General features: G+C 52.4%; 58 protein-coding genes, 2 pseudogenes and 1 riboswitch (1 of these 61 cut by a window edge). Of the genes and pseudogenes, 10 read left to right on the top strand and 50 right to left on the bottom strand.

Annotated features, from left to right (window positions below; all coding sequences use genetic code 11):
• Window positions 1-24: 24 nt before the first annotated feature.
• The 10 genes and pseudogenes from cbiE to MKZ07_RS32950 form a co-directional block, all read right to left on the bottom strand.
• On the bottom strand, window positions 25-1,251 hold the full coding sequence (gene cbiE, locus MKZ07_RS32990; protein ID WP_341029709.1) for a precorrin-6y C5,15-methyltransferase (decarboxylating) subunit CbiE: 1,227 nt from the start codon (window positions 1,249-1,251) through the stop codon (window positions 25-27).
• Entirely contained in the window at window positions 1,244-2,359 is a 1,116-nt protein-coding gene (locus MKZ07_RS32985; RefSeq protein ID WP_036696853.1) for a cobalt-precorrin-5B (C(1))-methyltransferase, read from the bottom strand. The genes cbiE and MKZ07_RS32985 overlap by 8 nt, the downstream gene beginning before the upstream one ends.
• A 1,011-nt stretch (window positions 2,360-3,370) precedes the next feature.
• A complete protein-coding gene (locus tag MKZ07_RS32980; RefSeq protein ID WP_341029706.1) occupies window positions 3,371-4,036 on the bottom strand; it encodes a precorrin-8X methylmutase in 666 nt (221 codons plus the stop codon).
• Between the two features lie 2 nt (window positions 4,037-4,038).
• Entirely contained in the window at window positions 4,039-4,833 is a 795-nt protein-coding gene (gene cobK, locus MKZ07_RS32975) for a precorrin-6A reductase (protein WP_341029705.1), read from the bottom strand.
• Window positions 4,830-6,008, bottom strand: a pseudogene (locus MKZ07_RS33705) (sirohydrochlorin chelatase); the annotation flags it as partial. The gene cobK and the pseudogene MKZ07_RS33705, both read right to left, overlap by 4 nt.
• A gap of 84 nt (window positions 6,009-6,092) precedes the next feature.
• A pseudogene (cobJ, locus tag MKZ07_RS33700) lies at window positions 6,093-7,772 on the bottom strand (precorrin-3B C(17)-methyltransferase); the annotation flags it as partial.
• Window positions 7,773-7,786: 14 nt separating this feature from the next.
• The gene (locus tag MKZ07_RS32965) at window positions 7,787-8,647 is read right to left on the bottom strand and encodes an energy-coupling factor ABC transporter ATP-binding protein (RefSeq protein ID WP_036696777.1); all 861 of its coding nucleotides are present in this window, start codon (window positions 8,645-8,647) and stop codon (window positions 7,787-7,789) included.
• A gap of 12 nt (window positions 8,648-8,659) precedes the next feature.
• Window positions 8,660-9,448: a cobalt ECF transporter T component CbiQ gene (gene cbiQ / locus MKZ07_RS32960; RefSeq protein ID WP_036696774.1), complete on the bottom strand. Its 789-nt coding sequence runs from the start codon at window positions 9,446-9,448 to the stop codon at window positions 8,660-8,662.
• Window positions 9,445-9,738, bottom strand: coding sequence for an energy-coupling factor ABC transporter substrate-binding protein (locus tag MKZ07_RS32955; protein ID WP_341029700.1), 294 nt, complete (start codon window positions 9,736-9,738; stop codon window positions 9,445-9,447). Before MKZ07_RS32955 ends, cbiQ begins: the two co-directional genes overlap by 4 nt.
• Window positions 9,738-10,502: an energy-coupling factor ABC transporter permease gene (locus MKZ07_RS32950; RefSeq protein ID WP_076158892.1), complete on the bottom strand. Its 765-nt coding sequence runs from the start codon at window positions 10,500-10,502 to the stop codon at window positions 9,738-9,740. The genes MKZ07_RS32955 and MKZ07_RS32950 overlap by 1 nt, the downstream gene beginning before the upstream one ends.
• A gap of 285 nt (window positions 10,503-10,787) precedes the next feature.
• A riboswitch (cobalamin riboswitch) is annotated at window positions 10,788-10,981 on the bottom strand.
• A 139-nt stretch (window positions 10,982-11,120) separates the two neighbouring features.
• Here MKZ07_RS32950 and MKZ07_RS32945 point away from each other — a divergent pair.
• Window positions 11,121-12,053 carry an ArsR/SmtB family transcription factor gene (locus MKZ07_RS32945; protein WP_076158887.1) on the top strand — a complete coding sequence of 311 codons (933 nt, stop codon included), beginning with the start codon at window positions 11,121-11,123 and terminating at the stop codon, window positions 12,051-12,053.
• Between the two features lie 696 nt (window positions 12,054-12,749).
• Here MKZ07_RS32945 and MKZ07_RS32940 read toward each other — a convergent pair.
• Both MKZ07_RS32940 and MKZ07_RS32935 read right to left on the bottom strand, forming a co-directional pair.
• Entirely contained in the window at window positions 12,750-13,031 is a 282-nt protein-coding gene (locus MKZ07_RS32940) for a DUF6171 family protein (RefSeq protein ID WP_341029697.1), read from the bottom strand.
• A 10-nt stretch (window positions 13,032-13,041) separates the two neighbouring features.
• Window positions 13,042-14,535 carry an alpha-N-arabinofuranosidase gene (locus MKZ07_RS32935; protein ID WP_341029696.1) on the bottom strand — a complete coding sequence of 498 codons (1,494 nt, stop codon included), beginning with the start codon at window positions 14,533-14,535 and terminating at the stop codon, window positions 13,042-13,044.
• 185 nt (window positions 14,536-14,720) lie between these two features.
• Between MKZ07_RS32935 and MKZ07_RS32930 the strand changes: the two genes are divergently transcribed.
• Together MKZ07_RS32930 and MKZ07_RS32925 are read left to right on the top strand one after the other, a co-directional pair.
• On the top strand, window positions 14,721-15,137 hold the full coding sequence (locus MKZ07_RS32930; protein WP_341029693.1) for a peptide deformylase: 417 nt from the start codon (window positions 14,721-14,723) through the stop codon (window positions 15,135-15,137).
• Complete coding sequence (locus MKZ07_RS32925; protein ID WP_076158873.1) at window positions 15,134-16,111, top strand: SAM-dependent methyltransferase; 978 nt, start codon at window positions 15,134-15,136, stop codon at window positions 16,109-16,111. The genes MKZ07_RS32930 and MKZ07_RS32925 overlap by 4 nt, the downstream gene beginning before the upstream one ends.
• Window positions 16,112-16,188: 77 nt before the next feature.
• Here the strand turns inward: MKZ07_RS32925 and MKZ07_RS32920 are convergent, their stop codons facing one another.
• The 5 genes from MKZ07_RS32920 to MKZ07_RS32900 all read right to left on the bottom strand — a co-directional run bounded on the left by MKZ07_RS32920 (window position 16,189) and on the right by MKZ07_RS32900 (window position 20,488).
• Window positions 16,189-17,130 carry a 5'-3' exonuclease gene (locus MKZ07_RS32920; protein ID WP_051493734.1) on the bottom strand — a complete coding sequence of 314 codons (942 nt, stop codon included), beginning with the start codon at window positions 17,128-17,130 and terminating at the stop codon, window positions 16,189-16,191.
• Window positions 17,131-17,158: 28 nt separating this feature from the next.
• Window positions 17,159-17,524 carry an arsenate reductase family protein gene (locus tag MKZ07_RS32915; protein ID WP_076158868.1) on the bottom strand — a complete coding sequence of 122 codons (366 nt, stop codon included), beginning with the start codon at window positions 17,522-17,524 and terminating at the stop codon, window positions 17,159-17,161.
• Window positions 17,525-18,006: 482 nt separating this feature from the next.
• Window positions 18,007-19,005 (bottom strand): RluA family pseudouridine synthase, encoded by a 999-nt coding sequence (locus MKZ07_RS32910; RefSeq protein WP_341029686.1) that lies wholly within the window; start codon window positions 19,003-19,005, stop codon window positions 18,007-18,009.
• On the bottom strand, window positions 19,002-19,568 hold the full coding sequence (locus MKZ07_RS32905) for a cob(I)yrinic acid a,c-diamide adenosyltransferase (RefSeq protein WP_036696754.1): 567 nt from the start codon (window positions 19,566-19,568) through the stop codon (window positions 19,002-19,004). The genes MKZ07_RS32910 and MKZ07_RS32905 overlap by 4 nt, the downstream gene beginning before the upstream one ends.
• 140 nt (window positions 19,569-19,708) lie before the next feature.
• Complete coding sequence (locus MKZ07_RS32900) at window positions 19,709-20,488, bottom strand: class I SAM-dependent methyltransferase (RefSeq protein ID WP_341029684.1); 780 nt, start codon at window positions 20,486-20,488, stop codon at window positions 19,709-19,711.
• A gap of 260 nt (window positions 20,489-20,748) precedes the next feature.
• Between MKZ07_RS32900 and MKZ07_RS32895 the strand changes: the two genes are divergently transcribed.
• Complete coding sequence (locus tag MKZ07_RS32895; RefSeq protein ID WP_341029683.1) at window positions 20,749-22,824, top strand: methyl-accepting chemotaxis protein; 2,076 nt, start codon at window positions 20,749-20,751, stop codon at window positions 22,822-22,824.
• Between the two features lie 106 nt (window positions 22,825-22,930).
• Here MKZ07_RS32895 and MKZ07_RS32890 read toward each other — a convergent pair whose 3' ends face one another.
• The 8 genes from MKZ07_RS32890 to MKZ07_RS32855 all read right to left on the bottom strand — a co-directional run bounded on the left by MKZ07_RS32890 (window position 22,931) and on the right by MKZ07_RS32855 (window position 28,064).
• Entirely contained in the window at window positions 22,931-23,368 is a 438-nt protein-coding gene (locus tag MKZ07_RS32890; RefSeq protein WP_076158860.1) for a hypothetical protein, read from the bottom strand.
• Window positions 23,365-24,261, bottom strand: a complete 897-nt coding sequence (locus tag MKZ07_RS32885; RefSeq protein ID WP_036696747.1) for an alpha/beta fold hydrolase — start codon at window positions 24,259-24,261, stop codon at window positions 23,365-23,367. The genes MKZ07_RS32890 and MKZ07_RS32885 overlap by 4 nt, the downstream gene beginning before the upstream one ends.
• Before the next feature lie 34 nt (window positions 24,262-24,295).
• Window positions 24,296-24,925 (bottom strand): TetR/AcrR family transcriptional regulator, encoded by a 630-nt coding sequence (locus MKZ07_RS32880; protein WP_051493731.1) that lies wholly within the window; start codon window positions 24,923-24,925, stop codon window positions 24,296-24,298.
• A gap of 125 nt (window positions 24,926-25,050) precedes the next feature.
• Window positions 25,051-25,305, bottom strand: coding sequence for an aspartyl-phosphate phosphatase Spo0E family protein (locus tag MKZ07_RS32875; protein WP_036696846.1), 255 nt, complete (start codon window positions 25,303-25,305; stop codon window positions 25,051-25,053).
• A gap of 199 nt (window positions 25,306-25,504) precedes the next feature.
• Window positions 25,505-26,722, bottom strand: coding sequence for an aminotransferase class I/II-fold pyridoxal phosphate-dependent enzyme (locus MKZ07_RS32870; protein WP_341029679.1), 1,218 nt, complete (start codon window positions 26,720-26,722; stop codon window positions 25,505-25,507).
• Between the two features lie 13 nt (window positions 26,723-26,735).
• A complete protein-coding gene (locus MKZ07_RS32865) occupies window positions 26,736-27,227 on the bottom strand; it encodes an Lrp/AsnC family transcriptional regulator (protein ID WP_036696743.1) in 492 nt (163 codons plus the stop codon).
• Between the two features lie 168 nt (window positions 27,228-27,395).
• A complete protein-coding gene (locus tag MKZ07_RS32860) occupies window positions 27,396-27,794 on the bottom strand; it encodes a spore coat protein (RefSeq protein ID WP_051493727.1) in 399 nt (132 codons plus the stop codon).
• A gap of 36 nt (window positions 27,795-27,830) precedes the next feature.
• Window positions 27,831-28,064: a hypothetical protein gene (locus MKZ07_RS32855; RefSeq protein WP_036696741.1), complete on the bottom strand. Its 234-nt coding sequence runs from the start codon at window positions 28,062-28,064 to the stop codon at window positions 27,831-27,833.
• A gap of 188 nt (window positions 28,065-28,252) precedes the next feature.
• Here MKZ07_RS32855 and MKZ07_RS32850 point away from each other — a divergent pair, with 188 nt between their 5' ends.
• Window positions 28,253-29,491, top strand: a complete 1,239-nt coding sequence (locus MKZ07_RS32850; protein WP_036696739.1) for an NAD(P)/FAD-dependent oxidoreductase — start codon at window positions 28,253-28,255, stop codon at window positions 29,489-29,491.
• A gap of 136 nt (window positions 29,492-29,627) precedes the next feature.
• Here the strand turns inward: MKZ07_RS32850 and MKZ07_RS32845 are convergent, their stop codons facing one another.
• On the bottom strand, window positions 29,628-31,187 hold the full coding sequence (locus tag MKZ07_RS32845) for a flavocytochrome c (RefSeq protein ID WP_076158849.1): 1,560 nt from the start codon (window positions 31,185-31,187) through the stop codon (window positions 29,628-29,630).
• A gap of 239 nt (window positions 31,188-31,426) precedes the next feature.
• On the opposite strand from MKZ07_RS32845, the gene MKZ07_RS32840 reads away from it, so the two are divergent.
• Window positions 31,427-32,239 carry a CPBP family glutamic-type intramembrane protease gene (locus MKZ07_RS32840; protein WP_036696735.1) on the top strand — a complete coding sequence of 271 codons (813 nt, stop codon included), beginning with the start codon at window positions 31,427-31,429 and terminating at the stop codon, window positions 32,237-32,239.
• Between the two features lie 32 nt (window positions 32,240-32,271).
• On the opposite strand, the gene dcuS is transcribed toward MKZ07_RS32840, so the two are convergent.
• From dcuS to MKZ07_RS32825, 3 genes are all read right to left on the bottom strand, one after another.
• Window positions 32,272-33,888, bottom strand: coding sequence for a DcuS/MalK family sensor histidine kinase (gene dcuS, locus MKZ07_RS32835; protein WP_036696733.1), 1,617 nt, complete (start codon window positions 33,886-33,888; stop codon window positions 32,272-32,274).
• 191 nt (window positions 33,889-34,079) lie between these two features.
• Window positions 34,080-34,439 (bottom strand): FMN-binding protein, encoded by a 360-nt coding sequence (locus MKZ07_RS32830; RefSeq protein ID WP_036696731.1) that lies wholly within the window; start codon window positions 34,437-34,439, stop codon window positions 34,080-34,082.
• A 26-nt stretch (window positions 34,440-34,465) separates the two neighbouring features.
• The gene (locus MKZ07_RS32825) at window positions 34,466-35,896 is read right to left on the bottom strand and encodes a flavocytochrome c (RefSeq protein WP_036696729.1); all 1,431 of its coding nucleotides are present in this window, start codon (window positions 35,894-35,896) and stop codon (window positions 34,466-34,468) included.
• Window positions 35,897-36,080: 184 nt separating this feature from the next.
• On the opposite strand from MKZ07_RS32825, the gene MKZ07_RS32820 reads away from it, so the two are divergent.
• Complete coding sequence (locus MKZ07_RS32820) at window positions 36,081-36,539, top strand: hypothetical protein (RefSeq protein WP_036696728.1); 459 nt, start codon at window positions 36,081-36,083, stop codon at window positions 36,537-36,539.
• 127 nt (window positions 36,540-36,666) lie between these two features.
• Here MKZ07_RS32820 and MKZ07_RS32815 read toward each other — a convergent pair whose 3' ends face one another.
• The 3 genes from MKZ07_RS32815 to MKZ07_RS32805 all read right to left on the bottom strand — a co-directional run bounded on the left by MKZ07_RS32815 (window position 36,667) and on the right by MKZ07_RS32805 (window position 38,863).
• Window positions 36,667-37,386: a response regulator gene (locus tag MKZ07_RS32815; RefSeq protein WP_036696726.1), complete on the bottom strand. Its 720-nt coding sequence runs from the start codon at window positions 37,384-37,386 to the stop codon at window positions 36,667-36,669.
• 17 nt (window positions 37,387-37,403) lie between these two features.
• Window positions 37,404-38,027 carry a DUF4291 domain-containing protein gene (locus tag MKZ07_RS32810; protein ID WP_341029673.1) on the bottom strand — a complete coding sequence of 208 codons (624 nt, stop codon included), beginning with the start codon at window positions 38,025-38,027 and terminating at the stop codon, window positions 37,404-37,406.
• 158 nt (window positions 38,028-38,185) lie between these two features.
• Window positions 38,186-38,863: a lactate utilization protein gene (locus MKZ07_RS32805; protein ID WP_036696725.1), complete on the bottom strand. Its 678-nt coding sequence runs from the start codon at window positions 38,861-38,863 to the stop codon at window positions 38,186-38,188.
• A 94-nt stretch (window positions 38,864-38,957) separates the two neighbouring features.
• On the opposite strand from MKZ07_RS32805, the gene MKZ07_RS32800 reads away from it, so the two are divergent.
• Window positions 38,958-39,659 carry a Crp/Fnr family transcriptional regulator gene (locus MKZ07_RS32800; RefSeq protein ID WP_036696723.1) on the top strand — a complete coding sequence of 234 codons (702 nt, stop codon included), beginning with the start codon at window positions 38,958-38,960 and terminating at the stop codon, window positions 39,657-39,659.
• Between the two features lie 157 nt (window positions 39,660-39,816).
• Here the strand turns inward: MKZ07_RS32800 and MKZ07_RS32795 are convergent, their stop codons facing one another.
• The 13 genes from MKZ07_RS32795 to MKZ07_RS32735 form a co-directional block, all read right to left on the bottom strand.
• Complete coding sequence (locus MKZ07_RS32795) at window positions 39,817-40,344, bottom strand: hypothetical protein (RefSeq protein ID WP_341029672.1); 528 nt, start codon at window positions 40,342-40,344, stop codon at window positions 39,817-39,819.
• A gap of 63 nt (window positions 40,345-40,407) precedes the next feature.
• Complete coding sequence (locus MKZ07_RS32790; protein ID WP_341029671.1) at window positions 40,408-40,908, bottom strand: pentapeptide repeat-containing protein; 501 nt, start codon at window positions 40,906-40,908, stop codon at window positions 40,408-40,410.
• A 5-nt stretch (window positions 40,909-40,913) separates the two neighbouring features.
• Entirely contained in the window at window positions 40,914-41,207 is a 294-nt protein-coding gene (locus MKZ07_RS32785; RefSeq protein ID WP_341029670.1) for an immunity 53 family protein, read from the bottom strand.
• Window positions 41,208-41,545: 338 nt separating this feature from the next.
• Window positions 41,546-41,866, bottom strand: coding sequence for a hypothetical protein (locus MKZ07_RS32780; protein ID WP_036696719.1), 321 nt, complete (start codon window positions 41,864-41,866; stop codon window positions 41,546-41,548).
• Between the two features lie 149 nt (window positions 41,867-42,015).
• Complete coding sequence (locus MKZ07_RS32775; RefSeq protein ID WP_341029667.1) at window positions 42,016-42,441, bottom strand: hypothetical protein; 426 nt, start codon at window positions 42,439-42,441, stop codon at window positions 42,016-42,018.
• A gap of 464 nt (window positions 42,442-42,905) precedes the next feature.
• Window positions 42,906-43,142, bottom strand: coding sequence for a hypothetical protein (locus tag MKZ07_RS32770; RefSeq protein WP_235218471.1), 237 nt, complete (start codon window positions 43,140-43,142; stop codon window positions 42,906-42,908).
• Window positions 43,143-43,526: 384 nt separating this feature from the next.
• Window positions 43,527-43,787 carry a hypothetical protein gene (locus MKZ07_RS32765; protein ID WP_341029664.1) on the bottom strand — a complete coding sequence of 87 codons (261 nt, stop codon included), beginning with the start codon at window positions 43,785-43,787 and terminating at the stop codon, window positions 43,527-43,529.
• Between the two features lie 35 nt (window positions 43,788-43,822).
• Window positions 43,823-44,233 (bottom strand): hypothetical protein, encoded by a 411-nt coding sequence (locus tag MKZ07_RS32760; protein ID WP_051493719.1) that lies wholly within the window; start codon window positions 44,231-44,233, stop codon window positions 43,823-43,825.
• Between the two features lie 20 nt (window positions 44,234-44,253).
• Window positions 44,254-44,658, bottom strand: a complete 405-nt coding sequence (locus MKZ07_RS32755; protein WP_036696715.1) for an Imm7 family immunity protein — start codon at window positions 44,656-44,658, stop codon at window positions 44,254-44,256.
• A gap of 36 nt (window positions 44,659-44,694) precedes the next feature.
• Window positions 44,695-45,897, bottom strand: a complete 1,203-nt coding sequence (locus tag MKZ07_RS32750; protein ID WP_341029661.1) for an MFS transporter — start codon at window positions 45,895-45,897, stop codon at window positions 44,695-44,697.
• Between the two features lie 81 nt (window positions 45,898-45,978).
• Window positions 45,979-46,524, bottom strand: coding sequence for a hypothetical protein (locus MKZ07_RS32745; RefSeq protein WP_341029658.1), 546 nt, complete (start codon window positions 46,522-46,524; stop codon window positions 45,979-45,981).
• A gap of 130 nt (window positions 46,525-46,654) precedes the next feature.
• Complete coding sequence (locus MKZ07_RS32740; protein ID WP_036696710.1) at window positions 46,655-47,074, bottom strand: DUF350 domain-containing protein; 420 nt, start codon at window positions 47,072-47,074, stop codon at window positions 46,655-46,657.
• 31 nt (window positions 47,075-47,105) lie between these two features.
• Complete coding sequence (locus tag MKZ07_RS32735) at window positions 47,106-49,472, bottom strand: endonuclease MutS2 (protein ID WP_341029657.1); 2,367 nt, start codon at window positions 49,470-49,472, stop codon at window positions 47,106-47,108.
• 152 nt (window positions 49,473-49,624) lie between these two features.
• Between MKZ07_RS32735 and MKZ07_RS32730 the strand changes: the two genes are divergently transcribed.
• Window positions 49,625-49,972 (top strand): phage holin family protein, encoded by a 348-nt coding sequence (locus MKZ07_RS32730; RefSeq protein ID WP_036696706.1) that lies wholly within the window; start codon window positions 49,625-49,627, stop codon window positions 49,970-49,972.
• Window positions 49,973-50,016: 44 nt separating this feature from the next.
• Here MKZ07_RS32730 and MKZ07_RS32725 read toward each other — a convergent pair whose 3' ends face one another.
• On the bottom strand, window positions 50,017-51,150 hold the full coding sequence (locus MKZ07_RS32725) for a GGDEF domain-containing protein (RefSeq protein ID WP_341029655.1): 1,134 nt from the start codon (window positions 51,148-51,150) through the stop codon (window positions 50,017-50,019).
• Window positions 51,151-51,390: 240 nt separating this feature from the next.
• Between MKZ07_RS32725 and MKZ07_RS32720 the strand changes: the two genes are divergently transcribed.
• Window positions 51,391-51,777, top strand: coding sequence for a cupredoxin domain-containing protein (locus MKZ07_RS32720; protein WP_341029653.1), 387 nt, complete (start codon window positions 51,391-51,393; stop codon window positions 51,775-51,777).
• A 561-nt stretch (window positions 51,778-52,338) separates the two neighbouring features.
• On the opposite strand, the gene MKZ07_RS32715 is transcribed toward MKZ07_RS32720, so the two are convergent.
• The 4 genes from MKZ07_RS32715 to MKZ07_RS32700 form a co-directional block, all read right to left on the bottom strand.
• On the bottom strand, window positions 52,339-53,532 hold the full coding sequence (locus MKZ07_RS32715; protein ID WP_036696703.1) for a sugar ABC transporter permease: 1,194 nt from the start codon (window positions 53,530-53,532) through the stop codon (window positions 52,339-52,341).
• A gap of 2 nt (window positions 53,533-53,534) precedes the next feature.
• Window positions 53,535-55,046, bottom strand: coding sequence for a xylose ABC transporter ATP-binding protein (locus tag MKZ07_RS32710; RefSeq protein WP_341029650.1), 1,512 nt, complete (start codon window positions 55,044-55,046; stop codon window positions 53,535-53,537).
• Between the two features lie 87 nt (window positions 55,047-55,133).
• Window positions 55,134-56,162, bottom strand: coding sequence for a D-xylose ABC transporter substrate-binding protein (gene xylF / locus MKZ07_RS32705; protein ID WP_341029841.1), 1,029 nt, complete (start codon window positions 56,160-56,162; stop codon window positions 55,134-55,136).
• A gap of 265 nt (window positions 56,163-56,427) precedes the next feature.
• Window positions 56,428-56,607, bottom strand: partial view of a helix-turn-helix domain-containing protein gene (locus tag MKZ07_RS32700; RefSeq protein WP_341029648.1) — the end only. It continues 1,401 nt past the right edge of the window; 180 of the gene's 1,581 nt are visible here — the last part of the coding sequence; the start codon falls outside the window, past its right edge — the gene reads right to left on this strand; its stop codon occupies window positions 56,428-56,430.

Below are 56,607 nucleotides of genomic sequence, written 5' to 3'. Positions count from 1 at the left end.
TCCTCCTTCGTTATAGTCTGATGATTAATGAAGCCTCCGGCCGCTAACCACATAGACGGGATTCATTCCGTCGAACCGGGTCATGCCGAGAATCGGCTTGCCGCGCGACGCCTGAAGCATCGTGACCTCGCAGGCCAGTCCTGCGGCCTTGAGCGCCTCCATGCTGCCATGCAGTGTCTCCACCGTAATCGCCCCAACCACAATCCGGCCCTCCGGGCGCAGTCTGGCGGCGCTGTGCCCGATAATGTTCGCCAGCTCCCCGCCGCTGCCGCCGATGAAGACGGCATCGGGGTCAGGCAGAGCGGCTAGGCCCTGCGGTGCCTTCTCCTGAATGATTTCGAAATCCGCCCGGAACTTCAGACGGTTCGCTGCCATATTCGGCAGGTTCTCGGCACTTTTCTCCAGAGCGTAGACCTTCCCGAGTCTGGCGATCCGCGCACATTCCGCAGCCACCGCACCCGAGCCGGAGCCGATATCCCACACAACTGCATCCTCGGACAGGTTCAGCTCCGACAGCACCAGAGCGCGGACCTCGCGCTTCGTAATCAGACCTTTCTCAGGCTTACGCTGCCGGAACTCCTCGTCCGGATAAGCGAATCCGCGCCGCATAGGAATGGAGACCTCCTGCTTACGGCGCAGGATCACAACATTAAGCGCCGCGAACTCCCTTGTCTCCATCTCCTCCAGCGTCCAGAACCGGCACAGCTCCTCTGCGCCGCCAAGCCGCTCGCAGACAAATGCCTCATATTCCATCATACCGAACTCACGCAAATAAGCGGCGATGACCGCAGGAGTGTTGTTCTCGTCTGTCAGCAGGGCGATTTTGTGCTTGCCGTCGATACGCTGGGCCAGTCCCTGAATGGAACGCCCGTGCAGACTGATCAGCTCAGCATCCTGCCAGCTGTCACCCAGCCGCGCAAACGCAAGCTGCACACTGCTATAATGGGGGATCACCTCCACATGCTCCGGCCCGAACCTGCGGACAAGATATCCGGCAATCCCAAAAAAGAACGGGTCCCCCGAGGCCAGCACCACCGTCCGCCGCTCACGCCACACCTCCTCCAGCTTGTCTGTAAAAGGCTTGAGCCCGCCTTGCAGCACGATTTTCTCCCCTCTGTACCTGCCAAAAAAATTCAATTGCCGCTCGCCGCCCAGCAGCACCTCGCTGTTGTTCACTATACCTAAGCTATCCGGTGTCAGGCCGCCGGCGCCATCCTCACCGATCCCGATCACGTAAATCAGGTTATCCATGAATCTCCGCCCTTCCCAGCACCCGGCCCTTCATTGTAATAAGCACCATTTCTACAATCATGCCTCCGTTCATATGCGCCAGACTCTGTTCACAGGCATGCCTGCACAGCTGCTCGAAAAAAATGTTATTCCCCGCCTCAGTCATCATATCCACGACCTGTGAGGCTGTGTTCGCGGCAGCAATCTCCTGCACCTGTTCCGGGGACGCTCCCGCACGGCCTGCAACAGAGGCCAGAAATCCGAAATCGACAGGCGCGTTCTTAGAGTGAATCAGCATGGCCCCCTGAGCCACCTTAGAGAATTTGCCGGCCATTCCGACGAAGGTAACCTTCTGAAGCCCGTAAGCCTTCGCGTGCTCCAGCGAGAAGCCTACATATTCCCCCATCTGAATAAAAGCTTCCTCTGGAAGCTCCGCAAACATCGCGATGGCGTATTTCTCGCTGCTGCCGCCTGTGGTCAGCACAATCTGCCGGTTCCCCGCTGCAGACGCCACCGAGATGGCCTGAACCACGCTTGCCTTATAGGCCTCGGTGGAGAATGGGGTCACCACGCCCCGCGTGCCCAGGATCGAAATGCCGCCCAGAATACCCAACCGGGGATTCAGCGTCTTCAGGGCAATGTTCTCGCCTTCCGGCACGCTGATGACTACCCTCACCCCCCGCGCTGTACCATGCTCCTCTAGTACGGCGGTTACCGCCTCCTGAATCATCCTCCGCGGTACCGGGTTAATCGCCGCCTCTCCTACACCAATCGGCAGACCTGGCTTCGTCACCCGGCCGACACCACGGCCCCCGTCAATCTCCACGCCCGGCTCATCCCGCCAGCTCACCGCTGCCTCGATCCACGCCAGATGTGTCGCATCCGGGTCGTCTCCGGCATCCTTGACCGTGGCACAGCTTGCCGTGTGTGATCCTGTACGCTGCCAGCCAGTCAGCTCAAAGGTATGACGGAAACCAGCTGGCAAATCGATCTCTACCGCAGGCAGGCTCTCCCCTGTAATGAGCAGGGTTGCCGCACCTGCGGCTGCCGCTGCGGCACAGGCCCCTGTCGTGTAGCCCCTGCGCAGCGGGGGAGCGGGCGTTGCCTGTGCGGATTCGGGGTCGGGCAATCCTGGACTGGACGCATGTGCGAACACTTCAGCTGCCTGATCAAATCCGGGCAATCCGGGTTCGATAGCCTGCTGTACCTGTCCAGCCATCTGCCTGATCTCGGGGCCGGCTGCGTGGTCCAACCGTTCAGCCGCCTGTGCGGATTCGGGGCTGCCTACTTGCTCCAACCGCTCAGCTACCTGATCGAATTCAGTTCCGGCTACGTGCTCTACCTGCCCCGACCCTGCTTCCCCGCTTCTTTGGCTCCGGTTCTGACTAACGGCTTGACCGGGTAATTCCTTGGTCATGGCAATCCCTCTTTGCTGATAGTCTAAGAATATATCCTCACAAACTGAACAAACTGAACAATCTACATCGCTGAAGCCCATCCTCTGAGCGTTCGCCCATGGCAGGTAACCAGTCTTACTCTCTATATAACCTGATTATACTGCTGTTTCTAAGCAGATCAGGAGACTTACATACAAATATTTCTAGTTTCCCTGGCTCCACTGCACTTTGTACATTAGAATTTGACGAGGGAGGTACTGTGGAGCCCTTATCCACAAATCAAGTGTATGAACAACAACAGAACCAGATTTCTACTATAAAATCACGAATTCTGTTGTACAGAATACAATTAGTGAGCTCACACGCTACTGCAATCCCCAGATTAAGCACATTAACCCGGTCATCGGTGAGAACGCCAGCCACAAATTTCAACTAACATACTATTAGAACTAAGGAAGTAAATAATTTGAGATAGTTGTATTCTGTACATTTAAAACCCGCAAAAAGGAAGGAATTCCTCTTCTAGCTGTAATCTGTACAACTATATCTGCCGAAATGAGGGAAAACACGGATTATAGATTAGTTTAATTGCACGTTTTACAGCTAAATGGATATTCACTCGTGCATCAGAGCATTTAGTTGTACAGAGTGCGATTAAGCATACCACTTAACGCTTACACCTTAATCGGGGTATGACAACTCACAGCCCTACGCTCCAAGCATCTGCATGCTTCTCTAATCCGCTAACCCAGCTCGCCCGCCGCCCGGCGGACTGCCAGCAGACTTAGTGCGTTCACTGCGGCGACCACGATCGTACTGCCGCCTTTGCGGCCGATATTGGTGATGTAGGGAATATCCAGCTTGCGCAGCTCATCCTTGGATTCCGCCGCCGAGACGAAGCCAACGGGCATGCCGATGACGAGGCCAGGCTGGGCTTCGCCTGCTTTTACCAGACGGATTAGCTCCAGCAAGGCAGTGGGCGCGTTGCCGATAACATAGATTCCCCCCGGTGCCTGGGCGCAGGCCTTGCGCGTTGCGATGATCGCCCTTGTGGTTCCCAGCGCCTTCGCCTCGTCCACCACATCAGGATCAGAAATATGTACCCGGACCTCGCCGCCATACCGCTGAATCCGCTCCTTGGCAATTCCCGCCTCCACCATCCGCACATCCGCTATAATCGGCTTGCCCTGCAGCATGGCGTGAATTCCCGCCTCAATCGCCCCGGGATGAAATACCAGACTGCGTCCCAGCTCAAAATCAGCCGAAGCATGAATAATCCGCTGTACAATCGGGTACTCCAGGCTACTGAAGGAATGTTCCCCCAACTCCTCCGTAATCATCTGAAAGCTTAGGCCCTCTATCTCCTGCGGCTGTACGGTCACCGGCTTGAACTCTGTCCCAAAATCCACATTCATCCCTCTTCCCTTGTCATTAGCAGCGCAGCCTTCACAGCAGCCGTAATCTCGTCAAAAGAATCAAACACCGTTCCGCCATCCCCAAACGACAGCCCCGGCCGCATAATCAGAATCACATATAACCCCATATCCAGCGCGGCATACAGCTTCTCATCCACCGAGCCCTCAGCTCCGCTCTCCTTGGTAATCATCACCCGGGTACCATACTGCCGGTATAAGGCCTCATTCAGCTCTCTGCTAAAAGGGCCCTGAAGCGCAATAATATTCCGCTGCTCGATCCCAAGAGTCAGACATTTCTCCAGATTCTCCAGACAAGGCAGCAGCCTTACGGTCAGCCGGATCTCCGGATCTCCCAGCAGCTCTTCTGCAAAAATCTCCAGCGTTTTGCCGCCGGTAGTCAGCATCACTGAGCCCTTCAGCTCCTTCGCCTTGCGCGAAGCCTCTTGATAAGAATGCACAAGCAGCAGCCGGGGATGGCTGTTATAGATAAGGCTCTGCCGCTCGTAGCGGAAGTAAGGCAATCCCAGCGCAGCAGCAGCTTCCATTGCATTAGCATGGGCCTCCAGCGCAAAAGGATGGCTGCCGTCCACCACGGCACGGTACCCGCCCGCTTGCAGCAAAGAGATCATCGCCGCGCGGTCCAGTCTGCCGACGCGGGTGCGGATGCCTGCGGCCTCCAGGCGTTCTGCCCCGCTGGGCGTCACCACGCTGGCCTGCAGCGGCAGGCCTTGGCGCGTAAGACTCTGGGCCAGCTCCCGGGCATCACTGGTGCCGCATAACATGAAGATCATCGCGGCTGGCGAAGCGCCAGGTCGTCTGCCGGAGCCGCCGCCTCCGTTACATCATGCCGCCCATGCTGCCCATGCTCATGATTACCATCCTGTCCATGACAGCGATGCCCGTGCGCGTGATGCGTGTGCCCATGTTCACCATACCCGTCATGCGCACACTCGTGATGTCCATGCCCATGATCACCATGCCCGCAATGCCCATGTTTCCCGTGGCAGTGGTGCCCGTGCTCCTCATCTCCATGCTCATGGTGCCCGTGTCCATGCCCCTCATGACTGTGATGCCCATGCCCATGATGCACATGCCCATGCTCCCCGTGCCCCTCCTCACCATGATGGTGGTGAAGGTGGTGATGCAGAGAGGCTGCATCGCGGTATTTGCAGTTATCGCAATTGCTGAAGGCACGGCCTTCCAGCGTCTCCCCGATCCGCTCTGTCAGCATATCCACCAGCAGCGGATGTGCGCCCAGTGTGCCGCCGATCTCCACTTCAAGCCCGGGATGCCCGGCTGCGAATTGCGCGACTCTCTCAGCGAACTGCTGCATGAGCACTCCGGTGAACAGCAGGTACGGGAGAACAATAATTTTGCGCGCACCCAGCGCCAGGCAGCGCTCAAGCCCGTCCTGCAGCGACGGCTTGGCGATGGCAATGAAGCAGCTTTCCACGCTGCGGTAGCCTGTTTTCTCCCAGAGCAGCCGGCTTATTTTATACAGATCGCTGTTAGCATCCGGGTCACTGCCCCCGCGTCCCATCAACAGCACGATGGTGTCCTTATCCTCTATCTTGGATACACCGTTCTCGCGCAGCTCCAGGTCCATTCTGCCAGCCGCCTTCTCCTGCGACAATGGAAGTCGTTCTGCTTCCTGAATCCGCTCCAGCAGAATATCGACGGCACGGTCCTGCACCCCCAGCGGGCGGCCGTAGATGAACTTCACCCCGGGATATCTCTGCTTAGCTTCATCAATAGCCATTGGAATATCGAGTTTGGAATGTCCTGCCGCGAACAAAATAATCGGCACAACGTAAATCTCCGCCGCACCACCCTCGATACATCTGGCAATGCCGCCAGCAATGGAAGGCGAGGCCAGCTCGATGAAGCAGGTCTCGACCTTCAGCTCCGGCTTACGAGCCGCGAGCAGGCGGGTGAATTCCAGCAACTCCTCATTTCCCGCTTGAACCCGGCTCCCGTGTCCCACCAGTAATACCGTTCTCATCGTCTGCACTCCTTCTATGTTGTTATTGTCCGATGTAGTGGCTGCACTCCCTGTAATGCTGTCCATCCGTTCCCGGAACGCATGATACCGCTCCTGCTCCCGGCCATGAGTCCTATATTCCTCTACTGCCGCAGCTACAGCGGCTACCGCTTCCTCTTCATCCATCCCTTCACGCACCAAAATCCCTGCATGGGCGCCCCGGCCGGACTTCTTGCCGCCAAGATACAGCTCATAGCTGCCGCGCAACATTACCAGGCCGATGTCATCCAGCACAGCGGAGCTGCAAGCCATCCCGCAGCCGGCTACACTGATGTGCAGCTCTCTGGGCACAGCCATTCCATGCAGCAGGGTGTGTAGCCGGACAGCAGCACTTAACGCTCCGCTTCTGCGCAGCTCACAGAATCCGCAGGTCTTCACCTTCACGTAATCTCCAGGCGTACTTACATTCAGTCCGGCCTCCAGCAGCCTTGCTCCTGCCTCTGTTTCTTCACTCCGGCTGCCGCGCAGCAGGAAATACCCGTCCTTCGTATAGACCAATTGCCCATCGCTGCCTGCAAGCTCAGCCAGCAGCTTCATCTGATCGCCGCTGAAGCTGCGGCTGCCGGCTGCGGGAGTAATCTCCAGCTCGAAGGAGGAATCGGCCGATGCCTTCAGGCGATCGGTCAAGCTACGCAGCCGCTCCACCTGCGGAGCAGCAGCCAGGCTCTGCGCAGCCGCCTCTTCCGCCAGCCCTGATCCCGCTTCGCCACAGGCTGCCGCCCGTTCTATCCGGACTGTCCCTGCAGCCGGATCAGCCGCTGCTCCTTCCAACCGCAAAGGCCCCCCTTCCGTCCCTGCAGCGGCCCCTTTATTCACCACGGCTCCGGCCATCCCCTCTGCCTGCCCGGACTCCGCCGCAGCCAGCGACCACGGCTCGGCGGCTGTGCGCAGCCGCTCGTGCGGCTCCAGCGTCTGCGTCTGTGCCCCGAGACTGTACTTGCGTTCATATCCGCGCGGCGTAATCATAAGGTCCTCATAGACAACGGTAGCAGAGTTGCCGACCACCACGGTTGAGAGCATGCCGATCTCATGCTCCAGCATATCCTGCAGTGTCGTTACGACCGTCTGCTGGCGGTCACGGTAGGCACTTTTGACAATGCCTACCGGTGTAGCCGGATCACGGTAGCGCAGCAGAATATTGCGTGCTTCTTCAATCTGGCGCGTCCGTCTGCCGCTGCGCGGATTATAGAACGCAATGACAAAATCCGCTGCCCCCGCCGCTTCCACACGCGCAGCTATGCTCTCCCAGGGCGTAAGATGATCGCTCAGGCTGATCGTGCAGGAGTCATGCATAATCGGGGCCCCAAGCAGCGAAGAGCAGGACTGGATCGCCGAGATTCCCGGAATTACCTCCACCGGCACCCCCTCTGAGCGGCTCCAGCCGCGTTCAATCAGCACCTCGTAGACCAGCCCGGCCATTCCGTAAACACCGGCATCGCCGCTGGAGATTACCGCAATGGTCTGCCCGGCTTCTGCTCTGCGGACAGCCTCCTGGGCCCGGCTGACCTCTTCAGTCATCCCCGTGCCGACAATCTCCTGATGCCGCAGCAGCGGCCGGATCAGATCTACATAAGTGGTATAGCCAATGACCGCCTCACTCTCATCCAGCGCAGCCAGTGCGCGGCCGGTAATATGCTCCAGCGCTCCGGGGCCGAAGCCGATAATCAGCAATTTTCCTTGTTTGTTCATTCCTCTTCCCCCGTTCATGAATAGCTGTGGTCAAGCGCAAGCAGCTTATGCAGTTTCAATTTGAATTCATCGGCGGTGCGGGGAGCGCTCTGACCTGCGGTCAGGCGATCAGGCAGGCTGAACCATAAGTCAGCCAGCAGCGGCAGTCCCAGCCCGATGGACAATAGCTCCTCCCGTCCCGCAAAAATCTCCTCCGGTGTCCCCGCCGCCCTGCATCTTCCATGCTCCAGCACAATAATCCAGTCCGCCCAGCGGTAAGCCAGGTTCATGTCATGCGTAGCCATAACTACGGTTGTCCCTTTATCATGTATGGCTTCAAGGCCCTTCAGCATCTGCGTTTCCGATAACGGGTCCAGATACGAGGTCGGCTCATCCAATAGAATTAGCTCAGGCTCCATAGCCAGTACACCGGCGAGTGCCGTGCGTTTTTTCTGGCCCAGGCTAAGCTGATGAATCGGTTTATCACCCAGATCAGTCAGATTCAGCAGCTCCATGACCTCCCGGCAGCGCGCAGCAATAGCCGGTTCAGCCATTCCGCTGCCGCGCAGCCCAAACGACACATCCTCCAGCGGTGTGCTGAGGATCAGCTGCTGCTCAGGGTCCTGGAAGACCAGGCCCACCTTCCGCCGCAGAGCGGCCAGCTCTTTTTTGGAGTAGGATAACGCCTTCCCTCCTTGCACAACCGTACCCTGCTGCGGGCGCAGAATGCCAACGGCATGCAGGAACAACGTCGATTTGCCCGAACCGTTATGACCGATTATTGCCGTCTTGCTGCCTGCGGGGATGGAGAACGTCAGTTCATGCAGCGCAGGCTCCTTCGTATCCGGGTAACGGAAGACCACTCCGTCACAACTCAGACTATATTCCTGATCCATGACCGGCTCCTTTCATGTGTTAGTGATAAAGTACGTCTCAGCCAGCAACAGTAGCGCAATACCGGTATAAGCCTGGATTGTATAGCGCCTCGGCACAGGACGCGCCGTATAAGGCGGGATAATAATCTCGTCTGTGAATCCGCGGGCCAGCAGCCCCTGCGATAATCCGTAATACCGGTGCATCGTGTTGCCGAACAGCGCTCCTGCCATGGCCGCAGTCTCCCGCAGTCTGGCCTTGTAGCCCCGCCGGCCTCCGCGCAGCCTGCGGGCCAGCAGCAGACCATGCGCTGCATCACTCAGCAGGAATAAGAAGCGGTACATAATCAGCATCAGCTCCAGGACAATCTGCGGCATCCGCAGCCTGCGCAGCACCTGCAAAAGCTCACTAAACGGAGTAGTGAACATCAGGAAAAAGAAACAGCTCATGCAAGCAGAGATTCTGGCCAGCAGCTCTCCTGCCCGCTGAAGCCCGGCCGCTGTAACATATACCGGCAGGTTCAGTCCCGGAAATGAGAATATCCCTGCCTCTCCCGATGCCGGGTGCCCGAATTCCACGAGCAGTGCCGGTACGCTAAGCGCATAGAACAGCAGCGCTGTGCCGAACAGCATGCCATAAGCACGGAAGGGAATACGGGCCTGTAATACACACCAGGACATCATCCATAGGGTGATTGCAGCCTGTAGTACCGGATGTACCGTGTAAGAGAGCAGGAACATCAGGGCTGCGAACGAGCTTTTCCACATCGGGGATAACTGGCGCAGAGCATTATTGTAGGAGAGAACGTCAATCCGCCGGATCACTTGCTGCTATGCTGCTTCGTCCCGCCCTGCTTGCCCTTGAGCAGCCCCAAGGTATAACCGATCACACCTGCACCAATCGCTGCCTGCAATGCGAACAACATACTCTCCGTCTCCCCCGGCAGCTCAATCAGCGGCTTGAACCACGGCTTATAGTCAGGGTTAATCTCGGTAATCACACCTTCAGCCGCATCATCAGCCCCTCCGAATTCCCCATTAACCAGCAGCAGCGGCAGAATGACCAGCAGAATAACAACCAGCAGCATCAATCCATTTTTCCATCTATTGCTCATTAGGCTCTTCCTCCGTTCACCTTGCGTTTCAGAAGCGACAATTCATTCGGGCTATACGATTTCAGCCAGTTCCACAGCAGTACCGTCAACAGCCCTTCACTGATGGCCAGCGGGATTTGCGTCACGGCAAAAATCCCCCCGAATTTGAGAAAAGAAGCCAGAACGCCGCCATCCGCCGCCGGAAAAGCCACCGCCAGTTGAAAGGAAGTCACTACATACGTACTCAGATCAGCCATCGCAGCCGCACAGAATAAGGCCAGCTTCTCGCGGTCCGGCATTTTCATCATCAGCTTATACACTGCATATCCGGCAAAAGGACCCGCCACCGCCATCGAGAACGCATTGGCTCCAAGCGTAGTGATCCCGCCGTGCGCCAGCAGCAGCGCCTGAAACAGCAGGACAATCGAGCCGATTACGCTCATGGGCAGCGGCCCCAGCATTACCGCACCCAGTCCGGTACCGGTGGGGTGGGAGCTGCTTCCGGTCACGGAAGGCATTTTGAGCGCAGACAGGACGAAGGTAAACGCCCCGGCCAGACCCAGCAGCAGCTTCAGCTCCGGGTTCTCCCGGGTCATGGCTCTCAGCTTGAAGATTCCCAGGACAAAGAACGGGATAAACGCCGCCCACCAGAAGACCGCCCAGCCAACCGGCAGGAATCCTTCCATAATGTGCATCGCGCGGGCCGTCCCCGGTTCGTTCAGCATAAAGTACACCGTAAATCCGGCAACCAGTGCCGCAAAGCTCCACCCTCTGTGTTTTTTCATTTGTCACCCTCCATGTTTGTTGATTTCCCATTTAAGATCATAAAGCCAAAAAAACCCACCCTAAAGGGTGGGAGTGTATGTACGCAGGCAAGTTCGATAGAGCACGCAGCCAGGAGCTAAGCGAAACAAGGTGCTTCTCATCGTCCCATCACTAGGGGCCGTATCCTTGTATCCAGCAGCTATAAACCGGGGGGCCTCTCTACACTCAAGATTCCTCCGGTCCATCAGGGCAGAACGCCTCTTCTCATTAACCTATCCGTACACCGCTCCTATCCGCGTAGAGTCGTGGTGTGCGTCGACAAGGTAGGTCTCCTGGCTTGGAATACAGGCGCCGCAGGCTTCGTCTTCCCCGGGGCTTCCCGAGTGACCTCATGAAGTGCAGCTCTTCCATACAGTGGCGGGACCGCTCGGGAGTTGCACCCGATTCCCTGTTATCCCTTGCCGCATCCGGCAAGAGCACCTTGTTTCATTGCTAATTCATCTCACATCATAGCGGACTCGGCCTAGCGTGTCTGTGATATAAATTGGAAAAGCTGGCCTGCAGCCAATCATGGCTTGTAGAAATTTTATTTGAGTAATATAATTATTAACTATATAACCTGAACGTGGAGGCATCCGATGAAACTTGATCTAACTGAACAATCCCTGCCAGTGTACGAGGCCCTGTCCAGTACCGTGCGCCTGCATATGCTGCGGCTGCTGTCCGATAAACCCATGAACGTGAAGGAACTGGCCGCAGCCCTCAAGCTAAGCAGTGCGATTATGACCATGCATGTGCGCAAGCTCGAAGCCGCCGGGCTGATCCGCAGCCACATGGCTCCCGGCAAAAGCGGACTGCAAAAGATTTGTACACTGGCCGCAGACGGGGCAGAGATTGTGTTTCCGGGACAAGCCCGGACTCCGCGCAGAGGGTACCGCAAGGACATCCCGGTGGGGCATTACTCCGACTTCCAGATCGAGCCTACCTGCGGACTGTCTACGACGGAGAGGGTCATCGGGCACTTTGACGATCCCCGTTATTTCTGGGACCAGGAGCGGGTGAACGCCGGGATTCTCTGGTTCGGCAAGGGGTTCGTCGAGTATAAAATCCCGAATTTCCTGCTGTCCAGCCAGCAGCCGGAGGAGCTTGCCATCACGATGGAGATTGCCTCCGAAGCCCCGTCGATTAACAACAACTGGCCGTCGGATATTACCTTCACGCTGAACGGACAATCGCTCGGCTTCTGGACCAGTCCCGGTGACTACGGAGATAATCCGGGAAAATACACACCGGCCTGGTGGCCCGCACTAACCAACCAATACGGCCTGCTCAAGCAGCTGCGGATTACGCAGACGGGTACCTACATGGACGGGCAAAAGCTGTCGGAGGTCACCCTCGATCAGGTAGGCATCCGCAACAAACAATGGACCTTCCGGCTCTCCGTCGAGGAGGATGCCGAGCACATCGGCGGTCTCACCCTGTTCGGCAAGGGCTTCGGCAATTACAACGAGGATCTGGTGTTTGAGTTGTTTTATACGGATGGTGTGGCAGATTTGCCGGGTTCTTTGTAAAGGCCTGCTTAGCAGGTAGGTAGGTAGGGGGAGATTGATTGATTAGTTAGACTAATTAGGTTAGTTTTCGTTTCAGCTACTTTTGGAGCCAAAACTCCTCACTACTGCTTAACGCCCACTTCCACGGATTTAGGGGTACTAATGTCTCTCATTTCCGCCCAAAGCCCACTTTCGACCAATTCAGGGGTACTAATGCCCCTCATTTCCGCCCAAAGCCCACTTTCGACCAATTCAGGGGTACTAATGCCCCTCATTTCCGCTCATCGCCCACTTTCAACCGATTCAGGGGCACTAATGCCCCTCATTTCCGCTCATCGCCCACTTTCGGCCGATTCAGGGGCACTAATGCCCCTCCCAACATCCATCCAGCCAGCTTCCCGCCGCATTAGAGGGATTTATCCCTCTCATTTCCTCATCCACCCCACTTTCTACCGTATCAGTGGGATTTATCCCTCTCATTCCCTCATCCAGCCCACTTCCCGCCGTACCAATTGGATTTTCCCCCTTTACTTTGCCAACTTCGCCTCCTCTAACACTTCCATGTCCCTTTCCCCTCACCTCCATAACGCAAAAAAGCCCCTCCAACCGCAGCATTGTGCAGGTTGGAGGAGCTTTTGGTGATCGATCCGGCTCTTATGGCAAGGGCGGCTTCTAGCCTATCTGTTTAGCATGGCCTCTTGCGCCAGGCGTGAGCCGTCATTCCGCCACCGCCACCGGCTGCCACTTTCCGCCGCCCGGCAGCGGACAGCTGCGGGCCTTCAGCCGGGCCACGACAGGAATGATGCACCCGCAGGCAGTACAGGTTACGCCATCCTGCAGCTTCGGGCAGGTCCCGCAGATCGCCAGCCGCTCGGCATAGACCTCATCGGAAGCCGAATTGTCAGGATTGAACATGGAGGAGGCCAGAATGCGGGCAATCTGCGCTTCCGTGACCTTGTACTCCTCACGGCATCCCTTGCAGGTTGAAGTGGTCGTCATCCTGCGTTCCTTATGCCTTCGGAGTAATTTCCAGAACGGTTACCGACATTGGCGGCAGTTCTACAGTCAGCGTATCCCCTTCAAGCTTGAAGGCGCTGAATGTCTGTGGTGTCACAGCTTCCGGCTGCTCAAAGCTATTGTGGGCATCGATGGAAGCTCCGGCCAGCGTAGTTCCGCTTACGGATGCTTGTCCAGCCAATCCGCGCAGTTCCAGCGGCAGGGTTGCCGATGCTGCATGATTCAGGTTACACAGGCTGACATGGATTACGCCTTCTGCGGTTACAGAAGCGGAAGCCGATACTTCAGGAATCTCTACTCCCTCATAGCTGTATACCGGGCTGTCCACAGTCAGCTCCAGCAATTCTGCATCCTGATGCACTTTGTACATGTTGAATACATGGTAGGTTGGGGTCAGGAGCATTTTCTCGCCTTCGGTCAGAATAACGGCCTGCAGTACATTCACTGTCTGGGCAATGTTCGCCATCCGTACACGGTCACTGTGCTTGTGGAAAATATTCAGCGTCAAGCCGGCCACCAGCGCATCACGGATCGTGTTCTGCTGGTAGAGGAAGCCCGGGTTCGTACCCGGCTCAACATCATACCAGGTGCCCCATTCGTCAACGATCAGGCCGACTCTTTTCTCAGGATCGTATTTGTCCATGATAGCGATATGGCGGGTAACCAGCTCATCCATGAACAGTGCCTTCTTCAATGTTGTGAAGTATTCGTCTGTTCCGAAGCCTGTAGCCGCGCCCTTATGATTCCAGTCCGAAGTAGGCAGGGTGTAGTAGTGCAGGGTAAGCGAATCCATGAAGCGGGTAGCTTCACGCATCAGTACTTCCGTCCAGTTATAGTCATCCGCATTCGCCCCGCAGGCGATCCGGTGGATCTTGTTGTCTCCATAGTTGCGCACATACGTCTGATATTGACGGTACAGGTCAGCATAGAATTCAGGACGCATGTTACCGCCGCAGCCCCAGTTCTCGTTGCCCACACCAAAATACTTAACGCTCCAGGCATCTTCCTGGCCGTTCTTCTGACGCAGCTCAGCCATTGGCGAGACTCCGTTGAAGGTCAAATACTCAACCCACTCGGACATCTCTTGAACAGTTCCGCTACCTACGTTACCGTTGATGTACGGCTCGCAGCCCAGCATCTCGCAGAGGAGCATGAATTCATGCGTACCGAAATGGTTGTTCTCTACCGCGCCGCCCCAGTGTGTGTTGATCATCCGCTTACGCTCTTCGCTCGGGCCGATACCGTCCTTCCAGTGGTATTCATCAGCGAAGCAGCCGCCCGGCCAGCGCAGTACCGGAATTTTCATTTCCTTAAGCGCTTCCACTACGTCGTTGCGGATACCCTTGGTGTTCGGAATAGGGGAATCTTCGCCTACCCAGATGCCTTCATAGATACAGCGTCCCAGATGCTCAGCGAAATGTCCGTAGATGTTGCGGTCAATTTTACCTTTGCGGATGTCGGTGTTCAGTACAATGCGTTCTGCCATGGGAAGTTAACGCTCCTCTTTAGGTTAATATATTTGTTAATCATTTAACACTTATATTAACATTATAATCAAGCTTCCTCCGGTTCGTCAATCTTTATCTTAAGCAGAACTTCCCGCACTCCCGCATTTCACTTCCCCGCCAAAAATGATATTATGGACACACAAATACAGCACAATTGGAGAGTATGATGATTAGACCTATCAGTAAAGATATATCGCTTCTTAGCCAGAAATCTGCTCCGGCCACGGAAAAGGATCTGCCCGTGTTAATGGATCTTGTGGAGACCCTGAACGCCAACTCCGACCGGTGCGTCGGCATGGCTGCGGACATGATTGGCGTCAACAAACGCATCATTGCCATCCGCGTGGAGCAGCAATTAACCCTTTCGATGATCAATCCGGTGATCGTTAAGCGCACCCGTCCTTATGACACTGAGGAAGGCTGCCTCTCGCTCGAAGGCGTACGCCCGGCGAAACGGTACGACTACATTGAGGTAGAGTACCTCGATTATAATTTCAAGAAGCACCGGGATAGCTTTACCGGATTTACGGCGCAGGTTATTCAGCATGAGGTGGATCACTGCGAGGGTATTGTGATTTGAGCCGGGACGTAAGAGCGCTAACCTTCAGCAAGACGGCCGCCGAGCAAATACTGAGGAATGAGACTGATACCCGCACGCTTTTGTCAGAATATCCGGAGTACAAAGAAGAAGTGCTGCTTGAGATCAATGCCTTATCAAGCCAAAAACGCGCCAACCTGATCCATAATTTGCTCGCCAGCTATACAAGCAGCGCCAAAATAGCGAAGAGCAAAATTGTCAAAAGCGGCTTTAATCAAACCACCATTAACGCTTTTCTTCCTAATATTATTAAAGCCCGGTTTGCCATTTATCTGATCGAGCAGCTGCAATTAGCGGTGTCCGCCGAATCAGCCTCGGGGCCTGTCCGGTTCAATCTCTGGGACGGTTATATTCTGCAGAAGCTCCTGTTCAAGGAAAAGCTTGTCCGGAAGCCCGTATCGCTCCCTCTGTTCCGGATATGCTGGAAGCTGATTATCCGCCCCAAAATGCTGATGCCGCTTGTCAATAAACAAGGAATCTATTGCTTCTATTCCCGTTCGTTAATCAAGCACTTATCCGCTCTGATCGGAGACAAGGCGTGCCTGGAGATCGGTGCAGGTGACGGTACCTTGACGAGATTCCTTAACGATAACGGCACAGCCTGCCGGGCAACTGATGACTATAGCTGGGCGCATTATATCACCTACCCCGATTTTGTGGAACAAGCCGATGCCAAAGCTGCACTGAGCAAATACGCTCCTAAGGTGGTGCTTTGTTCTTGGCCGGTGCCCGGCAACCCGTATGAGAAGCATGTTTTTAATACGGAATCTGTAGAGTTGTACATTGTAATCGGTACAAGAGACCCGGCGATCACCGGTGATTTCGATGCGTATGATAAGGCTAAGCATTTCAGCATGGAGCTGAATGAGGAATTATCCCGCCTGCTTGTGCCGCCATCTGAGGATAATGCGGTCTATCTCTTCACACGCAAACAAGACAGTACACGCTCACGATAGGTGAGTAGCTACTGTCTTGTTTGGTTTGCTGTCTTGTTTGGTTTGCTGTCTTGTTTGGTTTGCTGTCTATTCCGGCTTCAGCCCAGATCCCCCAGCTCAATCTGTACGATTCCCCGGTCATCCCGTTCCTCGGCGATCCCGCCGATCAGATGCATCAAGCTGCCGAACTCCAGCTCATTGAACTTGCGTGCGGCGTTATCCCGCTGCAGCTCCCACAGACATTCGGCCAGCTCGCATACTATCGGCACATCGCAGCGGATTTCCGCCAGTTCCCGTGAGAGATGCAGCATGTCGAGGTCCGCTTCAATCTTAGCCCGCACGCCCTTGGGCAGCAGATGCAGGTTCTCGATGACCCCTTCCACAGTGCCGTATTCCGTCAGCAGCTTGGTGGCGGTCTTCTCGCCTATGCCCTTCACACCGGGATAATTATCGCTGGTGTCGCCCATGAAGCCCTTCAGGTCGATCACCTGCGCAGGGGTGAGGCCCCGTTCTTCCAGCAATTCCGCTGGATCGTACACCTTATAGTTGGAGCGGCCTTTTTTCATAATCACGACCTTGACGCTGTCATTCACCAGTTGCAGCATGTCGTGGTCCCCCGTAAGAATGTAGACCTCCGACTCCCCGCTGTAGCATGAAGCCAGTGTGCCGATGCAGTCATCTGCCTCATAACCAACCAGACCGATATTCGGCACGCCCAGCTCAGCCACCACTTCCTTAACCAGATCAAACTGCGGGATCAGCTCCAGCGGCGCGTCAATACGGTTCGATTTGTAGCCTTCGTACTTCTCCGAGCGGAACGTGCCCTTGCCCATATCCCAGCAGCAGACCACATGTGAAGGCTCAAACGTACTCACCGCGTCGAAAAAATACTGCAAAAATCCATACACCGCATTCGTCGGCAGCCCGGCGCGGGTCTTGCGGATATATCCACCATAAGAGGTAGCATAAAAAGCGCGGAACAGCAGAGCCATTCCATCGACAATCATGACCCGGCCCTTGATTTCTGTTGCTGTGCTCATGTGTAACCTCTCCTTGTATTCCTTAATTTTAGGCGTTGCTCCAAGCTTCGGCGTACTGGTCTTCCTTGTAGCCTACGGTAACTTTCTTGCCGTCAGTAACTACTGGACGCTTAATCAGCATCCCATGTGCGGACAGCAGCGCAAGCTGCTCGTCTTCGCTTAAGTCTGCAAGCTTGTCCTTCAGGCCAAGCTCCCGGTAGACTTCACCACTCGTATTAAAAAACTTCTTCAGCGGCAGCCCGCTGTGCTTCACCAGCACACGCAGCTCCTCCACGGTTGGCGGCTGCTCTGCGATATGCTGCAGCTCCAGCTCATGCCCCGCTTCCTTCAGCCAGTTCACTGCGCTGCGGCAGGTGCTGCATTTCGGATATTGGTACACCTTCAAGTTACTCATCGGCTTCTCCTTCTATCATAAAGTGCAGCAGTAATGCTAGTCCTAAAGATCGTCACTGCTGCTTATATTGTTGGGGTCGTCTGCATAGCAGCGGCTTTTACCCGGCCGGCATTACGCCCGACCTCACGGCCAACCTCAATAGGTGGAAATTGTACAACTCTTCCTTCCAAATCCGCATCGCGAGAGGAAATAGTTGGATTTCAGGCACTTAATTCAGAATAAATCGTTACTTTGCGGAGTATGGGGCAATTTTAGTTGTACTTTTTCCACTTGCTTGCCGCAGAGCCTTCATATAGCTGCAAAATATGTGCAGCCTGGCACTTATTTGCCTGTTGGTGTACTCCAATGGTGGCAGAAAGGTTACTCTATGAGCGGTTGGCGCATATAAAAGGCAGCATACTGCTTAGCATCTTCCTCCGATTGTAGCCAAGCTACATGCTGTTGCAACGGGAAGCTGAGTCCCGGATAGGTCCGGCGCTTACTTACCGTGCCGACTGCCGCAGCTTCTCCTGCAGCAGCGCCATATCCGGCGGCAGCGGAGCCTCGAAGACCAGCTCGGCATGCGTCACCGGATGCCGGAACGCCAGCCGCACCGCGTGCAGCGCCTGGCGCGGAATGGCCGCGTCCAGCTCCGCGATCTGCGCGAGCCGGGCGACGTCGCCCGGCGACAACGCCTCCGTCCGGCCGCCAGCCGCCTGCCCATACAGCGGGTGACGGTACATCCCGTCACCGATCAGCGGGCAGCCGACCGATCCCATATGCACCCGGATCTGGTGGGTGCGCCCGCTCTCCAGCTTCAGCTCGACGCGTGAAGCTGCACTGCCATAGACCTCCTTGACCTCATACCGGGTCAAGGAGGGATAACCGTCCGGCGTCACAATCCGCCGGTGCGGCTCCAGCGGATCGCGGTCGATCGGACCGTCGATATCGCCGCTGGGCAGAGCAGGCACACCGTGAACGAACGCGGTATACCGCTTGTCCACCGTGCCGGCAATCATCTGCTCGGAGATGTGCTGGTGGCTGTACGGATTCTTGGCAATCACCAGCACCCCGGAGGTCTCCTGGTCCAGCCGGTGTACAGGGCGGAAGCGGACCCGCTCGCCCTTCTCTGCCCAGTAATGTACCACTCCGTTCGCCAGGGTCTCGGTATAATGACCGTGGGTCGGATGGACAATCATTCCTGCGGCTTTGCTTACCACAAGCAGATGCCCGTCCTCATACAGAATCTCGAAGGGAATCGGCTGCGGCATAATATCCTCTGACGTCTCTTCCTCCATCCGGATCTGGACCTCATCCCCGCTGCTCACCTTGACGCTGATATAGACACGCTCTCCGTTCAGGGTAATGCCGAGGTCTGTCATTTTGAGCCGGGAGAGCAGCTTGCGGGAGACATCCATCCGCTTTTGCAGAATGGTTTTGAGCAGCCAGCCGTCCTCGGACGGCGGCACTATATAGGAGATGGGCGGATAATAGCTGGTCATTTGTTCCGGAACACCTTTTTGCTGCGCAGATATTCTACTTCAGCAATCTCCAGCCGGGTGTTGGCAGCACGGGCCAGAGCGAAGAAATAGTCGGACAGCCGGTTCAGATAGATTACCGCCTCAGGGTTAATCTCCGCACTGCGGCCCAGCGTCACTGCCCGGCGCTCGGCCCGGCGGCAGACCGTCCGGCAGACATGCAGCACCGAGGACAGCTGGCTTCCGCCGGGCAGAATGAAGCGCTCCAGCACCGGATTCTCGGCCTGAAGCGCATCGATCCAGCCTTCCAGACGCGTGGCCATCTCGCTTTTTACTTTGTAGCGGTTCTCACTCAGCTTCACGAACGCCAGATCCGATCCGCAGTCAAACAGCTCATGCTGAATCTCCAGCAGCTGCTCGCGGACATCTAGAAACCGCTCGTCTTCCATCAGGCTCCGTGCCTGGCCAACGAAGCAGTTCAGCTCGTCAATGGTGCCGTAAGCCTCGACGCGGACATCGTCCTTGCCTACCCGGCCGCCAATAACTGAGGTCTCGCCCTTATCCCCCGTACGCGTATAAATCGCCATGGTACTTCCCTCCTAAGTTGCAAATCACATAGTCATAGTGTAATCGTTCTTAGGTAGGGTGGCAAACAAAGATCAACTTTTCCGCCATGTAAATAACTCCCTTAAGAGGAAGCCTTAATTATCCTTCTATTCAACCTGCCTCATGGCTTACGAAAAGTAATGCAATACATCAGGCCCTTGCACACTTCCTTGTAAGCTACTTCCAACATCTCCGGCGGGATCAGCCCAAGCATCTCCGGCATGTCCGCTCCCTCTGCAAAATACCCCTTAACCACCGGCACCTTCCCGTACGTTCCGTTCACCAGCTTCTGCGTCTCGTCGGCAATCATCAGTCTTGTGCCCGGCCTCGCCACCCGGATCATCTCCAGTACCGCAGCACGCGGATCGCTGAAAACATTAATTCCGCCTACATGGTAGACGCAGTCAAAGCTGTTGTCCTGAAAAGGCAATCTCTCTGCGTTACCCTGGAACAAATGTGCCTCCAGCTTCCACCGCCGCAGATTACGCACCGCCTGCTTCAGCATTCCGCTGGAAATATCCAGCCCGTACAGCTCGGCCTTCACGTTCTCAGTCTTCATGTTAAGATACGGGAAGTTATCGCCGCTGCCCACCGAGGTCTCCAGCACACGCTGGCCGCCGCGCAGCTCAAGCGAAGACAGGAACTGCTCTCTATAGCTGCGTTCTCCGCCGAACTTCAGCACGAAGTAGAACTTATTGGACAGCCGGTAGAAGCGGGCAATCCGGTTGTATAGTTCCAGGTACTTCCGGTTATTACCTGCGGCATCCGCTTCCTCCATAAAAGCAAAATACCCTTGTCTCCACGGATATTGCCGTCCATTCACCGGATTGACCGCTCCCATACCCTCCAGCTTAAGCTCTTCATATGTATTCGGGTCCCTCAGCAGCTGATCATGCAGCATGAATATTCCCTCTTTCCTGACATCGTACAGTTCCAGCCCGTACTCTGTGATGTTCGTGAATATTCATTATATGCCTACAGCTGAAAGCGGACATCAGGCCAGGGTCTGCCGCCGTCTCCGTCTCTAGTCTTAACCCGAAGACTCAGAATTTGCGACATTTTTTTATTTTTTTCGACAAAAGGTAACAACAAAATCAGCTCTCCAGCCGATGATATTCAATATAACTATAAATAGCTTCGCTATCTAATGGGGGGATTTGCATGGCTAATATTGCTCACAAGGGGATTTCCAGGCTCCGGTTCAAAAGCATACGTATGAGAACATTTGCATTCATCCTGCCCATCTTTCTGATCACGCTGGTGCTGGTCGCTCTGTTGTCGTACATGTATTCCAAAAACATTATCCAGCGCGAGGTTACGCAAAAAATGAATGTGCAAATATCGGATATTTCTAACGAAATTAATGCGAACTTAAGTGTGCACAGCAAGGTTCCCGAGGTTCTGGCGCGTACGCTGGAGAGCCACGCTGCTGAATTCACACTGGATCAATACCGTACCATGCTGTCTAGTGCGCTGAAGGCTAATCCGGATACATATGGTGTGGGCATTTATTTTGAACCCGGACGGTATGACAGCAAGCTGAAGTACTTCTCCACCTATGCCCACCGTGACGGCGGCAAAATTGTGACTACCGAGCAGTATAATGACCCCAATTATAATTATCACGGGCAGAACTGGTACACCATCGGCAAGGAGCATGAGGGGATTACAGATCCGTTCTATGACACAATTACAGGAACAACGATGGCTACCTTTGCTGTTCCTTTCCGGGATACTGCAAATACCTTGCTGGGGGTGATGGCCGGCGATATCGATCTCAAGACGCTGCAGAGCAGGATCGAACAGACCAAGGTCGGGAATACAGGCTGGGCCTTCCTGCTGGACAAGCAGGGGAATTACATTGCCGGACCGGATGCCGGGAAGAATATGCAGCTGAAAATAACAGATGAAAAAAACGCAAGTCTATCCGCAGCAGGAGCAGAAATGCTTCAGCAGAATCAGGGGATGGTCACCTATGCCGATTCCGGCGGGACCATCCAGATGTATTATGAAAAGCTGCCGGATACCGGCTGGACCGTGGGTCTCGCCATGCCGGAGCAGGAGCTGTATGCGCCGCTTAAAGGGCTGCTAAGGTCTATTCTGCTGGTTAGCTTTGTGGGTCTTATCCTGACGGTAGCAGCTGTATATCTGTATAGCCGCTATATTACCCGTAAGCTGACTCGTGTCAATGAGATGTCCCAGCAAATGGCTGCCGGAGATTTCACCGGGAAGCTGGAGGTGGACAGTGAGGATGAGTTCGGTAATATGGCCGGGCATCTGAACCAGATGATTACCAATCTGAGCAGACTCCTGGGGACCATTGCCGATCACTCCCTGCAAGTTGCCTCGACCTCGGAGGAATTAATGTCCAGCGCCAACCAGACCAATCACACAACAGAGGCTATCGTGGAGAATATTCAAGATCTGTCAGCCGGAGCGGATCAGCAGCTTCAGTCCACCCGCGAGTCTGCAAGAGCGATGGAGGAAATGGCTGCCGGTGTGCAGCGGATCGCGGAAGCTTCAATGGATACCGCCGCAGCGGCCGGGCGGGCGGCAGGCCAGGCACAGAACGGGCATTCCGTCATTACGGAGGCGGTGGACCGGATGGAAGAGATGGAGCGGACCGCCGCAGATGCTTCAAGCATGATTACCTCTCTTACCGCACAGTCCCAGCAGATCGGTAACATTATCGGTCTGATCAAAGGCATCAGCGATCAGACCGGCATGCTGGCCTTAAACGCGGCGATTGAGGCTGCCAGAGCGGGCGAATACGGACGGGGCTTCTCCGTAGTTGCCGGTGAGGTGAAGAAGCTGTCCGAACAGACGGCCGAAGCCGCAGGGTCTATCAGCACCCTGATTCTCGAGATCCAGCAGGGCAACCGGGCGGCATCAGACGCGGTGCTGGCCAATGCCGGTGCCGTTCAGGAAGGCTCGCGGATGGTAGGCGAGGCCGGGCGTCTGTTCACGGATATTCTCGGCGGCATCGGCGAGATTAATACCCAGGTTCATGAGATGTCCGCTTCCTCCGAGCAGCTGCTGGCCGGAACCGAGGAGCTGACCTCTTCGGTGGCGGAGATGGCAGAAGTGGCCAGGCAGGCCGCAGAGCGTTCCCAGAGCGCTGCCGCGGCCTCTGAGGAGCAGCTCGCCTCCATGGAGGAGGTAGCCGCAGCCTCTACCGAGCTGGCGAAGATGGCCGATGGGCTACAGCAGGCAGTGGCCACGTTCAAGGTAAACTAACATGCATAAATAACCCCCTGATAAGTCCCTTCGGACACAGGGGGTTATTTTATATACGGTCTCAGAGCCTGAGCAGCTATCTGTTGGACCGCAGCAGCTTGTACATTTAGATTAGGGTAAATCCAAGGCACGGTCCTCCCGCCTCAAGAGTCCGTCTCATTTGGCCAAGGTAAGCAGTCTGTGCTTCGTTCAGCGTAGCAGGCTCTGAATGTACGCAGTGATAAGTATAAGAGTAAAGATGGCGGTAATCTATGAAGTAGTTAATTCGATCCAAACAGGCTGCACGGGGATTAGCACTGCGGTATCCTTTGATAAAGGCTTCATAAAATGCAAGCACAGCCCTCCTCCTGCCTGCCCATTCCAGTTCCGAGAGAGTATGCTCCCTGGGAGTCACGGTGTGATCCAGTATTTTGACTACTATATGAGTTCCCGGAGTGTGCTCAATCTCAAATACGTTGTCTGAATAACCTCCAAGCAGCTTAACATCCTCAGTTGAACTGCCAAGCTCCCTAAATACCCGGTGCCGGACCGTTTCTGGAATCATTCGCTTACCCCATTCCCTTTCAAAAAAGCCACCAGCTCGCGGTTGACCCGCTCCGGCTGCTCGTGATTCACGCCGTGTCCTGCGTCCGGGATGACCGTGTAACGGAACCCGCCAGCGTCCAGAGGACCTGTGAGCTCTTTCTTATGATTCAGCTTATAATCACCCAGCAGAAAATAAAGCTTATCCCTGCAATGAGCCGCCTTCTCTTGATCGTAGAGCTGAGCCCTGTGGGTAAACATAGCCTGCTGGTTATGGTTTCTCAACAGTAGCACCAGATGCTCCCCGACTTCAGGGTGCTTGTCCAAAAGTCCCGAAGCAGGTGAACTGAGCTTGCGGGCTACCTTGAGCAAATTGCTGCGCGTAGGAACAAGAATCTCCGGGAACATCATCAGCAGCGTGTGTATCATACTTTTAATTGGAGCAGTAACCATTCCTCCCTCCATACAGACAGCCCTCAGTACTCTTCCCGGCTCGTTCACCGTATAATTGAAGGCCATGTAAGCTCCGTTCGACACACCTGCCACGTAGAATGCTTCAAGTTGTAACCCATCTGCAACCTCGTTTATCCAATCGACCTGGTTAAACGTCCGTTTATTGAACCTCTCACCTGGAACACTTTTCCCCGGACCTCCCAGCGTATCTACTGCAATGCAGTAAAAATGCCGTGACAGCTCCTTCATATTCAGCAGCCACATCACTGCCGAATTATCGCCTACCCCATGGAGCAGGAGCAAGGGCGGTGACTCTGGATCTCCCGCTGTTATACAATGGGTTGTCCCATATGGAGTCTCCACATCAAGCTCCTGAAATTCCGTCCCCCAGTCCCCAAGAAGTTCGTTGTAGGCCTGTAGAACCCGCTCTTTACCGGCCTCGCTTCTAAAAACTTTTATCATAGTAGATTCCACCTTTTCCGCTATGGGATGGATGCTATCGATCTTTTTTCATGAAACGCAGAACCAGTTCAGTAGATGGGAAAGGTACACTAGAGGTAGTCTGCAGCCTCGCTATTCCAAGCCCCTGCAGGAATGAAAAGTACGCGATGGCAATCTCCACCGGATCTCCCGGTACAATCTCCCCTGCCTGCTGTCCGGCAATAATTAAGGGAATAAACTGCTCAAAGGGCAGCTTGCTCTTCGCCTTCGCTACAAGCTTCGCCTCCTCAGGAATCGCCTCCGAGGTTACTGTCTGGAGCAGAATTAGCCGAAAATGCTGCATAGCGATACTATCCGGGGACAGCAATGCCTCTGTCAGCCATGTGATCCGTTCCATTGGACTGCCTTCCAGCTCCGCCGCATATTGCACCGACATTCCGGCGCCATCCGAGGCCATTTCAACGATCTTGGTGAACATTTCATCCTTCGACTTGAAATACATATAGACATAACCCTGGCTAAATCCCGCACTGACCGCGATATCCTTAATCTTAGTCCCGGCATAGCCCTTCTTGGAGAATACCTCTACAGCATGTAAAATGATTTGCCGTATGGTCTTATCCGGAGCTAATTGTTCAAAGCCTTCAGTAAATTTACGTTCTAGCCATTTGCTATTGTCGCTCACCCTATTCTCTCCTTCGAAATGAATGACTGTTCATTCATAATACTATAAAAATAAATTTATGTAAATTATAAACAAAACGGACATCTCCCCAAAAGAAGACATCCGCTTCGTATAATCCTGCTGTATTAATTACTCTTACGGTGACGGCCTCTCATATACTCATTAATCTTGAGGTCCAGCAAGCTGCTGATTGCTATTACATTATCCGAGGTAAAGGACTTCTCCTGCATAAAGAGCTGTTCCATTCTGCTGCGGAGCATCTGAATTTCATCTTCCAGCGAGAGCCTGCGTGCATTCGCATCTCCTTTGGCGCGAGGTAGCCCGCTTCCGGAACCACACTTCCCGCCATAGGAGGATAAGTAATAATCTGCGCTCAGCACAATCACCCTTCCTGATGTAGTATTGCGCGTCATCCAGATAAGAACTGTGTAGTTCTGTGCAACCAGATATGAAGCGCCTTTATTCCGGAATAAGAGGTCCATGTAAGTGTATTACAGGTGTTTCTTGTCCTTAGAGTAAAATAATACCATATCAGAAGGTGATCGGCTATAGTTCGATTTACTTCTTTGTCGAGCCTTGTCAGGCCCCTTCCCGGGCCAGCTGTGAGACAAATGCCCCAATTCGCTCAACCGCTTCATTCAACTGGGACACCGAGGTGGCATAGGAGCAGCGCAGATAGCCTTCCCCGCCTAGACCGAAGACACTTCCCGGAACAGCAGCGACCTTATATTCAAGCAGCAGGCGCTGGGCGAACTGGTCCGAGGTCAGGCCGGTGGCCTGAATACTCGGAAATGCATAAAAGGCACCCTGCGGCTCATGGCACTCAAGTCCTGCCTCCCGCAGCCCCTTGACAATCAGCCGGCGGCGCTGGTTATACGAGTCTGTCATGCGGTCCTTCTCTTCCATTCCGTTGGTAAGTGCCTCCAGCGCAGCCACCTGGCCCATCGAAGGCGCACACATGACGGTATACTGGTGAATCTTCAGCATGGCAGAGATCAGGTCCGGGTGCCCGCAGGCATAGCCCATCCGCCAGCCGGTCATGGCGAAGGCCTTGGAGAACCCGCTGACCAGGATCGTCCGGTCCAGCATTCCCGGCAGCGAAGCGAAGCTGACATGATTGCTTCCATAGGTAAGCTCGGCATAAATCTCATCGGAGATGACGATAAGATCATGCTTCTCGACCACCTTGGCAATCGGCTCCCAATCCTCACGGCTCATGATGGCGCCCGTCGGATTGCTTGGATAGCAGAGAATCAGAATCTTCGAGCGCGAGGTGATCTTGGCCTCCAGATCTTCGGCAGTCAGCTTGAAGTTGTTCTTCCCGAAGGTCTCAATGCCTACCGGAATACCGCCGCCGATAGCCGTGATCGGAGAATAAGAGATGTAACAGGGCTCGGGAATCAGAATCTCGTCCCCCGGAGAGATCAGAGCACGCAGGGCCAAATCAATAGCCTCACTGCCGCCGACCGTGGCGATAATCTGATTCGCCGGATCATACTTCACGGCGAAGCGGGTCTCCAGGTACTCGGCAATACCCTCACGCAGCTCAGGCATCCCGGCATTGGAGGTGTAACCGGTGAAGCCGCGTTCGAGTGAATAGACGCAGGCCTCTCTGACATGCCAAGGTGTCTTGAAGTCCGGCTCGCCGACACCCAGCGAGATAATATCCTTGCTGCCTGCCGCCAGATCAAAAAACTTGCGGATGCCCGAAGGCTGAATCTGCTGGACCAGCGGGGCCAGATAAGAGTTCATCGACTTGCCTTTATCTCCTGTGTGCTGTGCGTTATTAATGATCATGACATTACATCCTTCACGGAGATATCATCAGACGGTTGTCTTCCTCATGCTCTTCAAAGATGATACCGTCCTGTTTGTATTTTTTGAGCGTAAAATTAGTCTTCGTAGAGAGCACTGCATCAATCGGTGACAGCTTCTCAGACACAAAGTTAGCGACCTCGCGCAGATTGCGGCCTTCCACTTCCACCAGCAGGTCGTAAGCACCAGACATCAGATAGACCGATTTAACCTGCGGATACAGATAGATCCGTTCGGCAATCCCCTCGAAGCCGCGGCCCCGTTCCGGCGTAATCTGTACCTCGATCAGTGCTGTCACCCGTTCATCATCGACTTTGTCCCAATTGACAACCGTCGCGTATTTCACAATGACATGGTCCTGCTCCATTTCAGCAATAACAGTCTTTACATCTTCTTCCTCCGCACCAAGCAGGGTCGCCATTAATGCAGTCGAGCTTCGCGCGTCCTCCTTGAGCAGTTCCAGCACTTTCCTCTTCAATTCATTCATTCTTAGGGCCTCCTGCAAAAAAGAGTTTAGTATTAATATGACATGAAAAGTACCATTCTGCAAACAAAATAACCCCGCCGGGGCGGGGTTATCTGGCTGCATTCCCTTTGTATTTTCTCCTGCATGGCCGGGTAAGCGCTCTAATGCTTCACAGGCCCATCGCCAGGGTTACATATAATAGGAACCGTTATGATGCTGCTGGACGTTCGGCTGGTGCTGCGAAACATTCGAATGCTGGTTAAAGGCTCCTGCCCCGCCTGTTTTCTCACGCACAAACTGCTGCAGCTTCTGCTGGGTCTGCTGGGCACTCTGAATCTGCTTGTCCACATCCTGACGCAGCGCTTTGCCCGGAGGGGTGTACATGTTCATTTGCGACATCTGCATGTACAGTTCCCCCTGAATTCTGAGGGTATCCATAGTCAAATCATTGAATACCCGTCTGACGGCGGGACAATTCGATTCTGTAGCTGCTGTGGTGTACTCGCGGACTGTCCGCTTCAAATCGGCCAAAATCGTGTTGAGTAAATCTTCATCCGCCATAAACGGCGTTCCATTCTGTGCGTACACAGTAAAACCTCCTTCAAAGTTTGTGGGTACTGCCTGTTATTGCGGCTGCGATGGTGCGTACTGCTGATGCTGATGGAGCAGCTGGACCAGCATATCCATGTGATGGGTATGACTCTGGATCTGCTGGATGCAGATCCCCTGCACGGCAGAGTTCTGAGTGGTTCCGGCTGTAGCCGCGAGCTGCTTAATCAGCAAATCCTCATTGGAAATGGAATCCGCAATGTATTCCAATTCTTTTCCGCTAAGTGCCTGCATTTGGTTAGATTGCATGTTCGGTAGTCCCTCCTTCTGGTTGTTCAAGCGTTCCTTAGTATGCTTCCGGGGGAGGCTGTTTATGTACCGGAAGGTACATTCAGCAAGCTTACACCTGATGAATAATCCTTAGGGTCTTGACGCATGAGACTCTGCAATAGTGCAAATAATACTACTCTGAATGACACAAAGGAGCGAACAGATCTATGAAACTCGTCAGCGGGCAACTGCCCTGGGAACACACACTGCCTGAGACTCCGGTATATCCGGTACTTGCGGATGATATTACCTGCGACTGTCTGATTGTAGGCGGCGGGATGGGCGGAGCGATGATGTCCTACCGCATGTCCCTCAGTGGAGCAGATACTGTTCTTATCGATAAAAGAACGGTCGGCACCGGAAGCTCCCACGCTAATACGGGACTGCTGCAAATCGCCAATGACAAATCACTGACTGCCTGCATGAACACCTTCGGGGAAGAAAACGGCGTGCTGTTCTACAGACTCTGCCAGCAAGCCATGCGTGCGATTCTGGAGCTGCCCGGCAAGCTGGATATCGATCCGCAGATTATTGAGCGCAGCAGTCTGCTGTATGCCAGTAAGCCGGAAGATGTTGCTATGCTGAAGCTGGAGAATGAGAATCTGGTGAAGCATGGCTTCGATTCGGAATTCTGGGAAGAGGAGACGATCCGCGCCCATTATGCCTTCTCCAAACCAGGAGCGTTGTATTCCAAAGGAGATGCGGAGACCAATCCGCTGCTCACCGTACACAGTCTGATTCATAAAGCGCACTCCGGCGGGGTAAGGGTCTATGAGCATACCGAAGCCCTTCATTATGAGTACAATGAAGACGGCGTAATCTGTCATACCGGGCAAGGCCGGATTGTTGCTAAGAAGGTCGTCTTTGCTATGGGTTATGAGACCCAGGACATGAAGAAGGACCGGGGAGCAGAGCTGATCAACACCTATGCCATTATGACCGAGCCTCTGCCCCAACTTCCGAAATGGCATGAGCAGAGTCTGCTCTGGGAAACGGCCCGGCCTTATCTGTATTTCCGGACTACTCCGGAAGGCCGGATCATTGCCGGCGGCAAGGATGAGCAGCTTACCAGTGTAGAGCGGCGTGAGGTTAGGGTCCTCTCCCAGTGTGAGCGTCTGCTTGAGGAGGTTACGGCCCTGTTCCCGGAACTGCAAGGAATCAAGGCTGAATATTCCTGGGGAGCGGTCTTCGGCTCCACCCATGACGGGCTGCCTTATATGGGACCGCACCCGGAGTTCCCGCACTGCTACTTCATTGAAGGCTATGGGGGGAACGGCACGGTCTACAGCATGATCGCCGCCGAGCTGCTTGCAGATACGCTGGCCGGCAAGAGCCGCCCGGAGCTGGAGCTTTTCTCGCTGACCCGGTCGCCGAAGCCTGCGCCCTCCCCCGCGATACTGTCTTAAGGGCAGCTGGTTCAGGGAGGCGGCATCAGAGAGAGTTGCAACATAGAAAGGGATGCCCGCGTAGCCTGATGGCTGCGGAGCATCCCTTTTTTGATTAAATACTTATGGTTATAACGATATATAGAAGAATAATAGCTTATTGCGCTTTTACAAATTCAGCCGACTTGATCCCTGCCTGACGTCCGAAGATAATAATCTCGGCTACCGAGTTACCGCCGATGCGGTTCTCGCCGTGCAGCCCGCCGACCACTTCTCCTGCCGCGAACAATCCGGTAATCGCCTTGCCGTCTTTGTTCAAGACCTCAGTGTTGGTGTTGATCACCACTCCGCCCATCGTATAGTGAATCCCAGGGCCGATCTGAATCGCATAATACGGAGCACCGGACAGATCATTATCCATACCGGTAGTTCTGCCGAATTCAGCATCCGACTTACTCTTCACCGCACTGTTCCATGTATCCACGGTAGTCTTAAGTGCTGCTGCAGGAACCTTCATCTGATCCGCCAATGCCTCAATGGTATCTGCGGTCTTGACCACACCCATCTTAATGTATTGATCTACCGCCTTAACACGGGATTTCACTCCGGCGTCGAACACGAGATAAGCGGATTTCTCAGGAAGTGTATTAATTGAAGCCGTCACCTTATCACGGGTATTCATCTCATTGCCGAAGCGCTTGCCCTCAGCAGATACAAGAATAGCTCCTTCGCCCCGGACCGCTTCACCGATCAGGTAGGATTTCTCCTGCTGCACAGTCGGGTGAACCTGAATCTGATCCAGGTCTACGGTAGTTCCGCCGACCTTCTCAATCATGGCAATGCCGTCGCCGGTGCTGCCAATCTGGTTGGTCGTTACCAGCCCTTGCAGATCCGGGCGAACCTTGGCAATCAGTTCTTTGTTGGCACCGAAGCCCCCAGTGGTTACGATAACTGCTGCTGCGCTGATCATTTTGTCATCGGCCTGGTTGAACAGCACCTTCACGCCGTTCACCTTACCGTCCTGTACCGTAAGCTCCTTCACATCCGCATTGACGAACAGCGGAATTCCCTGCTCCTGAACATTGCGGACAAGTCCTGCTACAAGATATTGTCCCACTGCCGAGCCGTCTTCCGGACGATGGGTACGCTTCTCTTTCATACCGCCGGTAATTGTAATATTGTTCAAGCGGATTCCGATGGAATCGAGCCAGTCAATGGCACCCGCGGATTGATCCACGAAGAAGTGCAGCAGCTCCTTATTGTTCGTATCATGTCCGCCCTTAAGGGTCTCTTCATAGAACAGTTCGTTGCTGTCTTCGATGCCCTGCTCCTTCTGGAACTTGGTCTGCGAGGCATTCATCCCTGAGGAGGATTTGGTCGTATTGCCGCCGGCAACCGGCATTTTCTCTAAGATGACCGGGTTCATGCCGGCCGCTTTGGCTTCCAGCGCAGCAGACATTCCCGCACCGCCCGCACCGACGATGACGATATCATATTTATCCTTTAACTGATCGTACGGAGTATAGCTCGCTTCGGATGCTCCCGACACGGCCTCTGCCTTCTCTGTAGGTGCAGTGGTTGCTGCCGGCTCTGTTGCCGCGCTGCCCGCTTCCTTGCTCTCATTCTTGCTGCCGCCCGCATTGTTGTTTCCGCAACCTGCAATGACCAGCATCACGGAGAGAATGAGGATAAGCGCCGCTGTTAATCTCTTATTCATGTGAGTTGTGCCCCCTTGTGCATATTTTCACAATTATCATAGCGCCAAAGAAGCGGTTTATGGAACCTTCCGTAAGTTATTAAAGAGTTTTGTAACTAAAGTAACCAAATTAACTAAGTAGCTGTACAGATGGCTGCCTGCGTAAGAGTGAGAGAATTAACTTCGTTCCGGTCAGAATTATGATAGACTCTATCCCGTCTGCATACATAACTTGAAGTATCCGGAAGGAGAAGGAAATATTGACTAACAAAAGTAATCTTAGAGCGGTATGGATCATGTTTGGTGTATTTGTATTGCTGTTTCTGTTGAATTTCGGCATTCACAGTAATAATCAGGCCCCGACAGCCAGAATGTGGCTTCTGCTGGGCGTATGGGCCTTCCTCATTAGCGTGCTGCTGCTTGTAAAACACAAGCTGCCGTCGAAGCGGCAGATTCTGCTCTCTATCCTGCTAGCCGCTGCTGTAGCTGTCGCCTATATTAATCTGTCCCTCTTCTCCATGATTGAGGTGAGCCTGCTCACGTTAATGGCATCGTTGGCTGTATTAAGCACCTTCAACCAGTATAACGAAGGAAAGCTTCTTTTTCTCAACACAGCCAGCGCCTCAACAATCTTCATGAGCCTATTCGTGGGAGCCGCCGCCGGCATTCTGCTCGGAATCATCAATCTAGTGCTGAGCGGACAAAGCCTCGATGGATTCAGCCTGAAGCTAATCTATTTCAGAGTGGCGCTCAGTCCGGCCATTTATGAAGAACTAGCCCTACGTACCTTGTTCTATGCCCTATGCCTGTCCCTGATGCACGGCAGAGCCGATACCAGAGCCCAAAAATTTACCGTCTGGTTCATGATGATCGTTCCCCATGTGCTGGTCCACACGCCGGACAGCTTCATTCAGGGTGGAATCATCCCCGGCATCATCAGCACTCTCATGTATATCCTCTTGTTCGGCCTGCCCTTTGCAATACTACAGCGCAAGCGGGACCTCACATCTGCCATGCTTGCTCATGGAATAGTGGATATCATACGATTCTGTTTCCTGGGTCTCCCCTTCTAGTAGAGGGGTGCTCCGGCACGGTACGGCACAGTTCACACCTCCTCCTCCTCCCCCTTCACCTCATAAGGCACATCAACTATAAAATGCCCCCCTGAACCGTAGACGGCGGCCAGCTCAAGATGGCCCTTTAATTTATCCACACTTTTCTTGACCAAATACAGCCCGATTCCCCGCTGTTCACCCTTGGAGGAGTAACCCTGAACGAAGATCTTCTCCTTGAGGCCCGCCGGAATTCCCGGACCGTTGTCGCTAACCTCGCATAGCAGCCGCCCCTCTTCATATTGAAAAGCAAGCTCCACCCGCTTCACGGGTTGCTCGCAGAGCTCCCCCAGCGCCTCCAGGGCATTATCCAGCAGATTGCCGGCAATCGTAATCAGCTCATGAATCACCTGCGGATCAGCCGGCTCCGGCAGATAGCTGTCTCCGGTCAGCAACAGCTCTATCCCCGCTTCGCGTGCCCGGCTCAGCTTCCCCAGCAGAAATCCGGCCATCACGGGGTCCTTGATCTGTCTCGTGATCGACCCGATCTCCTTCTGGTAATTGCTTACCGTTCCCAGAATATATTGCTGCAGCTCATCATATAGGCCCATATGCGTCATGCCCATAATGACATGCAGCTTGTTCATGAACTCATGGGCACCGGAGCGCAGTGCTTCTGCATAGACAGAGACTCCCGACAGCTTCTCCGCCAGCACAGCCAGCTCAGTCTCATCCCGGAAAGTGGCAATCGCGCCAACGATGTTACCGTTCACCCGGACTGGCAGGCTGTTCACCAATAAAGAGCTGTCTCCCAGCTCCAGCTCCTGGTCCTGTATCCCCTCTCCCTCAGCCAATACCCGCTCCAGACCCAGCTCCGGCCAAAACTCGGCAATCTGCCGGTTCATGGCGCTCCCGCCAATCCCGGCTGCCCGCAGAAGCCGCTGTGCTTCCATATTAAGGATGGTAATCCGCGCCTTCTGATCTACGGCAATAATTCCCTCGCGCGTGGATTCCAGCATCGCACTGCGTTCCTGGAGCAGCTTGGAGATGTCCTCCGGCTCCATGCCGAACACCATCCGCTTGATCTGCGCTGCCAGAATGAATGCTCCTCCCGCTCCAAGCAAGGCTCCCGAGACCAGAATCGCAATAATCGTCCACTCATTCAGCAGGACCAGCCGCTCAACCCGCTCCAGGGACAGACCGGCAATGACCACACCCACCTGATGCCCCCGGTTGTTATAGACCGGCACGAAGCCGCGCAGGGATCTGCCGAGCGGGCCGGCCCCTTCGGAGATACTCTCCCCTCCGCGCAGCGATATCTCTTGGCCTCCTCCCGCAAAGGGCAGTCCGACCAGCGAGGCATCCGGATGGGAATAGCGGATACCCTTCATATCTGTGACTACCACGAACATAATATCATTGCGGCGGGCGATTCTTGAGGTGTAGTCCTGAATCTCCTTGCTGTTGCCCTCACTGAGTCCCTCAGAGACCAGCGGAATCAGAGCGATGGTACGGGCAATCGTAATCGCCTTATCCTCCAGCGCCTGCCGGGTCTGCGGAATAATCTGATTGCGGAAAATAAAATATAAAATCAGCAATACCAGCAGGACAACGGCAGACACCATAACGGCGATCATTGTGCGCAGACTGTAGCTTTTTTTCCTGGCCACTTGCGTGATGACCTCCCTTCATATCCCTTTTCCCTTCGAACTATATTAGTTGAACCTGAATTTGTAAAGCTGCTCCCGGGGCTCGCTTCTGGGGAATAGAAGAATGAAGCAAGCCCAGCCGTTCTGCCGGAGACAGGAGGGCTGGGCTTGCTGGGCTGAACTTTTCACAACTCTATTAATTGGATGATAGCTTACTGCTTCTTGGCCTGTTCCAGCGCCTGGGTCACCGCTTCAATAATTCCGCCGCTGGAGCCGGAAGCACCGGAGAGGGCGTCTACGCCTTCTGTGGTTTGCTTTTCAATAATTTCAGGAATGGTATTCTCCACTGCCGCATCGATCATCGCCTGCGTCTCCTTATGCTCCTCTACGGTAATGGCGTCGATCTTCTCATCCTTGATTTCTACCGCCACTTTAATATCACTCTTGACCCCTTTACCTGTTCCATCATACGTCCCGTCTACATACTTGCCGGAAGATGAAGAGCATCCTGCCGTAAGTACTGTTGCAGCCGCAAGGGCAGAGAACAGCAACGTTTTTGTCCACTTGTGCATGAGTAATTCCTCCTTCTGGAAAGTTTCTATTTCTTAAGTGCCTTCACAGCTTCATCCGCTGCAATCCGGCCGAAGGTGGTGATGTCTGCAAGTGCATTCCCGCCCAGACGGTTGGCGCCGTGTACCCCGCCGGTTACTTCGCCCGCAGCATACAGTCCGGCAATGACCTGATCCTTGGTATCCAGCACCTGTGCCTGAGTGTTAATCGCTACTCCGCCCATGGTATGGTGGATTCCCGGTGTTACCTGAATTGCATAATATTTACCTTTTTCAAAAGACAGTTCAAGATCCGGCCGTTCAAACTCTGTATCCTTACCGGAAGCAACGAAGCCATTATACGTATTCAGTGTATCTGCCAGTGCTTTGCCGTCTACACCAATCTGTGCCGCCAATTCTTCAGGAGTTGCCGCTTCTTTGACCAGATCCATTCCAAAGTAAACCTCGGTTGCCTTCAGGTTCGCACGCAGCTCATCATTGAAGATCAGGTAAGCTACTTTGCCGGACTGGGCCAGAATATTCTGGGACACGACATCGCGGGTCAGCAGTTCATTCGTGAATCGCTTGCCTTCGCTATTGACCAGAATTGCACCGTCTCCGCGTACCCCTTCCGTGATCAGCACGCCTTGATTCGGAATGGTGGTCGGATGAATCTGAATCTCCTTCATGTCTACCAGCTTGGCGCCGATCTTCTCTGCCATCGTTGTACCATCGCCGGTTGCGCCTGGATGGTTAGTCGTAGAGAACCCTTCCAGCTTCGGCTGGTACCCCTTGATCATGTCCATGTTGGCGCCAAAACCGCCGGCCGCCAGGATAACAGAATTGGCACTAATCGTGTACTGCTTGCCATCCTTATCCGTCACCTTCACCCCGGTAACCATGCCGTCCTTGTTCTTGACGATCTCATCGGCAGTCGTCCGCAGGCGCACATCAATCTTGTATTCCTCCAGCTTCTTCTTCAGCGCGACTACGATGAAATTCCCTGCCGCTTCCCCGCCTGCCGGACGGTGAATCCGGTTCACGCTTGCCCCGCCTGCGCGTCCCACTTCAGACAGCTCGGCTCCATTCTCCTTCAGCCACTCCACGGAAGCCGCCGCACCGTTCGTAAGCGTTCTGACCAGTTCCGGGTTGTTAAGGTTCTTGCCGCCCTTCATGGTATCCTCGAAATGCAGCTCCGGACTGTCTTTGATGCCATCCGCTGCCTGATAAGGTGTTCCTGCCGCATTCAATCCGCCTTCCGCACGGACGGTATTGCCTCCAAGCATAGGCATTTTTTCGATCAGTATCACCTTAGCTCCCTGATTATGCGCTTCAATGGCAGCAGTCATTCCCGCGCCGCCGCCGCCGATAATTACAATGTCCGTAGACTCCCCTTTGGTGCTGTTACATGCAGGCAATACCACCAGACTTGCCAGCAGCAACCCTTTGCCCAGCAGACTTCCCCATCTCTTTCTGTTCATTCTGTTCTCCTCCAATTGTCATTGTGCATATTTTCACAATCATCATAACCTGAAGGAGCCCTCACTAGAATATTTAGTAATTAAAGAAATGATAAAGTAAATAAAGGTAGTGAATTTGCTTGAATGTGGTTATAGATTTATAATTGGAGCTTATACAACCGTATCACTAGGAGGAACAGAAACTATGGAAAAAAGCGAAAAATATTGGCTGGCCGGTGCTGTTCTGGCAGCAGCCGGTGTCTCCCTGATGAGCTACACCGCAAGCCGCTATACTTCATTCAAAAGAGTAGTTGCCCGAACCATCCGTCTGGAAGATATCGCTGCACTGGAAATTACCCGCCTGTCTTCTGTTCCCGGTGAACAGAAGGATGTTGTGCTCACCGAGCCGGAAGCGATTAAGCGGATCTACGATGATTTCTCTGGTGTCCGCCTGATGAAATCCGCCCGCAATGTCAACACTGACAACAAGTACAGCTATTACATGACCATCGTGCAGGCCGACCGGAAGCAGCGGTTCGACATTATTTTGAAGGGCAAGCATCACATGATTATCTACGACAATGACATGAACAACCCGCACCTGGTAGCCTACAAAATCATTAACGAGTTCAGTCCGCTGGCTCTGCAGCAGGCCTTCGATTGATTCTGCGCACGTTTATGTATGGCATAGCTTAATAACCTTCACAGCTAATGTGAAGGCTATATGGAGTCATGGAACGCCTGAGGCAGCCTCGGGACACCGTGACTCCGTTTTATTTTATAGAGAAAGCCTATAGATATTTACGGATAAGTTCATGCCCTTCAGGTCTCACCTTATACATATACACCGGCCTGCCTACTGCCCCGTAGCTAAGCTCCATCTCCAGAATGCCTGCCTCCGTCAGAAAAGCCAGATATTTGCGGACCGAGATCCGCGAGATGGGCGCATGGCTGCTGATATCCTCTGTGGAGAACACCCGGCTCTCCAGCCGGTTAATCGTGCTCCAGATGCTCTCCAGTGTGCCTTCGGCAAGTCCCTTGGGCAGCGGCAAGGCAGCGGACTGCTCCTCTTCCGTCCCGAGCGAATGCCGCAGCAGCTTATCCAGCTGCTCCTGGCTGAGATGCTCCTTGTGCATCAGCTTATAATCTTCACGATACGCCGACAAGGCCGCCTGAAACCGTGCAAACTCGAACGGCTTGATCAAATAATCCACGGCCCCGTTCTGCAGTGCCTTGCGGATGCTGGCATTGTCGCTGGCGGCGGAGATCACAATGATATCCACCTTGCTCCCCTGCTCCCGCAGAGCAGAGAGCAGCTGCAGCCCGCTGACACGCGGCATATAAATATCCAGCAGCACCAGATCTACCTGCTCCTTCTCCAGCATAGTCATCGCCTCATCCCCTGTCGCCGCCCAGCCCGCATACTCAAAGCCCGCAACCTGCTCCAGATAATGCCGGTTAAACTTCGCCACCATCGGGTCATCCTCTACGATCAACACTCTAATGTTCATGGGTTCTCCTTGTCTTACTAAATAATTCCTAAGGTTCGTTCAATAGAATTCTCCACAGGATACGGGGTCTCCTTCGGCAACACCCCCGTGCTGAACTTCCCGGATTGTATCGCCTCTCTGGTATCGATTACAAACTCAGTAATATCAGTGATTTCTACTATGCATTCGTAGATGAATTTATGCACCATATCGCCCCTGAGACCTAACTGAATGGCTCTTCGCGGCAATTTGTTCCCATGGATATCTCTATCCGGGTCCCATTGGCATCTCACTTGGGAAGCTTGTAACTTCGTCTGCCACTCCTCTTGGGAAGCATACAAGTCAGGATCATATGAGGACAGCACCACCTGAGACAAAATATGATTGAAGCCCTCTCTGGTAATATCAATCGCCAATATCCGCTCCTGATCCGTTTTGGTCGCCCACCCTGACCGGTACATCATCCATAAGAAAGAAGGCTTGATCCAGGTCATTCTATCTATCTTGAAAGAAGGCCCGAATTGCCCAAACTCTGATACCTCATCTGCAATTTTATGATTATATGCTTGGTAGACTCTGACCGTTTGATCATTGTAATGGGCGATGATTATTCTCTCTTCTGCATCTGTCGTCCGCTCCAGTTGTTTTCGCACAGTTGTCATTTAGATGGTTGCCTCCGAACTTTTTTCTAATGCTGCTCCTATCAGTATATTCTGAGTCTGCTATTCAGTCTAACTTTAGATCAACTTTCCTCCCAAATAGAAAAAACGGCTTGGGATAGAGGAGATTCTCCTACCCTAAAGCCGCTATTAGTTCTTTTTCAAAATCCCAAAGATTCACCAACGAGGATAACCTTAATTCTCCCCGCTGTTTTACACATTCTTGTTTCGACGATGTAAGAACAGATACAATCATCCGATTTACAATCTGCGCAAGCACCATTGACCAGGCAGGGCGTTTTTTGCGGTGAATGTAAGAATGGGCTGGACGAACTTGAACAACGGCTTGCGTTAATGGGGGCGGCATAGGTTCTGGCTCTGATTACTGCGTCTTCAGCGGTCTTGCACACCTTATTCATCCCCACGACAGCAACCACACTTCTCGGTCCAAAAGTAATCGCTGCCGCCCGGTTGCCCACACTGTCGATATTAACCAATATCCCATCCTCACTAACCGCGTTGAAGCTGGTTAAATAGGTATCGCACAAAAGAGATTGGCGCATGAGGTCATAACGTTCCTCCATCGTCTGTGCTGTATCACGGTCAGTGACTCTATAACTGCCTTGACGTACCCGATCAAGAAGCCCGATTTCCTCAAGCGTGACGGACCCGCCCCATGATACCGAAGACTGTTCCGGAATTAAGGATAGCGCCTTTTCTGCAGCTTCAATGGCGTTATCACAGTAATAGGCTTCAAATTTTCTGCTTTGCAGATTTTTAATAACCTTAGTGGCTAACAGCCGGTTTCTCGCTTTGATTGAATCTTCTTTCGCTTGCATTGTTCTTCCTCCGTTCTAACCTTAGACAAGGTGGCTAAACTTCGTGTGTATGTATAATTAATATAGTATAGTAAAAAGAAAAAGGATGTTGCACATGCAACGCGAGGCCGCTCAGAATAACTTAGCTTCCCTCTGTCAATCACGTTTATTTTCAGGGATTTCTCCAGATGATATTCCCCAAATGCTTGAATGTCTGTCAGCCACGCAGAAAGAATATGCAAAAGATGAGATGGTGGTCCGTGAGGGGGATTTCGTCGATGATGTCGGCATCATATTGCAGGGTACCGCTCAAAGTACGAAATTGAACGTCAAAGGAAAACAAATTATTGTATCCCTCCATTATCCTGGTGGATATACCGCTGTACTAACAGCTGCCAGCCGTGGAAGAAGATGCCCAATGTCAATACAGGCAATAGAACCACTTGAGGTTCTGTTTATTCCGGTCCAAAACATATTGAGCCCTTGCACAAAGTTAGGTATAGCACACGAACAATTACTTGGTAATCTTTTCGATAGTATCGCCGAACGGGCGTTAGAACTGCATGACCGGAATGATTGTCTGATTATGCCGACTATTCGCGATAAGGTCCTGACTTATTTAACAAGAGTTGTGCGCGAAACGGGAACGGAGACTTTTACAATTCCCTTTGACCGGAAAGCGATGGCCGAGTATCTGGACGTAGACCGCAGCGCCCTATCCAGAGAGCTGGCATGGATGAAGCGGGACGGCTTGATTGAATTTTATAGGAATGAATTTAGGCTATTGCAAGAAGCAGTGGAAAGGGATTTTGACTAATGGCAAGGAGGGCTGGTGTGGTCTTGGCTTATGTGACGGTATTAGTTAAATTTTATCCATCATACATTTACTTTTAAAGTATTCTATGGCACTATTGTGATCTTGAATAAGAATATTCAACTCTGTCTGATTAATTTTCTTCAAGGTATCACTCCATTCACAATTTCAATGCGTTCTTCAATTCCCTATACTCATCTATAGTTAATTTATTCACGGTCACATGAGTGATATAATTCTCATAAATAAAACCAATGTTCGTTCTTCCAAATCTGACTAAGGTATGGCATTTATCTGCTTCACCAATGATCGTTGTGATCGCTTCTTTTTCCAAACATACTTGAAAATCATTGATGCAATCATATATTCCACTATCAGGAATGATTCCTAAATCAAAAAAAGGAGTAGCTTCAACTAATTTATTACTTTTAATGACCACATCATTTAATACTGCATTTTTGTCTGCGGTTAATGTTAGATTTCTAAGTACCCCTGTTTTTGAGCCTATTCCAAATTCTATTAACGATTTTTCTATATCTCCTGTTCTCCAATACACAGTATCCTCGTTTGCTAGTGAATTCTTATTTCCTATTTCAATACTAAAAGGAACATAATAGTCAAACTCAATACGGCTCTCATTTACTTCCTTTAGATCGCATAGTTTCAACAAATCCATATTTTTCTCCAATCCAGGTCCATCCTAGAGAAGCAGCAATGGAACAATAGCGGTTTTTCCTGAAGGCTTTATTCCTTAGGAGTGTTTATCTCCAACCTTAATTGCTCCGTATTCCAAGGGGTCAAACCCTAATGGCCAAACGGTGTTATCATCGAATAAGGCACCTTCTAAAAGGCAATCTTGTATCCTTTCACACATCATATTAGCTCCCATTAATTTTGCATCTTTAAAATCAGTCTTCCATACATCAGCTCCAACTAAATTAGCGTTATTTAAGTTAGCATTTCTTAAGATAGCTCCTGTTAGCTTGGCATTTGTAAGGTTTGAAGACTCCAATATAGATCTTTCAAGCATCGTCACCATTAACAAAGCACTTGTTAAATTCGCTCTGCTTAAATTTGCCTCTCTTAACTCTGCACCACGTAAATTGGTTCCGCTTAAACTTGCTCCACATAAATTCTTTTTATTTAGTATAGCTCTATGCAAGTCAAGGTTATCTAAGTTTGAGTGTTCAAGGGAATCAACATTAAGTTTTATTGGTTCATTTGCTATGCTATAAATAATAATTCCATTCACTCTCCTTATGTATTAATTGTTGCCCACTGATAAAAAATGTTTAGTATTTCCTCAAGATTCCCCGGACCGCCCGCACCAGTGAAACATCCATCTTGTTTTTTACAATAAATCCAGTCATCATCCGTTCGCTCTACTCGTACTACATCCATCTGCTTATACTCCACCTCTAATCCGTCCAAAGCAATTACAACATGCCACCCGGGATTGTCAATAGAGTTAATTCTAATGCCACCGCCATGCTCCCATTCTCCATCGCATTGTGTGGTGTACCATTCTTGTAACCATCTTAAAATCTCCATTGATTACACTCCTATATGGTTTTCCTAGAGTTTCCTGAGGGTATGGTTTTCCTTACTCCTCCTGGTGTTCTCTAATCATCAACGTGAGAGGTTATCCTAATATTTCTTTGACTGTGAATACAGCAGATTCACGAACATATGGGTTCCGATGGTTGAGATATCTTTTTATTATTGGAAGATAATGCACCTTGAGTAAAACTTAGTATATCGATACATCTGCTTAAACATTCTTCAGGAGTTGTCCAAGTTTTTAAGAAAATCATCAAAATTAATGTTAGTTATGTTTTGAAATACAGCCGCCTTTGAGATTACTTCTAAATGGAAAGGTTGTTGATTAACTAAAAATCGGATGGATCTGCAATTGTAAATTCATCTTTATGCCATAATTCTTTTTGACTAAGTGTCTCAAGGAAATTTATTAAAGTATTTTTCAGTGTATCCTCGATGGTAAAACCCCGTCCTACGCCAGGGTAGGGGCAACCATCAGTATCATTTATCAAAAGATTTGTATACCCTGTTAGTTCTCCCTTTACCCCTTCAAAGATTTTCACTTTAAATTTTGAATATGGCGTTTTCTCTAATTCCTGAATTTCAAATTCAGCGACACATTTTCGTATCGATGCAATACCGGGTATTTTAATACTTCTCCAATCTTCCATAGCTTTCACCTCATCAGCAAATGGTACTTTTGAGCCTATCTGGTGCTGAATCTATAATGCTCCTTTTATACTATTATCCATACATCTTAGATTGCTAAGGCAAAGGGAAAACTTAAATAGCATGGGCCAATCAAGGTTTTAAAGGCTCATTATTTCTCGTTTTGTTCAGATAACTCTTTCTTAATGTTTTCTAACCTTGTTCGTGAAAGCCTGGTATAGTTAAGTACCTTATCAATATCTATTCCATCGGAAAGCATTTTGCTTACTACTGCAACCTCACCACTGAGTTCACCGATTGGATAGGATGCTCTTCTTCCCTCGTCCCTCCCTTGCTCCCTTTCTTTTGTAACAGAATACTCTACACTTCCATTTAAATCCAAATACCATTCCATCTCTTCTGGGCAGTTTGGAGCATATCCAATACTTCCTTCCCACTCCTGATCATCTTGAAATCCAATTACGATGTCTCCCGCATGTAAATCGAAATAAGAGATTACAAATGGAGATATAGTAGGTCTACTCGGCCCAAAATAATTAAAATTTGTATCAATAGCAATTTTTACTACCGTAATCATTATACTCAGCACCTCCCCCGACTTGAACGTCTTAACTCCTCTGCTACTGTCTGTACTTGTTATGCCATTCCTTTCATCCTTCTTTAATATTAGATATGCAAAAAGCTCATTCCTACTCATCATTCAAGTGGGAAAGGGCTTTTGAAAGTTTATCTAATGTTAAAGGGCTAAATACTATCTTGTAACCATCCTCTAGCTTTTTCACCTACTAAAATATTTGGTTGTTCTGGCGTCCCAATATTGATGTTTTTTATAAAAGTGTCCTCTAGCCCCCGAACTCCAGTTAATTTAGTTCCTTTTAGCAATACTTTTTCAAACGCAGCTAATTACTGGTATGCTAGCTAGTAGTGAGTAAGTCATTTACACGTTGTAGAATCTGGGGGTTATCCAATATCATATTTTCACTTTCTTGATTTGAATAACTTCTTAGAGTGTCAATGCATACCTCGAATAAATCTTCATCATTAGTATTGAGCAAAAGGGATTAGAATGTTAAGTTCATGAACACTACACTTGTTATCCAAGCAATATGCTATTTTTCTCTGCCATTCTATTGGCCTGCTAAGGATCTGATTAGACAATTCAATCCAATCAATTGGGCTAAACTCTGAAAGTATCTCACCAGCTATGACACAGCCATCATCGTACCAAGAATCCACTGTTGTTTCGGCAGATAAAAGGATATCTAGTTCTTTAAACATATTTGAAACCTCCGCTTAAAATCTCATGCTGCACATGGTATACCCACTGCCATCATGAACATGGAATCTTTGACTTGCATTTCTTCACTCCTTTTATCTTAGCACCACGTAATTTAATTCTACTAGGCTTAGAAAACTGACATAACAAAAAAACAGGTCGGACATGGTGAAAAATGACCATAATCAACCTGTTGTACAGCGGAATAGGGATATTTGGGTTATAAAAATCTAAGCATTTTTTATGCACGCAAGTTTTTTAAATCTCTCAGCTAGAGATATGATTCGTTTAATATACCTAATTTCTTTAGTATCTAATAACATTTCCTTCAAATATTTGCACATTACTATCAAATCAAATTATAGAGGCATCTAATAATCGACCTGTTAAACGCCGCTAATTAATTTTCCACCTATTAAATCGTTAGCATTATAGTCGCCTGGCTCTAATTGTATTGTCATGGATTCTGTAGGACTAATGTATTCATTACTATTGACCAGTGCAACTTCCTTCACTAAATAAGATTTAGAATTATCGGTTTCATCATGAAGAAATTTCCCCTCAAGATTTCCACTTGGCTTTCCTTCAATAGCAACGATGTTGGCAACCTTGATGAAGAACGCTGTCTTGACCTCAATTGAGAACATTCTCTCACCTCGCCATTTATCTAAAGTAAAGCTTCTTATGTATGTTCAACAGAAATAGAAGGTTCTTCTAAGATTTTGAATGATATTTTTTTGGCTGCTATAAAAATAGGCGGGTTCTCAAAACCCTCTACACTGACTTTGAAAATGTAATTTCCTATTTCCACCCTGTATTTTTGATTCATTACAATGATTTCATCAGTATTGGCTAGTTCAATAAAAACTTTGGCTGTATCTGCATGCCATAAAAATAAAGTTGAAACAAAATACGGTTCTTCAAACTTAATATCTATCACATATTCATTACTACTTAGGTCGATGCTGCCTGACAAAACAATTTGTCCTGCATCCATGCGACAAAATTCAAAATCCATCCATAAGCATCGGCTTAAATACGTATTGATTTTCTTGATTTCTAAGTTAACTTCATCTACACTCATTGCAAACATTTGAATCCTCTCCTGTTTGGTCACTGTAATATGCCATCCTCCACGACCGGAACAAACGGTGATAACCACGCATCCTCTTGCCGCCTTAAAGTTCCGCGGGCTAGTACGAATACTTTGAACTCGTTATCGTAGCCTTCGATATCCTCATCATCTCTTGTATAGAGTAAGCCATAAGAACCCGGTGCTTGGTCTGCGATGAATTGATATAGCTCAAGGATCTCCCCGGCCTCGAAACTTTTGTGATTCAAAAATCCTCCTACAGCAAGATGATACGTCCCATTTGCAGCATAGACTTTTAAGAGTCCAGCACTCCAACCCAACTCTAAGATAAAGTTTTGTATATTTTTGAACACCAACTCTAAATTTCCAGCGTCTTCTTCTCCAAACGTCTCCCGGATCGTAGCCCAGCCATGAAACTCGTACATCTCCCCACCCGATTCCTAGATATTTGATGAAAACAATCAGACCCTCCCCCTCTGCCCCAGCACCCTCCGCACCACCACCCAACTCCCCAGCGGCGCAGCGCCCAGCAGCAGCATTAGCAGCGTGATCGTCTGCGGGGATTGGTCCAGTGACAGCACAGCGATGAAGATCAGCAGACCAAGGAGGCGGCCGCTCATCAGGCTAAGCTCCCTTAGCACTACCAATTCCACGCGTTTGCCGGCGCTCTCCTCGGACACTCCCATAAGGTCGAAGCTGGTGGACAGCATCGGCAGCATGTAGAGCGGCAGGCAGAGCGAGGTCCCGATTCCCATGATTAGGAGGGTGGTAAAGTTCACCTTCCACAGCAACGGAAGAAGGAAAGCGATGAGCAGCAGACTGCCTGCCAGCATACCGCCGAGCCGGGCACGGGGCTTGAACCATCTGCCTGCAGCATAATAACTGATCAGGGAGACGGCGGAGGTCAGCAGGGCGAACTGTCCCAGTTTGCTCTCCTCCTGTGCTGCAATGTAGACGAGCAGACCGATCAGGAAGGAGAATACGCCTTCCCGGATGCCCTGGAACACTAGCGCAGCCGCAACTGGACGCCAAGGGCTGCGCCTGCGGGTAAGCTCGCGCCAGGGCTCCAGCCAGAGATAGGCTTCGCCGCGCGGCCGTTTGCGAAGCCAGAAGCTTAGCACAGCACCCACCCCATAGATACAGAGCGACAGTATGAATACCATACGGTAGCCTTGTCCGCCTTGCCAGCGGGAGATCATCCAGCCGGACACCCAGGGTCCGGCTATTCCCGTCAGGGAACCCAGCAGACCCATCCACCCGTTATAGAAATCGCGGTTCACAGCGTCCGTAATCTCGAAGAAAACAATGTTGAACGCCAGCCAATACAGCCCGATCGATAGCCCGAGGACCCCGCCCAGCGGCCAAATGAAATGCACCGATTCTCCTTGCAGCCACAGCACCAGCAAATAAAAAAAGCCCGATACGGCAATTCCCAGCCGCAGGGCATTCATTTTGTTATGTTCTTTCACCCACTTGCCGCCCAGCCAGAAGCTGAGACCCACGGCAAGCTGCTGGGCCACGGTGAACCAGCCGATCATGGCGAAGTTCTGCCGGCTTTTCCACAGATATACGTTGAGGAACGTCCCTGCTAGCACTGTAGCCAGAAGGTATAGTCCGCCTACGGCCAGCAGCAGCGCCGCCTGTGCCCGTTCTGAACCTCTCATGCTTAACCCTCCCTGCTCGTCCTAAGACACTTCATCTATCACTAACATGTCCAGACGGCAGGGAAAGCATGAATCCGATCTTTATTCGGCTGCGGTGCTGAGATTGCGGACAAGCTGGATGCGGTCTTCCTGCGCCAGACTGTGCTGGACATGGAAGCAGGAAGGACAGACGTACAAATTCAGCGCGAAAGGAGGCTTCAGCACGGCTGCACCGCCCAGTACTTCCGGCGTTGCCGGGGTGAACCCATCCACCTGCTGCGTACCGGAGTGAAGCATCAGCTCATGGCATTGCGGACATTCCGGCGCTTCCAGCTGGGCAGCCAGCAAGCCCGAGACCTTGTCCTCATAACGCTTCAGATCATAATCATCGCCGAACTGGCTCAGCGTACCCCATACAGGCACCACGCTATCCTTGTCGTCGTCATCCCACAAATTATCGTCGCTGATCTCTTCCTCCCCGGAAGCTTCCTGCATATCCGGCTCTTCATCCTCTATATCCTCTGCACCTATCGTCACTGTGCGGTAGCCGCTAAGCTCGTTATTGCAATGAGGACAGGTATCCTCGGGTCCAAACTCCTCATCCCATACAATCTCGGTATGGCACCATGGGCAAACTGTTGTCTCCATCTGTATAATCTCCTTCGCTTACTCACATTCGGTTCAATTCACCGTTAAATATATAATGCCGGCCGCTATAAAAGCCAGGGCTGAAAAAAACAGAATCCGAACCAGCAGCTTCATCTCCCTGCCCCCTAATTCAGAATATGGCCGCGCCGATAACATAGGACAAGGATATGGAGAGCAGCATAGCTGTCAGTCCTACGGCCCGGTTATCCGCAGCAATCTCTTCATCAATTGAAAAGACCGGAGTAAAAAACTCGAACAGGAAGTAAGCCAGCAGCAGCAGCAAAAAGCCTACAACCGACCATTTCATCGTCTCATAGATTGATGCCCCTGCTTCAATGCTGAAACGTAAGATGTTGCAGATTCCGAAGATTTTGCCTCCGGTTGCCATAGCTACGGCCACATTCCCCTTGCGGATTTCTTCCCAGCAGTTGTATTTCGTCACCATTTCGAAGAAGGACAGAAAGACGACCAGCCCCAATATGGCGACAGTGAAGTAGCCTAGCAGCGCCCCCAGCGGATGTTCCAGCAAAAGATCAATATTATCCTGCACTCTTTTCCCTCTTTCTGCCGGACTAAGGGCGTTACTCCAGTTCAGCTACCGTCACACCCGCGCCGCCTTCATTGTAGTTCCCGAGCCGATAGCTTTTGACATGCTTGTGCTTGCGGAGATATTCCTGAATTCCTGTCCGCAGGACTCCCGTCCCCTTGCCGTGGATAATGGAGATTTGACCCAGATTACCGAGAAAAGCTTCATCGATGAAGCGGTCGGTCTCCATAATGGCTTCCTCCAGGTTCGCACCACGCAAATCAAGCTCACTACGGATATTCTCATCGCGTGTACGCTTGACCGTTGTGGCCCTGCGCAGAGCCGGCGGAGGAGCATCCGGTGCGGAAGCCAGGAACTCCAGATCACTCAGATTGACCTTCATCTTCATGATACCGAACTGTACAACGGCTTCCTTAGTGCCGCTCAGCTCAACCACAAGGCCCTTCTGATTCACATTCGCTACCTTAACTTCATCCCCTGGCTGAATCTTGCGCGGCGCCTTGACCGTGCTGCGCGTCACAGCCTTCTTGCGTGGTGCAGGCTCTGCTTCATCCAGCCGGCGGCGCGCTTCGATCAGCTTATGCTCCTTGACGGATGCGCCTTCCTCCAGTGCCAGGCGGCGGAGGTCGCTGATAATTTCCTCGGCTTCCTTGCGCGCCTTGGCCAGAAGTTCGCTGGCATCCTTCTCTGCCTTCTCGAGGCGTTTGTCGCGTGAGCCTTCAAGCTTCTCCAGCTCCTGCTGCTGCCGCTTACGGAACTCCTCCGCTTCACGGCGAATCTCTTCCGCCCGTATGCGTTCGTTCTCTGCGGTGAGGCGGTTCTCCTCAAGGGAGGCAATCATATGCTCAACGCGCATATCCTCTTCTTTCACTTCACCGCGCGCATGCTCAAGGATCGCACTTGGCATCCCGAGGCGTTCAGCAATGGCGAACGCATTGCTTCGTCCAGGCACACCGACCAGCAGCCGGTAAGTAGGACTCAGGCTCTGCACATCGAATTCCATGCTGGCATTAATAACGCCTGCCCGTTCATAAGCGTATGCCTTCAGTTCACTGTAATGTGTAGTGGCAACCATCCGAGATTCCGTCCGGTGAATATTCTCCAGAATTGCTATCGCCAGTGCGGAGCCTTCGGCCGGATCTGTTCCTGCACCGACCTCATCGAGCAGAATCAGACTCTTTGGTGTCATCCGCTTCAGAATGGATATAATATTCGTCATATGGCTGGAGAAGGTACTAAGGCTCTGCTCAATACTCTGTTCATCGCCGATGTCGGCGTAGATCGCATCGAAGACACACAGCTGGCTGCCTTCCTCGGCCGGAATGAAGAGGCCAGACATCGCCATCAGGCTGAGCAGGCCGATCGTCTTCAGGGTCACGGTCTTCCCGCCCGTATTCGGTCCGGTCACGATGATGGAGCGGTAATCATTGCCCAGCTCCACATCCAGCGGCACAACCTGCTCCGCCGGAATGAGCGGATGGCGGCCCTTGCGAAGCCGCAGGTATCCGCGGTCATTCATCCGCGGCTGGGTAGCCTTCAGGTCGCGTGCAAGACGCGCCTTGGCGAAGATGAAGTCCAGCTCGCCGAGAATGTCGATATCATAAGCCATCTCCTCGGCAATATCGCCTACTAGCGCAGTAAGCCGGTGCAGGATGATCTCGATCTCACGCTCTTCGCGCAGCCGCGTCTCCCGCAGCTTGTTGTTCATCGCCACAATGGATTCCGGCTCGATGAACAGCGTTGCCCCTGAGCCCGACTGGTCGTGCACAATACCGCCGAAGTGGGCGCGGTACTCTGCCTTGACCGGAATGACGAACCGGTCACCACGGATCGTCACAAGCTGATCCTGCAGCATCTTCGAGACCGAAGACGAGCGGATCATCGAATCCAGCTTCTCACGGATGCGTGTCTCACCCCCGCGCAGCTCGCGGCGGAGGGTGGCAAGCTCCGTGCTCGCCGAATCCATTACATCGGCGTTCTCATCAATACACATGCGGATGGCATCCTCAACAGGCTTCTGCTCCGACAGCAGATCACTCTGTGCGAAGAGGGAAGGAATGCTCTCATCGTCATGCATGGCATGGATGAACCGCTTCACCCGGCGGGCCCCGCCAATCGTGTTACCTACCGCAAGCAGCTCTGCCGTGCCAAGCATTCCGCCAATTGATGCACGCTTCAACGCAGGACGGATATCGGTCACGCCGCCGAATGAAGGAATTCCCTTCAACCTGTCAACATTTACCGCCTCATCCGTTGCCTGCAGGAGCTTCTTCACCCCTTCGAAATCACCGGAAGGCTTCAGGAGCTCGGCGGTCAGCCGTCCCATCGGCGTCTGCGTATACTGCATCAATTTATTTAAAATCTTGCGATATTCAAGCGTATGCAAAATTTTGTCGTCCAATTACTGTCACAGCTCCCTTCATAGATGGAACCATTATACCTAATTTAGCCCATTTTCGCTATTTGGGTATGATTTCTGGGCATAGAAATCTGCCTTCGGGCCACAATAACAACGCACATTTCCTTAAGCCAACGCCAAAGGAGGTTAGTTCATTGAGATTCTTAGCTCATGTAGTACGGTTCGTGGTCGCAGCAATCGTGCTGATGGTGGTCGGCTGGATTGTTCCGCAGTTTACGGTCGGGGGATTCTGGAGTGCATTCATGCTTGCTCTGGTGATCGCTCTGCTCGGCTGGGTCGTTGAAGGCATTTTCGGCAAAAAAACAACGCCCTTCGGACGCGGTATCGTCGGCTTCCTGGTCAGCGCCCTAGTCATCTGGATTGCCCAGTTTGTCGTCAGCGGTGTCAGTGTCTCGGTGCTTGGTGCCCTGCTTGCCGCACTGGTCATCGGGATCATCGATCTGTTCCTGCCGGTATCCACTCCGTTTGAAGCAGGCAAATAGCGGCGCAAGACAACGTGCAGACAATGAAACCCCCAGCTCCCGGTCTATACCGGAATTTGGGGGTTTTCTGTAAGTTTATGCCCTTTAACGGAAGTGACCGCTGAGGTCACTACAGCATTTTTCCCGCCGCGCTTGGCCGTATACAGCGAATCGTCCGTCTTGCGGAACAACAGCTCCTTGCCGTCTCCAAGCTGGTAGTTACTCAGTCCGATACTGACAGTAATGGGCTTGTTCCCGGCATACGGATGGCACATGGCAGCAATGCTGATACGCATTTGCTCGAGAGCAGCGTAGGCTTCCTGAAAGCTTTTATCCGTAAAAATCACTGCGAATTCTTCCCCTCCATACCTTGCCGCAAAGTCATTCAACCCGATCAGGCTGCCCATCTTGGCCGCCACCTCCTTGAGCACCAGATCGCCCACCCAGTGTCCGTATCTGTCATTAACCTGCTTGAAATTATCGATGTCAATTAACGCAAGCTGCAGCCTCAATCCGTTGCTCTCACACTGCTCCAGCAGCGAATCCAGGTATTCATGGAATGTCTTGTGGTTATACAGGCCGGTTAACGCATCTATCTTCAGCAGCTTGTCCGAGATCGCCCGCTCCACCATCAGCTCCTGCTCCGACTTGGTGAGCTGCTCCAGATATTCGCGCGTCTCGCGGCCACGGAGGATCACTGCCTGCGCCGTCAGGGCGAAGACGACATACACACACTCCACCAGCACAAACTCCAGCAGCGGCTTGCCGAGCAGCGGCCGTTCAAGCCCGAAATAGATCCCCCCGTAGAATACAGTGCTGAACGCTCCAAGCGAATACAGCAGCCGCTGGTCGAAATAGATGAGGGCCAGCATAATCGGCATCATCAACGTCATCTGCGCACCGTCTACATAAGGCTCAAGCACAAAATACATCAGATAGGAAACCATGAAGCTGCAGACCACAACCGCCTGCTTATGATAACGGAGCGAGCGGCGCAGCCAGACCTCGGCAGAGGCCATAGCGAGGATAATCATCAGGTTGCAGACTATGAACATATGCCCTTTGCCGGGACTGAATATCGTCTGCATCTTATCAGAACGGGAGTACAGCATATACAGGAACTGGCTAAGCAGCAGACAGAGTACGATGATCCAGTATCCGTACAGTATTCTCCGGTGCCATCTCTCAGCACTTTGCAATGCGTAATCTATAATGATCTGACTCCCCTGCTTCTAGCCGAATAATATGAAGCTTTAATTATATTAGGCTTAATTATAATTAATTTTAAACACTTTTGCATCATATTTTTGCAAAATTCGACAAAGTTTGCAGTGGTGATGACAGCGGCGGCTAGACTCCTTTTCATAGATTGCTCAAGACAACTTGAGCGATTTAGGCTATGCTAAGGTCAATTGCCCAAGTAGATGAGGAGGATGCACATGATCAGGAAGTCGGCTATTCTGTGTTCTATTATATTTGCGCTTCTGCTAACGGCCTGCGGAGGCAACAGCAGCAATTCTGAGAGCGCTAACAATGCAGCAGCCGGGAGCAATCTGACGGCCGAGGAAGAACTCGTCATTACGGCCACCAATTATAGCTTTGACCAGCCGGAATACCATTTGAAGAAGGGCGTCCCTGTCAAAATCACCTTCGAAAATGAGAGCGGAAATCACGGCATACTAATCCCTGAGATGAAGCTGCGGCTGGACGCCAAGAATTCCTCTGAGGTAGTCCTTCCTGAGAAGGCGGGAACCTACGAGATGACCTGTGCCATCATGTGCGGTTCCGGCCATAGCGGAATGACTGCTAAGATTATTGTGGAATAGCGGGATCCGCGAATTCAGGGTATTAGTGCACCTCATTAGCTCGTAAGGCTCTCATCTGAAGAATTCAGGTGTATTAGTGCACCTCATTTACTCGTTTGGCCGTCATGCGAGGAATTCAGGTGCACTAATGCACCTCATTAGCTCATTTTGGCCCTCATCTGAAGAATTCAGGGGCACTAGTGCACCTCATTGGCTCGTTTGGCCGTCATCTGAGGAATTCAGGTGCACTAGTGCACCACATATACTCGTTCGGCCCTCATCCGAGGAATTCAGGGGCACTAGTGCACCTCATTGGCTCGTTTGGCCTGCACTGGGCTCTTTCACAGCGCACTGGTATATTATATTCGGTTTTTCGCATACATCCCGCCCACTCACCTCCGCACGACACATTATATTCGGTTTTCCGCATACATTGGCCCACGTACCCTTGCCAGTAGTGATTGTGTTCGGTTTTTCGCAGTTGCATGGTATAGTTTCTTACTACAACAAACAAACCGGAAGGGACAACATCCCTGCCGGCTTATTTGCTCTGTATGCTTAAGCGGCTGCTACAGCCCCTTCCTACTTCACACCCTTGCTGCGGCCTGAAATATCCAGCCAGACGGCAATGACCAGGATCGAGCCTTTGACCACATACTGCCAGAACGACTCCAGTCCCATCAGCGACATGCCGTTATCGAGCGAGGTCATGACCAGTGCTCCGATCAGAGCACCGATGACCGTTCCGGCTCCGCCCATCAGCGAGGTTCCGCCGATGACACAGGCGGCAATGGCGTCCATCTCGGCCATATTGCCTGCGGTAATGGTCGCCGAGGCCAGGCGGGAGGTCAGCACGATCGCGGCGATGGAGCCGAGCAGGCCGCTGAGGATGAAGACCAGCATCGTCTTGCGCTTGATGTTGATGCCCGAGAGCCGCGCAGCCTCAATATTGCCGCCGATGGCGTAGATATGGCGGCCGAAGGTCGTCTTGGTGGACAGGAAGTAGAAAATAGTTGCCAGCACAATGACGAAGATGATCGGGAACGGAATGCCTTTGTAATTGTTCATCAAGGCCACGAAAACTACCACCAGCAGGGACAGTCCGGTTACCTTCGCGATATCCATGCCGAGGGGGGCGACGGTGAACCCGTATTTCTTGCGGGAGCGCCGCTTCGTGAACGCGCTATACAGCAGCAGGGCCACTGCGAGTACGCCAAGTATGATTCCGAAGCCGGAGGCAAAATAAGCATTGCCGAGCAGCGCCAGCACCGGATCCGATACCGGAATGGTCATGGATTCGGTCACGCCCATCAGCACCCCGCGGAACACCATCATTCCGCCGAGGGTGACGATGAAGGCGGGGATCATTTTATAGGCGACCAGCCAGCCCTGCACCAGACCCAGCACCGCACCGGCGGCCACCGTGCCCAGAATCACTACAATCGCGGGAAGCTCCAGCCAATTGCTGAGTATTGCCGCCATCCCGCCGGTCAAGCCGACGATGGAGCCGACGGACAGATCGATATGGCCCGCCACGATAACCAGCACCATGCCAATGGCGAGTATAGAGGTCACCGACATCTGCGTGAACAGATTGGACAGGTTCCGCGAGGTCAGGAAGGTAGGATTCAGCACGCCGAACAGGACCCAAATCAGAATCAATGCGCCAATCATCGTATAGGCACGCATATCCATTTTGCCGAACAGGGTACGCATTCGCGATCCTCCGGCGGCCGGAACCGCTTCAGGTTCCTTAAGCTCTTTTTGCAGCTGCATCTCTATCTGCCTCCTGTGGCGGCCAGCATAATATTCTCCTGCGTTGCTTCGCGCCAATCATATTCCCGTACCAGTTGTCCTTCGCACATTACCAGAATCCGGTCGCTCATCCCCAGTACTTCGGGCAGCTCAGAGGAGATCATAATAATGGCTACTCCCTGTTCTACCAGCTTGTTCATCAGGTTATAGATTTCGTACTTCGCCCCGACATCGATGCCCCGGGTGGGTTCGTCCATAATCAGAATCTTGGGGTCACTCATCAGCCATTTTCCGACAACCACCTTCTGCTGGTTGCCCCCGGAGAGTGTGCCGACGAGTGTCTCCAGCGAAGCTGTCTTCGTCTTCAGATCCTTCACGTACTGCTCGGACCACTTGATCTCCTCATTCTCATTGATCACTCCGAACCTTGAGACCTTGCCGAGTGTGGCCAGCGTCGTATTGCGCTTGACATCCATCCCCATCACCAGCCCCTGGCGCTTGCGGTCTTCCGTGACCAGAGCAATCCCGGCCTTGATCGCTTCGGCAACTGAACGGATCTTGACCGCCTTGCCTTCGATCAGCACCGTGCCTTCGCTTCTTCCGCCATACGCGCCGAACAGGCTGCTGACCAGCTCTGTCCGCCCAGCCCCCATCAGCCCGGCAATGCCCAGAATCTCGCCTTGACGGAGCGTGAATCCAATATCCCGGAGCACCTTCTGTTGGCGCTTCTCCGGGTGCCAGACATTGTAGTCTGCGACCTCAAGCACCTTGTCTCCGGGTGAATGCTGGACTCGCGGATAGCGCTCCGTCAGCTCACGGCCGACCATCAGTGAGACCACCTGATCGTCGTTCGTCTCCTGGCGGTTCAGGGTTGCCACCGTCCGCCCGTCGCGCAGCACGGTAATCGAATCGGCCAGCGCGAACACCTCGGGCATTTTGTGGGAGATATAGACACAAGTCACTCCTTCGCGCCGCAGCTGGTTCAGAATGCCCATCAGGATGGACACCTCGCTCTCGGTCAGTGCTGCTGTCGGTTCATCCAGAATAAGAATCCGGGTATGCTTGGAGAGCGCCTTGGCGATCTCCACGAGCTGCTGCTGGCCGATGCCCAGATTGCCGATCTTCGTATCCGGCGACAGGTTCAGCCCCACCTTCTTCAGCCACAGCGAAGCCTGATGGTACAGTTCATTCCATTGGATCGCCCCGCGCTTCACCGGCTCTGCCCCCAGGAAAATATTCTCGCCGACCGTCATCTCCTTCACAAGCGCCAGCTCCTGATGAATGATCGCAATACCGGCCTGCTCCGCGTCCGTTATTTTGTGGAACGCCTTCTTTTCGCCACCGATACGGATTTCGCCTTCATATGTCCCCGCCGGATACAGTCCGCTCAGCACCTTCATCAGCGTGGATTTGCCTGCGCCGTTCTCCCCGCATAAGGCGTGAATCTCCCCTTGCTTCACCTTGAAGTTCACATGGTCCAGCGCCTTCACACCGGGGAAGCTCTTGCTGATCTCTACCATTTCAAGTACATCCATGCCTGCCGTTCCTCCTTCCGGCCCTCAAGCAGCAAGCAGATGCGGGTTCGCCACTGGCGCCGCATCTGCTTGCCGTACAGGCTGCCCTTATTGTTTCGGCCACTGGTCCTTGGGAACGTTCTTGTACACATCCTCCAGCTTGTGGAAGCCGTCTTTGATCAGCACATCCAGGTTATCCTTGTTGACCGCAAGCGGATCAAGCAGCACGGATGGAACATCAATTTTACCGTTGTTAACAGTCTTATCTGTCGAAATGCTCTCGCCCTTGGCAGCTGCCACCGCCATTTCCGCCGCCTTCGTGGCAATCGCGTTGATCGGCTTGTAGACCGTCATCAGCTGTGTGCCTTCGGCGATACGCTGTACAGCGGCGAGGTCCGCATCCTGGCCTGATACCGGAATTTTGCCCGCCATGCCCTGTGCCGTCAGCGCCTGGATTGAGCCGCCTGCTGTCCCGTCGTTCGCTGCAACCACGCCCTGTACATCGTTATTGTTCGCGGTCAGCGCATTCTCCATATTCTTCAGCGCTTCCTCGGGCTTCCAGTCCTTGGAGAACTGGTCGTAGACGATTTTGATATCGCCCTTGTCTGCCAGCGGCTTCAGAATATTCATCGCGCCTTCCTTGAACATGTGGGCATTGTTATCGGTATCCGCGCCGCCGATGTAGACGATATTGCCCTTAGGAGCCTTGTCGATAACCGCCTGAGCCTGGAATTCACCAACACGCACATTATCGAAGGAGATATAATAATCCACCTCGGAATTGTTAATCAGCCGGTCATAAGCAATGACCTTGATGCCTTCCTTATGTGCCTTATCCACGATGGGAGCCGTAGCCTCCGCATTATGAGCAATAACCACGAGCACATCCACACCCTGGGAGATCAGTTGCTCCGCCTGGCTTAGCTGGGTAGCATCATCCCCGTTCGCGGCAAGCACCTTCACTTCACCGCCAAGCTCCTGCACTTTTGCTGTGAAAATATCCCGGTCCTTCTGCCAGCGCTCCTCCTTCAAGGTATCCATGGACATGCCGATGACAATTTTGTCCCCGTCCTTGGCCGCTCCCGCAGATTCCTTCTTCTCGTTGTCACCGCTTGAGACCACACCGCAGCCCGCCATCGATGCAGCCAGCACCATCGCCGCCACCCCGAGGGAAACTATTCTTCCGTATTTTCTCACGATTGCTACGCCCCTTTTCGTCAGCCCTTTATTTGATTGCGCTTACAAAAAAAGTGTAGCATGGAAAAACCGACCCGGGAGCAGCGATTCCCTGCACTTATTTGTCATCCACCCGCATTCTTGGTCTTGCCTGCTGTAATGTAATTCTCCGCCCCGGCTTTCATAGGATAATCCGGGGCAACAGCACAAAAAAGTCCTTGCTCACTCAGCAAGGACCCGATTTCTCCTGCTGCTGGCGGAATTCGCTTGGCGTCATCCCCGCAGCCTTCTTGAAGACCCGGCTGAAATAATTCGGGTCCTTATAGCCTACTTCATAGCAGATTTCCTTCAGGTTCAGCTGTTCCTCAGCGATCAGGCGTTTCGCTTCATTGATCCGCAGCCGAGT

The organism is Paenibacillus sp. FSL P4-0338, from assembly GCF_038002365.1.
Classification (GTDB): domain Bacteria; phylum Bacillota; class Bacilli; order Paenibacillales; family Paenibacillaceae; genus Paenibacillus_AQ.
The sequence above is the reverse complement of the archived record's forward strand: the minus strand, read 5'-3'. Positions and strand labels throughout refer to the sequence as shown.

Bases quoted from the DNA above. Each gene is read 5' to 3' on its own strand.
- cbiE (WP_341029709.1), bottom strand. From the start codon at position 1,251: ATGGATAACCTGATTTACGTGATCGGGATCGGTGAGGATGGCGCCGGC.
- cobK (WP_341029705.1), bottom strand. From the start codon at position 4,833: ATGATCTTCATGTTATGCGGCACCAGTGATGCCCGGGAGCTGGCCCAG.
- MKZ07_RS32965 (WP_036696777.1), bottom strand. From the start codon at position 8,647: ATGGATCAGGAATATAGTCTGAGTTGTGACGGAGTGGTCTTCCGTTAC.
- MKZ07_RS32955 (WP_341029700.1), bottom strand. From the start codon at position 9,738: ATGAGCAATAGATGGAAAAATGGATTGATGCTGCTGGTTGTTATTCTG.
- MKZ07_RS32950 (WP_076158892.1), bottom strand. From the start codon at position 10,502: ATGAAAAAACACAGAGGGTGGAGCTTTGCGGCACTGGTTGCCGGATTT.
- MKZ07_RS32945 (WP_076158887.1), top strand. From the start codon at position 11,121: ATGAAACTTGATCTAACTGAACAATCCCTGCCAGTGTACGAGGCCCTG.
- MKZ07_RS32940 (WP_341029697.1), bottom strand. From the start codon at position 13,031: ATGACGACCACTTCAACCTGCAAGGGATGCCGTGAGGAGTACAAGGTC.
- MKZ07_RS32935 (WP_341029696.1), bottom strand. From the start codon at position 14,535: ATGGCAGAACGCATTGTACTGAACACCGACATCCGCAAAGGTAAAATT.
- MKZ07_RS32930 (WP_341029693.1), top strand. From the start codon at position 14,721: ATGATGATTAGACCTATCAGTAAAGATATATCGCTTCTTAGCCAGAAA.
- MKZ07_RS32920 (WP_051493734.1), bottom strand. From the start codon at position 17,130: ATGAGCACAGCAACAGAAATCAAGGGCCGGGTCATGATTGTCGATGGA.
- MKZ07_RS32915 (WP_076158868.1), bottom strand. From the start codon at position 17,524: ATGAGTAACTTGAAGGTGTACCAATATCCGAAATGCAGCACCTGCCGC.
- MKZ07_RS32910 (WP_341029686.1), bottom strand. From the start codon at position 19,005: ATGACCAGCTATTATCCGCCCATCTCCTATATAGTGCCGCCGTCCGAG.
- MKZ07_RS32905 (WP_036696754.1), bottom strand. From the start codon at position 19,568: ATGGCGATTTATACGCGTACGGGGGATAAGGGCGAGACCTCAGTTATT.
- MKZ07_RS32900 (WP_341029684.1), bottom strand. From the start codon at position 20,488: ATGCTGCATGATCAGCTGCTGAGGGACCCGAATACATATGAAGAGCTT.
- MKZ07_RS32895 (WP_341029683.1), top strand. From the start codon at position 20,749: ATGGCTAATATTGCTCACAAGGGGATTTCCAGGCTCCGGTTCAAAAGC.
- MKZ07_RS32890 (WP_076158860.1), bottom strand. From the start codon at position 23,368: ATGATTCCAGAAACGGTCCGGCACCGGGTATTTAGGGAGCTTGGCAGT.
- MKZ07_RS32885 (WP_036696747.1), bottom strand. From the start codon at position 24,261: ATGATAAAAGTTTTTAGAAGCGAGGCCGGTAAAGAGCGGGTTCTACAG.
- MKZ07_RS32870 (WP_341029679.1), bottom strand. From the start codon at position 26,722: ATGATCATTAATAACGCACAGCACACAGGAGATAAAGGCAAGTCGATG.
- MKZ07_RS32865 (WP_036696743.1), bottom strand. From the start codon at position 27,227: ATGAATGAATTGAAGAGGAAAGTGCTGGAACTGCTCAAGGAGGACGCG.
- MKZ07_RS32855 (WP_036696741.1), bottom strand. From the start codon at position 28,064: ATGCAATCTAACCAAATGCAGGCACTTAGCGGAAAAGAATTGGAATAC.
- MKZ07_RS32850 (WP_036696739.1), top strand. From the start codon at position 28,253: ATGAAACTCGTCAGCGGGCAACTGCCCTGGGAACACACACTGCCTGAG.
- MKZ07_RS32845 (WP_076158849.1), bottom strand. From the start codon at position 31,187: ATGAATAAGAGATTAACAGCGGCGCTTATCCTCATTCTCTCCGTGATG.
- MKZ07_RS32830 (WP_036696731.1), bottom strand. From the start codon at position 34,439: ATGCACAAGTGGACAAAAACGTTGCTGTTCTCTGCCCTTGCGGCTGCA.
- MKZ07_RS32825 (WP_036696729.1), bottom strand. From the start codon at position 35,896: ATGAACAGAAAGAGATGGGGAAGTCTGCTGGGCAAAGGGTTGCTGCTG.
- MKZ07_RS32820 (WP_036696728.1), top strand. From the start codon at position 36,081: ATGGAAAAAAGCGAAAAATATTGGCTGGCCGGTGCTGTTCTGGCAGCA.
- MKZ07_RS32815 (WP_036696726.1), bottom strand. From the start codon at position 37,386: ATGAACATTAGAGTGTTGATCGTAGAGGATGACCCGATGGTGGCGAAG.
- MKZ07_RS32810 (WP_341029673.1), bottom strand. From the start codon at position 38,027: ATGACAACTGTGCGAAAACAACTGGAGCGGACGACAGATGCAGAAGAG.
- MKZ07_RS32805 (WP_036696725.1), bottom strand. From the start codon at position 38,863: ATGCAAGCGAAAGAAGATTCAATCAAAGCGAGAAACCGGCTGTTAGCC.
- MKZ07_RS32800 (WP_036696723.1), top strand. From the start codon at position 38,958: ATGCAACGCGAGGCCGCTCAGAATAACTTAGCTTCCCTCTGTCAATCA.
- MKZ07_RS32785 (WP_341029670.1), bottom strand. From the start codon at position 41,207: ATGGAGATTTTAAGATGGTTACAAGAATGGTACACCACACAATGCGAT.
- MKZ07_RS32780 (WP_036696719.1), bottom strand. From the start codon at position 41,866: ATGGAAGATTGGAGAAGTATTAAAATACCCGGTATTGCATCGATACGA.
- MKZ07_RS32775 (WP_341029667.1), bottom strand. From the start codon at position 42,441: ATGATTACGGTAGTAAAAATTGCTATTGATACAAATTTTAATTATTTT.
- MKZ07_RS32770 (WP_235218471.1), bottom strand. From the start codon at position 43,142: ATGTTTAAAGAACTAGATATCCTTTTATCTGCCGAAACAACAGTGGAT.
- MKZ07_RS32765 (WP_341029664.1), bottom strand. From the start codon at position 43,787: ATGTTCTCAATTGAGGTCAAGACAGCGTTCTTCATCAAGGTTGCCAAC.
- MKZ07_RS32760 (WP_051493719.1), bottom strand. From the start codon at position 44,233: ATGTTTGCAATGAGTGTAGATGAAGTTAACTTAGAAATCAAGAAAATC.
- MKZ07_RS32755 (WP_036696715.1), bottom strand. From the start codon at position 44,658: ATGTACGAGTTTCATGGCTGGGCTACGATCCGGGAGACGTTTGGAGAA.
- MKZ07_RS32750 (WP_341029661.1), bottom strand. From the start codon at position 45,897: ATGAGAGGTTCAGAACGGGCACAGGCGGCGCTGCTGCTGGCCGTAGGC.
- MKZ07_RS32745 (WP_341029658.1), bottom strand. From the start codon at position 46,524: ATGGAGACAACAGTTTGCCCATGGTGCCATACCGAGATTGTATGGGAT.
- MKZ07_RS32720 (WP_341029653.1), top strand. From the start codon at position 51,391: ATGATCAGGAAGTCGGCTATTCTGTGTTCTATTATATTTGCGCTTCTG.
- MKZ07_RS32715 (WP_036696703.1), bottom strand. From the start codon at position 53,532: ATGCAGCTGCAAAAAGAGCTTAAGGAACCTGAAGCGGTTCCGGCCGCC.
- MKZ07_RS32710 (WP_341029650.1), bottom strand. From the start codon at position 55,046: ATGGATGTACTTGAAATGGTAGAGATCAGCAAGAGCTTCCCCGGTGTG.
- xylF (WP_341029841.1), bottom strand. From the start codon at position 56,162: ATGGCGGGCTGCGGTGTGGTCTCAAGCGGTGACAACGAGAAGAAGGAA.